The following is a 42,847-nucleotide window of genomic DNA, read 5'->3' on the forward strand; positions in this document are numbered from 1 at the left end:
TTGCGCCGGCGAGTGAGTAATACACATTGTCCAAATGCGTCCGCATTGAAGAACTTTTAATCAACTAAATAGCAATTTATTCTGAATATCTTTCCCTAAGAAGTGCAATTTCTCTTGTCCAACCCTCATCATCATTAGGCGTTTCCAGAATAAAAGGCTTACCCTCCAATGCCGGGTGCCGGATGACACGGACAAGGGCATCAAGACCAATCTGGCCTTCCCCGATTCTGGCGTGGCGGTCTTTGTGACTGCCAAGAGGGTTGAGGCTGTCGTTCAGGTGGATGGCTTTTAAGTGGTCGAGACCGATGATGCGGTCGAATTCAGTTAAGACACCGTCCAGGTCGTTTACAATATCGTAGCCACCATCCCACACATGGCAGGTATCCAGGCAGATTCCAAGTTTATCGCGTTTTTCTACAAGGTCCATGATGGCACGAAGCTCCTCGAAGTGGCTTCCCACCTCTGAACCTTTTCCGGACATGGTTTCCAGAAGGACTGTGGTGGTCTGATCTTCGGTAAGGACAGCATTCAGAACTTCTGCAATCTTTTGGATTCCAACTTCTATTCCTTGTCCTACATGGCTGCCAGGATGGAAATTGTAGTAGTTTCCAGGTGTGGCTTCCATACGTTTCAGATCGTCTGCAAAGGTCTCCCGGGCAAAATCCCGCAGATTTTCTTTGGCCGCGCAGGCATTTAAGGTATAAGGCGCATGGGCTACAATTTTCCCAAACTCATGCTCCTTTGCAATCTCCAAAAATTTTGCCACGTCCGCCGGATCAATAGCCTTGGCATTCCCTCCTCTTGGATTTCTGGTAAAAAATGCAAACGTGTTGCCGCCATTTTTCACAATCTGGCGTCCCATGGCTGCGTAGCCTTTGGATGATGAAGTATGATTTCCTATATATAACATGTCATTTTCCCTTCTTATTTATTATGAAAGTCTCGTACAGCAGCCAAGAATGAACCATGCTTGCACGAGCGAATTCCTGAATATCGAATGGGCCAGGCGATGGCCCTGATTACGAATGCGGTCGGCAGCTGTGGGAGCGCCATAGGCGCGAAACAGCTGACCCTCAAATACACTTCAAGTATTATCCTATATATTTTAGCATTTCCCCCTTCTTTTTCAAGATATTTATTGACGAAAACTCATTTTATTCTTATACTGTTAAAAGGTGTGCTCTTCTGTAAAAAAGACTTTTGTCCCATACTTTTTCACAGAATTCATACATAGAAAAAAGGAAGGAAATCAACATGAAAGAACGTGAAAAGTTTTCATCCCGGCTTGGATTTATTCTCATTTCAGCCGGCTGCGCCATTGGAATCGGCAATGTATGGCGCTTCCCTTATATAACAGGACAGTACGGAGGCGCAGCATTTGTACTGATCTATCTTCTGTTCCTTGTAATTCTTGGACTGCCTATTATGGTTATGGAATTTGCTGTCGGACGCGCAAGCCGCAAGTCCGCTGCCAGAAGCTTCCATCTCCTTGAGCCAAAGGGCACCAAATGGCACATTTACAGCTATGGAGCCATGCTTGGCAACTATATGCTGATGATGTTTTACACCACTGTAGGCGGCTGGATGCTGGCTTACTTCTTTAAAATAGCAAGCGGCACCTTCACAGGTCTTGATACAGAAGCGGTAGGAAACGTATTTAACACCATGCTCTCCAATCCTGGAGAAATGACCTTCTGGATGGTAATCGTAACTGCATTCGGTTTTGGTACCTGCTGCATGGGACTGCAGAAAGGTGTTGAACGTATCACAAAGGTTATGATGGTATGTCTTCTTACTATTATGGTAGTTCTTTGCGTTAAGAGCTGTACGCTTCCAGGTGCCATCGAGGGTATTAAGTTCTATCTTCTCCCGGATTTTGGCCGTCTGAAAGAGAACGGACTGCTTTCCGGTATTTATGCCGCTATGGGACAGGCATTCTTCACCTTGAGCCTTGGGATCGGCGCAATGGCAATCTTTGGAAGTTATATTGACAAAGACCGCAGCCTTATGGGCGAATCCATCCAGATTGGTATTCTGGATACTTTCGTGGCACTAATGGCCGGACTTATTATTTTCCCGGCATGCTTTGCTTACAATGTAAGCCCTACACAGGGTGTTGGACTTGTGTTCGTAACACTGCCGAACATGTTTAACCAGATGATGGGCGGCCGTTTCTGGGGCGCACTGTTCTTTATCTTTATGACATTCGCAGCTCTCTCCACCATCATTGCAGTATTTGAGAATATCTTAAGCTTTGCCATGGATCTGTGGGGCTGGAGCCGTAAGAAGGCAGTTCTGGTAAACGGAATTGCAATCTTTGTTTTATCCATGCCATGCGTACTTGGTTTCAACGTATGGAGCGGATTTCAGCCACTGGGTGCAGGAAGCACCATCCAGGATCTGGAGGACTTCATTATCTCCAATAACCTGCTTCCGCTTGGAAGCCTTGTTTACCTGCTGTTCTGCGTAACCCGCTACGGATGGGGATGGGACAATTTCATCAAAGAAGCGGATACAGGAAACGGCATTAAATTTCCGAAGTGGGCACGTCCATATCTTACCTATGTACTGCCGCTTATTGTACTGTTGATTTTCGTAATGGGTTATTACGACAAGTTCTTCAGATAAATATTATTGTAATGTAAATCAAAGGCAAAAGTTCACAGGGCTATTCACTCAAAACATGACCTATGGATTTTTGCCTCAATGTTTATACGGAACAAACACATCGCCTGTCGGCGACATCATATACAAAAAGCCATATGAGGATAGACGTATGCAAAAGAAAAAGAATTTATACAAAAAATCCAAATATTACCGCCAGCGCCAGAAAAAGATCCGACAGATCTGTATGGCCGCGGGTGGTGTCCTGCTGCTGGTGGTACTGATCCTGATCGTCCGGGGATGTGCAGGAAAGGCAAAGAGTGTAAACTCTTCGAATGTAAACAACGCAACCGACGAAAAGACAACTGGTTCTGCTCTTTCTTCTGACAATGAAAAGAACGATTCTTCATTTGCCGATGGAACTAAGCAGACTGCCGAATCTTCCAGCGACAGCTCAGATTCATCTTCTGATTCCGAAAGCAGCGATACTGTTTCAACAAAATCGAAGCACGACACCCCAGTCACCCTTACTATAAACGTTGTGGGCGACTGTACCCTTGGCACAGATGAAGCCTTCGATTACAGTACCAGCCTGAATGCATATTTTGAAAATTATGGAAAAGAATACTTTTTACAGAATGTAAAGAGCATTTTTGAAGCAGATGACCTGACCATCGCCAACAATGAAGGGACCTTCACAGACAGCAGCAGCCGCGAGGATAAAACCTTCGCATTCAAAGCCCCTGCGTCTTTTGCAGGAATTTACTCCAGCAGTTCTGTGGAAGCAGTAAACACAGCCAACAACCACAGCCATGATTACGGCGAGCAGAGCTTTCAGGATACCATGGACGCCCTGGATGCCCAGGGAATTGTTCATTTTGGCTATGATGAGACGGCCGTAATGGATATAAAAGGGGTAAAAGTAGGTCTTGTGGGAATCTATGAGTTATACGATCATCTTGAGCGTGAACAGCAGCTGAAAGACAACATTGCCAAGGTAAAAGAAGATGGTGCAGAGCTGATCATCGTTATCTTTCACTGGGGAAACGAAAAAGAAACCGTTCCAGACTCCAATCAGACCACACTTGGACATCTTGCCATTGACCTTGGCGCTGACCTGGTGTGCGGACATCATCCTCATGTACTTCAGGGAATTGAAGAATATAAAGGAAAAAATATTGTATACAGCCTTGGAAACTTCTGCTTCGGCGGAAACAGCGCCCCAAGTGACATGGACAGTATGATTTTCCAGCAGACCTTTACCATCTCAAATGACGGCGTAAAAGCAGATAATGTAACAAATATCATCCCATGTTCCATCTCCTCCGCTTACGGCTATAACAATTACCAGCCAACGCCTGCTGAAGGGGATGAAAAGACCAGAATTATGGAAAAAATCCAGGAAAGAAGCTCCTGGATCGGATAGAAGAAAATATGTTATTCAGCCCCCCCCCAGAGCGAAAGCTCCGGGGGGTATTTTTTGATTATAATATCAGCATCGCATCCCCAAATGAAAAGAACCGATACTTCTCCTGCACTGCCACCTCATAGGCATGCAGAATATTCTCTTTTCCAGCCAGTGCAGATACCAGCATAACCAGTGTGGATTCCGGCAGATGGAAGTTGGTGATCAGACCGTCGATCATCTTAAATTTATAGCCTGGATAAATAAAAATCTCTGTCCAGCCGCTTCCAGACTTCAGAACACCATCAGCGCCAGTTGCAGATTCCAGTGTACGGCAGCTGGTAGTTCCAACTGCGATCACACGGCCGCCATTTTTCCTGGTATCGTTGATCAGCTTCGCCTGGTCTTCTTCCACAATGTAGAATTCAGAATGCATGTGATGCTGCTCCACATCATCTACCTTAACCGGACGGAATGTGCCAAGACCTACGTGAAGAGTTACATGGGCAATATTTACCCCTTTGGCTTTCACCTGCTCCAGAAGTTCCTTTGTAAAATGCAGACCTGCTGTAGGCGCTGCTGCAGAACCTTCATTCTTTGCATAAACAGTCTGGTAGCGATTCTTATCCTTTAATTTATGAGTGATATATGGAGGCAGCGGCATCTCTCCCAGCTGATCCAGAATCTCTTCGAAAATACCCTCATAATGGAACTGGATCAGACGATTCCCCTCGTCCACCACGTCAATAATCTCTCCCTTTAAGATACCATCTCCAAAAGTGATCTTAGCACCTGGGCGTGCCTTTTTACCTGGTTTTACCAGGCATTCCCAGATATCGTTCTCTCTTCTTTTCAGAAGAAGGATCTCGATCACTGCGCCAGTCTCTTCCTTGTGACCGTAAAGTCTTGCCGGAATAACCTTGGTATCATTGATAACCAAAGTATCACCTTCATTCAGATAGTCCAGTATATCCCTGAAATGGCGATGCTCAATACTGCCATCTGCCATAGAAAGATGCATAAGTCTGGAAGAACTTCTGTCCTCCAGCGGATCCTGGGCGATCAGCTCCTGAGGGAGCTCATAGTAAAAATCAGATGTTCTCATCTTTGGATTCCTCCTCTTTCCACTGCTTTTTCAGCTGCCGCACAAAATTCCATTCTTTGTTGGTGAGATCTGCCTTTTTCAGCAGATCCGGGCGCCTTCTGGCTGTACGAATGATAGACTGCTCTCTGCGCCACTTCTCTATATTTGCATGATGACCGGACATAAGAACCTCCGGAACCTTTTTACCATGCCACTCTTCCGGGCGGCTGTACTGGGGATATTCCAGAAGATTTCCTGCAAAGGACTCGGTCTCGCCAGACTCCTGATTGCTGAGCACGCCTGGAACCATGCGGGAAATAGAATCCATCATAACCATGGCCGGAAGCTCGCCGCCTGTAAGCACATAATCTCCGATAGACACATAATCCGTCACAATTTCCTCCAGAACACGCTCGTCAATCCCCTCATAGTGACCGCAAAGGAAAACCAGGTCTTCCTCTTTCGCCATGTCTCTTGCCATCTGCTGATTAAACACCTGTCCCTGCGGGGTGAGATAAACCACACGGGGGCGCTTCCCGGCTTTCTCGGCAATCGCTTCATAAGCCAGGTAAACCGGTTCTGCCTGCATCAGCATTCCAGCACCGCCGCCGTAAGTATAATCATCTACTTTCTGGTGCTTGTTAAAAGCATAGTCGCGGATATTTATGGCCTCCACAGAAAGGATTCCTGCATTAATAGCACGCCCTGTAATGCTGGTGTTCATTCCATTCCGGATCATTTCCGGAAAAAGGGTCAAAACATGGAAATTCATTTATAAAAGTCCTTTCATCAAATGTACCGTCATCACATTCTCTTCCAGATCAACGTCAAGGATGCATTCCTTGATTGCCGGGAGAAGTACTTCCTGATGATCTGGAAGCTCTACTACGTAAACATCATTGGCTCCTGTCTCCATAACATCTTTCAGGGTTCCGAAATGGGTGTTGCCCTCCAGAACCACTTCCATGCCAATCAGGTCGCCGATGTAATATTCATCTTCATCCAGTTCCTGGGCTTCTTCTCTGGGAACCCACAGGTCTCTGCCTTTGTACATTTCAATATCATTTATATTATCAATCCCATTAAATTTCAGGATCACAAGATTCTTAAAAAATTTCACGTTACGGATTTCCAGCTTTTTCATCTCTCTGCCGGCATCCAGAATCACGTATTCAAGATCCAGGAAACGCTCCGGATCTGTGGTAGGGAATACTTTTACTTCTCCCCGCACGCCATGAGTGGTGGTAATTACTCCAACCTTTAATAAATCTTCCATTCAAAACTCCTCTACAAAAAACGAATATGTCTGCCGTCCAGGACTTTCATAAGTAAAAACAGGAGCCATGTCTCCACAGCTCCTGCATCCATATATCTTGCTTATCATTGCAGAATATCTACAATCACTTTTTTGCTGCTTTTGGAAGAAGCCGCTTTTACTACGGTACGGATGGCCTTGGCGATTCTGCCCTGACGTCCGATCACCTTACCCATATCAGATGGTCCTACCTTCAGTTCGATAACAACAGCGTCATCCTTTTCTGTTTCGGTAACGACTACTTCGTCCGGATTTTCAACAAGAGATTTTGCAATTACTTCTACTAATTCTTTCATTACACACCTCCCTGATCCCGCCCCGGAGCATATTCAAAAAATGCCCTCATCTGGACGTCACAGAAATACCCCCTGAAAATTGCCGATTACAGTTCACGACTTTCACAGGAAATACTGTGCAGTCTGAACCATTCTGGCAACCTCTAAGATACTCCTTAAATTATTTCTCGATTCCGGCCTGTTTAAGGATCTTAGCAACAACTTCTGTAGGCTGAGCACCGTTTGCAAGCCATTTCTTAGCTGCTTCTTCGTCAACCTTGCATACGCTTGGCTCCTGGTTCGGATCATATGTTCCGATCTCTTCGATACATCTTCCGTCACGTTTGCTGCGGGAATCTGCAACAACGATTCTATAGTAAGGTGCTTTCTTCTGTCCCATTCTTCTTAATCTGATCTTAACTGCCATTTTAATTTTCCTCCAATTTACTTTCTCTTTATTAGTTAATTTAATTATTTTATGTTAAAAAGGGAGCTTAAAGCCGCCTCTTTTACCACCCATTTTGCCGCCGCCCATGAGACCCGGCATCTGCTTCATCATCTTCTTGCTCTGCTCAAACTGCTTCACAAGGCGATTGACTTCTGCAACATCCACACCTGCGCCTCTGGCAATCCTGTTCTTACGGGAAAGGTTCAGGATTCCTGGATTGGAACGCTCCTGTGGGGTCATGGAAAGAATAATGGACTTGGTTCTGTCCATTGCTTTCTCATCGATCATGCTCTCCACATCTTTCATCTTGCTTCCCACACCAGGGAGCATGTTCAGGATACTGGAGATTCCGCCCATCTTATTCATCTGTTCAAGGCTGGTAAGATAGTCATTGAAATCAAAATCCATCTTCTTCAGCTTCTTGGACATCTCCTGGGCTGCTTCCTGATCTACGGCTGCTTCTGCCTTTTCGATCAGGCTCATTACATCTCCCATACCAAGGATACGGGATGCCATTCTCTCCGGATAGAACTGTTCCAGATCGGATAACTTCTCTCCCATACCTACATACAGGATTGGCTTGCCAGTTACGGACTTGATGGAAAGAGCTGCACCACCACGGGTATCACCATCCATCTTGGTCAGGATCACTCCATCGATTCCAACCTTCTCTGCAAAAGTCTGGGCTACATTGACTGCATCCTGTCCGGTCATGGCATCTACTACAAGGACTGTAGCATCTACCTCAATATTAGACTTAATATCAGCAAGCTCCTGCATCATATCCTCATCGACATGAAGACGACCTGCTGTATCAATGATCACTACATTCTGCTGATTCGCCTTGGCATGTGCAACAGCCGCCTTGGCTATGTCTACCGGGCTCTGTTTATCACCCATGGTAAAGACTTCCACGCCTTGTTTCTCACCGTTTACCTGCAGCTGAGTGATCGCTGCGGGTCTGTAAACGTCACAGGCTACCAGAAGAGGTCTCTTACCTTTAGACTTGATCTTACCTGCAAGCTTGGCTGCTGTAGTGGTCTTACCAGCTCCCTGAAGACCTGCCATCATAATGACAGTCAGATCATTGCCAGGCTTGATCGGAAGCTCTGTAGTCTCACTTCCCATAAGATTAACCAGCTCTTCATTTACAATCTTGATGACCATCTGGCCTGGGTTCAGTCCGTTCATAACGTCCTGTCCAACTGCACGTTCCTGTACAGATTTCGTGAACTGTTTCACGACTCTGAAGTTAACGTCCGCTTCAAGGAGTGCCATCTTAACTTCTTTAAGAGCAATCTTAACATCCTCTTCGGTCAGACGGCCTTTGCTTCTCAGCTTCTTGAATACATTCTGAAGTTTATCTGTTAAGCTTTCAAATGCCATGAATTATAACTCCTCTAAAATCACATTGGATATTGCCTCAATATCATCAGCGTGATATCCGGATGCAAGCTCATGTATCTTCTGTACCTGTCCCCGGATATTCACAAACTTCTCCACCAGATGCAGCTTCTCTTCATATCCTTCCAGTGCCTTGTCACAGCGTCTGATCATATCATGTACGCCCTGACGGCTGATATTCAGTTCCTCTGCAACCTCACTTAAAGAATAATCCTCCAGAACTACACTCTCGTAGATCTGCTGCTGTCTCTTCGTAAGAAGCTCTCCGTAAAAATCATAGAGCAAAGTACGTTCTACAAACTTTTCCATTCGTTATCACCTTGGGTATCATACCGTATTTTGTGGTGTGTGTCAAGTGTTTTTTGTTGACGAACTTTTGTTCGTGTTTTTTCGTCTACGTTTATCTATTGATAAAATGCGGATTCTCAAAATAACAACACTTTTGTCTTAATTCGTCTAGCTTTATGTTTTTATACTTTTTTGTCACAAGATTGTCACAGAATGGCACAAAAAAAGGTACCTTTTTACAGTACCTTAATTGATTTTACCACTTCTTCCTGTTGCCGCTTTTTCTCGTCAGTAAGATGTGTATAGGTGTCCAGTGTAACAGATGTAGAAGCGTGTCCCAGAATCTCACTAACCGCTTTAACATCAGCCCCAACAGAATAAGCAAGTGTTGTATAAGTATGTCTTGCCATGTGAGGACAAAAGTTTTCAATTCTTTCTTTATGTTCCCGGTCTGCTGCCTTGTTATAATTCTTAATAATCCTATTTATTAATGCTAAAAAGTTAGGTTCTATCCATACTCTTCTTTGTGAATTTACAAATACTAAGTTCGATATTTTTCTTTTGATATTTCCATAATCATCTACCACTGGTACTGGTTCTACTGGCTGAATATTCAAAAGCTTATGTTTTAACAATATCTTTCTTACATCGTTACTCATTGGTATAACCCTGGTTGATGTTTTACTTTTAGGTGAAGCGATCGCAACAGTAAATCCAAAATCTTTTTTTCGATATCGGTTTACAGTCTTATCAATCCGAATTGTATTATTTTCAAAATCAATGCAGTCCCATGTTAAAGCTGCCAGCTCTCCGATTCTCATTCCAGTATTAAATAATACCACAAATTCTGAATATTGTTTTGAATATTTTTCACTATTTCTCACATAATTCATAAATATTTCTATTTGTGAATATTCAATAGCTGTCCGCTTCTTTCGTTCTGTATTAGGCACCTGTAAATTTTTTATCGGATTTTTCATTAAAATATCTTCATCAATAGCAGATTCAAAAACTTTATTTAAACAACATTTTAGATTTAACATTGTTGAGTGTTTTTTTCCATTTTCCACCATTTCATTAATAATTCTCTGACAGTCCAGCTTTGTGATTTTAACAATTGCCTTTTTTCCGATAGTTTCACGAATATACGTATTATAATATGATTTATAATTCGTGCATGTAGTAGCTTTTCTGCCACTCCGGGCATATGTACCAAACCAATAATCAAAATACTCATTTAAAGTCATTTTTGCTCGTTTATTATCAAAAACAACACCTTTATCAAGTCGGCATAATAACTCATTTTCCTGTTTTCTAAGGTCTGCGAGTTTATCCGAAGTGATTGTAATTCGCTTTCCATCAATCATTTTGCGGAACTGATACCGATTGTTTTTACTATCATAATATTCCCCAGTTTTGAGATTTCGTCCATTTGCATCTTTTCTTGCCATTTCTCGCACCTCTTTTCTATATTGCCTAATAAAGGAAAGGGGCAGCAGTTACGCCGCCCTATTCGCTTCACCCTAACAGGGCTTTCACATACGCATAAATAACTTTCAGCCAGTGACTATTGTCACAATTCTGCACAAGATTAATAATCTCTGTCTTATAGTAATTCATTCTTCTTTTTCCTCCGTAGTTTCCTGCAAGTACAGGTATTCAAGTAGCTTGTACACTCTTTTAAAGGTGTACGGTTCTTTCGCCTTTTCTAAGAGTTTTTTTATTTCCTCTTTGTAATCAATGTTATCGTTCATTCTGCTTTTCCCTGCTTTTTTTCTTTTTGGTCTTCGTATTCAACCATCGTTTTGACAACTCCATATAGCATAGATATATTTTCTGTTTTTGTAATTTTTTCTATCATCTCAATAATCTCTTTCTTGTAATCCATTTGACTACCTCCAGTATCTTTCTGGGATATCAACCAGAAAAAGATAAATATAGCGTAAAATCTTTTCTGACTGGATTTTGGTAAGCCGTTCAATGATCTCTTTTCTGTAATCCATAGCGTTAGCCCCATCTTTCTAAGAATAAATAAATAAAGGTATACAGATATTCCAATGTTCCAGGCTTTTCAATTTTCTCAATCATTGAAATAATTCCAGACTTATAATCCATTTTGCCCTCCATTAACAACTGTTTCTTTATGAACATCCGATACAATAATATAGATGTATCGAAGTTCTATTTGCCCTAAATCATTAAGCAATTCATTGATCTTTTCCTTATAGTCCATATCACCCCAACGCCTCCAGTTTCTTCTCAATCTGCTTAATTTTCTGGATATAATCAACGCAAATTTCCAACTCTGTCCACAAGGATGTTTTATTGTATGCAAATTCCATTGCTTCTTCCGGGGATGTGATTTCTCCCTTGTCCAGTCCATAACGCTCAATTGTAGAATTAAGCATGTAATTAAGCTTCTCAATGCAACTCTGCATTTCTATGAGTAAATCTTCTTTTTCGTAATCTCTCATAGTTTAGCCCTCACTCGCTCAGTTTTTTCATATATGCGTATACACATTTCAGTAGTTCTTTATCATTCAATTTCAGTGTGCATTCAATAATTCTCTGACGATACATATATCTGTCAGCCAGTTCTACGCATATATCAAGGTTTTCCTGTTTATCCTTTAATTCTGCTTTCAGCTGTTCGTTTTCCTTCTGCAAGTCTGTAATGATCTCACTTGCTAACGGCTGATAATTTACATCTTTTGCATTTCCATTCATTGTCATTTCTCCATAAAATTCTTGCTAGGGGCTAACAGGAATGATATACTTTTCCCTGTAGCCCTGTGATTTGCTTGTTTCCAGGTTACGCGCCCCTGTCGGAGTTGCCGCTCTGGCAAGGGCATTTTTATTAAATTCCTTTTCCATCATGTGTGATCTGAAATAAAATGGTACACATCACACCAGAAAAGAAAATTAATACTGCTTCCGTTGCTGTGAACATCTCTCAAACTCCTTTCTTTTAGCATGCTCCGCATCCACCAAAGGACGAAGTAAAGCAAGTTCTTGATTTATTTGTTGTAGCTCTCCCTCGTATTCTGGAAGCCACTCAACGCCATTATGCGTTAAGATATATGCTTTTCGGCTTGCCAACTGAATATATCTCAAAACCTCTTCTACTATCATATTGGCTGCACCTGGGATTCCCCGAAAAAGCTCGCCTTATAAGTAGCACCATCTCCCCGGCTTCCCCAAATCAACACTGTGCTAAACAATGCCTTGCTTCCGTGAACAACCTCAAATCCGAGTTCTTTCCACCTAGCCCATGTATTAACAGGCTCGGTTATATTTGCCGCTTTTTTGGCTGTTTCAATGCGAGTATTGTTTACTTCCTCAGCCTTTGCAGATAACCACGCTCTGTGAAGAGCTTCACCAAAACTGATACCCTTTGTTTTACGGTAAATCTTCCAGGCTTTCAACATGACCTTTGATAAATTATATCTCATATGTACATCTCCTTTCTCTTCTGGAAATCCCGATCAGCTCCGGCAGGTCTTAAACCAATCTCGACAACTCCTGTGCCTTTGCTTACCCTTGCCCGGTGTTATGTCAGTGTCTTTGGTACATCTTGCGATCTCATCATTTTCACTTTTCGCTGTTCTCTGTTCCCTTGAACTGATTATAGTATAGTCTATCGTACCCGATATATCAATATGTAAAATTCACGATATTGTACCCGATATAAAAATGTTATTTTGTGTAATATGTATATTGTACCCGATAGTATTATAAACTATAATAATTTTAATTATATCCAACAACATAGAAAGGAGTTCAACATGTCGGAAGAAAGCAAGATTAGTAAAGCTCAGCAAAAAGCAGTTGCAAAATATATGAAAAATAATTATGACGAAATCAAAATTCGTGTTGAAAAAGGAAAACGCGAAATCATTCGCCAGGCAGCAGAAGCCGCCGGGGAATCTGTAAACGGCTATATTAAAAAAGCTGTAGATCAGCGCATGGAGCAGGACTGCAAAAAGTAATCAAGCCTAATAAAGAGAAAAAGAGCTTGAACATTTGTTCTTTTTGTGCTATTTTAAAAATAGGCTAACGCTTGCGTGGAGCTTTAACGAACTCACCACACGCATAAATCTACACAAAAAGGATAGTTTCATTTCCTTAAATGAATAAAAAGGGCTGCTCTTTCGTTTGGGCGGTCTTTTTTATTGCGTTTCTGTGCTACTTGTGCTATAATAATTAATAGATAACGATCACCTTTCTAGGAACCCCGGTTATTCAATGCACGCACACGAGTAACCAGGGTTTTTTTTTATTGACTTAGAATTTTTCTCATGACTGTTTCTGTCTACTTTGAGATTTTCCAGATCGGCTCAGAATTAGCCCGGAACATATTCACTAGCAGAGTTTGAGTCGCGTAGTATGCGTTCATAGAATCGCCCAGCTCTTGTTTTGCAAGTTGGAAAACTTTCTCGATACGTTCCGGCGATATCCGATAGAAAGTGGAAAATTCCGTTATCAAACATCCAACAATTTCTTGATCGGTCACTGCAGCCCCTCCTGTTTGCGCCCCTGCACCAGATTGCCAGCACCGGGAACTTAATTTCTTAATCTTCTGGCTCTGTTGTTTTCTGGTTCATACAATTGGAATAATTTTTTGCAAAATACGCCGCCGCACTGTTCGTTCCATTAGATTGAGCTGTCACATGAACACCATCAGCATTTACAAGCTCAACAGGTTCTTGATCTGCCTTTTTCTGTTTGTTTGCTTCCATTTCTGCAAAGCCTTGCTTACTAATGCGGCTGATCCGAACGTCTTCAACTGTTTCTTTCTCATACTGCTGTTCATATCTGTTTAAAAAAGTACCTTCTGCATGTACACGAATCTTCATACTTGTACCATCACGGCCTGTTCCGCCATTTTCTTTCCCGGTCAATTCCCCAGTAAATTTATCAATGACTTCACTTGCTGTTTTTGCCACTTCATCTAGCACCGCATTTGCCTTTGCTTCTGACGGAACATTTAAGCGGAATCCGTTCTGTTCTGCCATCAACTGCACTTTTCGGACACAAAATTCCGATCTGCTCTTCATTGCATCCTTACAAAAGCTGGCCAGTTCATCTTCTGTAAGTTGCACCTCGCTTTGGCTGATAATATTCATCTTATTAAGCAAATCAAAATCAAAGTAGCCCTTTATGTACTTGTTAGCGTTGCCCCTTCTCCGATCTGCGACTGCAGCAGCCAATTTTTCCCGGTACATATTTCTGGTAAATTCAAAATGTTTACCATATTCTGCATCCAAACTTGCCAATTCTTCCTTTAATGCCGTTGGATTCAGTCGAGCCTTTGCAGTCTCAATCTCTTCAATTTTTCGATTTGCCAAACCGTCCACATCGCCCTTAAAATCCTTCATAATTCTTCGAATTTCATCAAATTTTCCCATCCCTTTATTCCCCTTTCACTTCTGGTTTAAGAACTTCAACTGCAGTTGCAACAACTTCCGCACAGCCATAACTCCGACGTGTGCAGAATCCCAGTTTTACGAAATGCCCCGGTTTAACTTCCATATTCTCGGACAGACCAACTTTTGCTGATTTTCCATAAAAATCAATAGTCAAACTTTCAAAACAATACGGCATTCCATCTTTACCAATTCCGCTTTTTGAAGTTTTAGATAAAACTTTAAAATATTTTTTTTCCATTTTTTCTGATCTCCTTTCAAATTAACTTGTCCATTTTTGTGGTTTTAGAATAAACTTCTGGCGTTTTGGCTCTGAAATGATGTATTGTGAAATGTCCTCGCCCTGCTCTAACAGCTGTGCTTTCACTTCTTCAATTCGCTCGACAGCTTCTTCCTCTGAAATCTCTAGCATTTCCGCTATATCTCGCTGCGAAAACAATTCTTGTGTGTGAAATTGCTCGGATAGCATCATACGACATCCATTAAATACGGCACCGATTGTTAAATCATAATTTTCAATGCCGCTCCGCATGAGTCGGACTATCTCACGCCGATCAATTCCGAACCTCGCATAAGTTGCCATCAGTTTGTCAGCCGCTTGTTCAATCGTCATTTTTCTCGCTTCCTTTCTGCCTAATAAATGCACAGGCTTGTTTTAATCTCTGTTAATTAGCTACTTATTTCACCCTAAAATCAGCTTTTAAACATTCAGCGGTAAATTGTCCATTCATGGAACAAAAACCGAAATTTGAACGTTTAATGCTTACTATTGTGTAGGTTGTAGGGGTGTCCGTAGCAGATACCCCCTTTTTTGTTTTTTGAAAAATTTTGAGGGGCTTGATATTAAAAGTCTTTTTTATTTGCTCGAGTGGAAGGGGACGTTATTCAGCCCAGGATGAGCTACGCACAGACCCCTCCGGGGGGGCGTTTCTGCTGCCTGTTCACGGCTGAAAAATCAGCAATCAAGATTTAGTTCTTGACAATGCATTGTAAACAATTGCAGTATTTACACAGCCTCACGCTCTTTTATTCCTTTGGCTGCGACAATATTTGTGACAATCTGGCAGCAGTTAGCCCATATATTACAATTCGGGCGGTTCCATGTCTGGCAGTTCCAGCGCTGCCTTGTGCCGTTCTGCGATCTCGACGGCAGTCCGTGTTACAACTGATCTGTCACTCTCTGATTCCTCTGGCATATTATCGCGGTATTTCATCCAGTTTTTAGATAACCAAATATAAGTAGTTGGATGCACCTTTCCAGATAATCCAGCCTGCTCCAGAAACGCATATATAAGCTGTTTAACCTGTTTCACAGCTTCTTGCCTGCGTTCAGATATCCCTCCATAGGCGTTTCTTTCCCAATCACATAGCGTCTGTCGTGTAATTCCAAGCCCACCACAAAGAGTTTCTACCCCCAGTCTCATTTTCTTGCACTTGCAAAATTCTATGATCTGCGCTACACGATGCTCAAATTCTCCGTCTTGATCTGGTGAACCACTGATTTTCCCCATTGCTGCTAATTCTTGCAGTGACGTGATAGAATCCACCACGAAATTGTCCGGTAAATTGTCGATTGTTGTGTTTGGAAAGTTATTTTTCGGCATTATTCTCACCTCCTTTCAGTGCTTTTTCGGATGTCAACTTTACATGTTGTGGTGGGCTCCCATCCCTATCCACACACTTATTACTTGCTATCACTTCTCGGCTCCATTGTGTAAATCTATCGAGCTTATGCGTTGGCTCTGCCCTAGTTTTCCTCATGCTTACTCTCCCTTTCCAGCTCCGCGCATACCGCCAACAGTAGCGATTGCAAGAACTTTTGTTCTTTTCCCTGGTACTTTTTATCAAGCAGTTCACATTCTTTATCCAGTCGCTCCCATGCTTTCTCATCATCAGCTGACACACCATGATATTTCTTGTGCAGCGTCCAAACTTCTTGCCAAATCGAAAAATATTGTTGCTTAAAATCCAATGTTCTCCTTTCCTCGACACAAGGTCGAACCCTTGTAGTTAATAATGCACTGGTAGCAAAAGGGGTGCATTTTTCAAAATTCTTTTTATATTTCATTTTTTTACATATGTGATAAATTAAAAAATGTTTGCCCCTTTTACTACCACCTATAAAAATGGGTTTTCTTCTGTCTCCATAAACTTTAATTCCAATCCAGAAAAATAAACCGTTCCGTGTACCTTCGTTTCTCGATAACCTTTTGTCCGCAAAGCCTTATAAAATGCGGTTTTTCGCAATGGTTCGCGTTCTTCTTCCTTGCAAAAATTCTCATACGCAGAGAGCAAATCTGGACGTTTTACCCTTGCTTTTTGATCTCGAACACAGCATTCTTCTATAAACGCTTCTGTCGTATCAGATTCGATTTTCATTCGCGTAATTTCCCCCAGGTTTGCCCCCGACTCGTATATTTGCCCCCGTTCAAGGGCTTGTTTTGCCCCCTCAACCAATCCAGATATAACTGCTTCAACCTCTTTTTCATCACTTAACTTTGATTCAAGGTCTGGAATAAATGCCCCCTCGTCATTAAAACGAATAATAAGTAAGCGTCGATAAAACCCATTTGATCGGTCATCCAGAACTTGCGGAAGCTCATTGCAAGAAAATATAAATTTTGCACGATTCTTAAAAAAGAAAATGTCTCCACCCTTATACTCGCCCTGCACCAGGTCTTCGCCTGTCAACTGTTTAATCACGGATGTGTCTTTTAATGGAGCATTTTCCAGATCACCGCAAACATTCACGGTTTTGTAAAGTAACTTTGCCGTTGTAAAACGATCAGAAATTTTCTGCAAAGGTATCGCAGACGCATTTTCTATTCCTGTCAATCTCAATAACTCATTTAAAATTACACTTTTTCCACAATTTCCCTTTCCTGTCAAAATCATAAATTTCTGAAAGAATATTTCAGAAAAAAGACACATCCCCATAAATTCAAGCAACATCTTTTGATTATCTTTATCGGGAATCCTACTCTGGATAAATTCATAAAAAGTCGTGTCTTCAATCTTTAGACCTGGCTTATAATCATGTGGAATCTGGCTAATAGCTCTATACTCCGGCAAATGCTCATATATTTTCCCAGTCTTAACATCCACCATTCCATTTCTAAAATTCACCCATTCTTTCGGATAAAGATTAATTTCGTCTGGTTCTTGTTGTATCTGGAAATCTGTTATAAGCAGCCTGTACACTCTATCTATCCGTGGAGCAGTTTGCAATTCTTCAACCATACAGTTTCGAATAAGGGTTTTAAGCATTACTCCGTTTTTATCCTCACGATAAACGCCGCCCACATAATAGAAAGGTTTTCCAGATATAATCATCAAATTATTATTTTCAATAATATAATTTGAAATTCTAGCGTCTATAATATCATAGGGCTTTCCTCTCTCACTGAATTTATGAAACCTCTTCAATTTTTCTTGAATATCCATTTTGTTTTTACTGGCTCTCACATGGCTCTCGTTCACCTTTCTTTGTAGATTTTCATTTTTAAAGTTCCTTTAATATGCTACATTTTGTAAACCGTATCAATATACTTGTACAAAGCAGGCATATCAATTCTTACAGTTCGCCCAACTCGAATAACCGCGTTGGCTTCAGTGGCAACCTTCATAAGAGTGTTTCTGCTCCAATTAGTATCGGAACACGCTTCTTGCACTCTCTGTAGTTTTCCTCTCCTGTTTATTACTGCTGCATTCATTATCAGCCCTCCTTGCATAATTTATTGTGAAATATCCTGCGCGCTGGCTTTTCATCTATTGATATTGTATCTCATGTGTAGTACAATGTCACTACACCAACATTTGCATTAAAGGGAGGATATTCGATGGATAAGTGTATTTTTATTACACGTTTTAGGCAATTATGTAAACTTAATAATAAAACGCAAGCTGAGATTGCTGAAATTTTAGGAATCAGCGTTAATGGATTAAAGCATTATTTGAGAAAAACCAATAATACCTTTCCTCCAGTAGAATATCTTGATTTAATGGCAAAAGAATTCAATGTTGATATAGGCTATCTTATTGGTGAGATAAATGAACCCCGATATAACGAACAACTCATTACCGATCTTACTGGATTGCGAACTCATACTTTAATAGACGATCATTATAATTTGTATTTTGCTGATAAGACCTACGCGTGTGATCTTATTTTAAAAAAATCGTATCAATTTTCTTCAAATTTCTGTGAACTTATTGATACTATGGCTGATTCAACAAGAATCAAAGAGCTATCTGATTTAGTGGATCAATATATACGGAATAGAGATGATAAGATAATTGTTGTAAAAGAACGTGGTGAAAACAATAGTGGACGTTTTGAATATGCCTATAGAAATAACGAAGCCAATAAAAAAGTATTACATAATCGAATTATATCTTTGTTTGATGAAATTATTGAAAACGCAGCTGGCTTTTCATTGGAGTTTGATGACCCGGATACTTCTCACGAACTAGCAATGCAACTGATTCAATTTATTGAAAGCTCTTTTGACTCAATTCCATATCAAAGATTAATAAAGATTGTGCAATACAAACTAGACGAAATAAAACATTTTTCAGGAAATGAATATATATTGGGATGGGGAACGCCAGATGATATAATTTCACAGATTCCTAAAATTGCAGAAAAATATAATTACTCACTATCTTATAATTTCATGAAAGGTTTTGTAAAATGGCTAAATACTAAAAATTAATTATTTAAATATCAATTATATCATTTTTATCTTTTTATTTCATTTTGTTCTAAAGCATGATATACTATAAAAGCTGCCGAGCCTCCAGCAGAAAGGAGGTGAGTTCGATGGATAATATTATTGCTCTAATCCTTGTCCCTGTCGCAGTAAATGTAATTAGCTACTGCATTTACAAATGGCTGGACAGAAAAGACAAATAGGCAGCATAACAGCCTAGGGCATAAGCCACCTACATAAACGGAATAGAAAACCCCGGAAGTCTCACACACCTCCGGGGTTTTCGTTTGCTTTCGATGGACTATTGCTCTAATCCTTAGCTGTTATTATCATATGCCATAACTAGGGAAATGTCAACTTATAAGTTTCCACAGTCAACACCGTAAAATCTTAGGTATTTCTAGCATTTGTCACAAGATTGTCACAAATTAAGCTTTTCAACCATTAGAACCCTTGTATTTACTGGCTTTTTGAAATAATAATGTCAAGTGTTTTTTCTTTACATTGTATATACTATTTATATGTCCAAATTTATTATACGCTATTTCTAATTGTCCGCCCTTATGCTATACTATAAAAGCTGCCGAGCCTCCAGCAGAAAGGAGGTGAATCACATGGAAGAAATTTTCACCGCATTTCTTGTTTCCGTTTTAGCAAGTGTAGTTAGCTACTACATATGCAAATGGCTGGACGGTAAACAATAGGCAGCAACAGCCTAAACGGATTAGCTCACCGTAACGAGCAAGAAAGCCCTCAGAGCTGCAACTCTGAGGGCTTTCGTTTCGTCGCATGGAATTTCACCGCATTCCTTAGCTACTATTAGCATATGCCATAACCAACGAAATGTCAACTTAAAATCCACATATTTTACTGAATCAAACTATCATCATCAAAATAATTAATTTTCATAGAAGCCTTTACATCCCTCAGAGTCTCAGCTGCCTTTGCCTCAGCCACCTTACTGCCCTCTCTTAAAATATCATAGACATCCGGAATGCGCTGCTCCCACATTTTACGGCGCTCGCGGATCGGGCCAAGCTCAGCCTGGAGAACGTTGTTCAGGAACTTCTTAACCTTAACATCTCCAAGTCCGCCTCTCTTATAATGGTCTTTCAGCTCGTCCAGGTTCTGATAATCCGGAAGAAATTCCGGGAAGTATTCTGGTTTGCAGAAAGCATCCAGATAAATAAATACCGGATTGCCATCAACATTTCCCGGATCCTGAACACGAAGATGATTCGGATCCGTGAACATGGACATAACCTTCTTCTTAACCTCATCTGCCTCATCGGAAAGATAAATGCAGTTTCCAAGAGATTTACTCATTTTTGCCTTACCGTCAATACCTGGCAGACGCAGGCACGCCTTGTTGGAAGGAAGTACGATCTCCGGCTCTGTAAGCGTCTCACCATATACTGTGTTAAACTTGTGTACGATCTCTTTGCACTGCTCCAGCATAGGAAGCTGATCCTCTCCAACCGGAACTGCTGTTGCGCGGAATGCTGTAATATCAGCTGCCTGGCTGATAGGATAGCAGAAAAATCCAACCGGAATGCTGGCTTCGAAATTACGCATCTGGATCTCAGCTTTCACAGTAGGGTTACGCTGAACACGGGCCACTGTAACCAGATTCATATAATAGAAAGTAAGCTCTGTAAGCTCCGGAACCATGGACTGGATGAAAATTGTGGATTTGTCCGGATCAATCCCGCAAGCCAGATAATCAAGTGCTACCTGGATAATATTCTGACGAACCTTCTCCGGGTGCTCCGCGTTATCAGTAAGCGCCTGGGCATCCGCGATCATAATATAAATCTCGTCATAATTTCCGGAATTCTGAAGCTTTACACGCTCAGATAAAGAGCCCACATAATGTCCCACATGAAGACGTCCTGTAGGGCGGTCTCCTGTTAAAATTACTTTTTTCATAGTTTGCTACTCCTTATATTCACCGCCATGCCGGCCCTTTTGTAAAACCAACACAGTTGTATTTATTTATAATCAATTCAGCAAACACTCCCCATTTTTTACATGAATATACAAAACGCCCAAAGCACATAGACTAACTTTAGTTACTGTTCACTGGTAACATTCCGCGAGGTGTTTTTTGTGAACAAAGTTCACAGAAAACCCGAGAGTTGCGGCGCGAAATCATGCAAAGCATGATTTCTGTGCATCGCGAAGCGTGTTACTGTGAGCGGAGTGAACAGTAACTAACTTTATTCATACCATTTGTGATGTCGCTTCAGTTATTAACTGCAGGGTAGGGAAATGCTTCTGTTTTTCAATTACAGACTTGCGCGAATCACCTTTGGTCTGCATCCGGCAGTCTCCAGTGCTTTCACGATCTGATTCTTATGGTCTGTACCAAACGCCTCCAGAGTGATCTTCAGTTCTACAGCTGCATTACGGTTTGTGCTTACAAACTGGTTATGATCCAGCTTGATAACATTTCCCTGATTCTCTGCAATAATAGAAGCCACACGTACCAGTTCACCAGGCTTATCCGGGATAAGAACAGATACGGTAAAGATTCTGTCACGCTGGATCAAACCATGCTGTACTACAGAAGACATGGTAATCACATCCATATTTCCACCACTTAAAATGGACACAACCTTTTTATTCTTGAAATCAAGATGACGAAGCGCAGCCACTGTCAGAAGTCCTGAATTCTCAACGATCATCTTGTGATTCTCTACCATATCCAGGAATGCAACGATCAGCTCATCATCCTCAACCGTGATGATTTCATCCAGATTCTCCTGGATATATGGGAAAATATGAGAGCCCGGAGTCTGAACTGCAGTACCATCTGCAATGGTGTTTACATGGGGCAGTGTAACAACCTCCCCTTTCTCAAGAGAAGCCTTCATGCAGGCTGCACCTGCCGGCTCTACACCGATTACTTTAATATGAGGATTAAGAAGCTTGGCAAGTGTGGATACACCTGTTGCAAGTCCGCCTCCACCGATTGGCACCAGAATATAATCTACAAGAGGAAGCTCCTGAATGATCTCCATAGCAATGGTTCCCTGTCCGGTAGCAACTGCAGGATCGTCAAAAGGATGAATAAAGGTATAGCCCTTTTCTTCAGCAAGCTCCAGAGCGTATGCACAGGCCTCATCATAAACATCACCATGAAGAATAACCTCTGCGCCATACCCTTTTGTACGCTCTACTTTAATAAGCGGTGTAGTGGTCGGCATTACGATCACGGCCTTCACACCGTACTTGTGTGCTGCATATGCCACACCCTGTGCATGGTTTCCAGCGGAAGCTGTGATCAGGCCTTTGCCCCTCTCCTCGTCGGAAAGAGTACTGATCTTATAATAAGCTCCACGCACCTTATATGCACCTGTTCTCTGCATGTTCTCTGGTTTGAAGAAGACCTTGTTTCCAGTGAGTTCAGAGAAATAACTGCTCTTCACCAGCTTGGTCTCCTGGGTTACCTGCTTAACTATTTCTGCCGCTTCTTCAAAACTCTCTAATGTAAGCATTTTTATTTTTCCTCCTGTAGTCTGTGGGGTTAGTTTTCATCCGGACGAATATCAAACAACGCATCCACAAAAGAATTTGCATCGAATTTCTGTAAATCGTCAATGCTCTCACCAACGCCGATATATTTCACCGGAATATCAAGCTCAGACTGGATTGCCACCGCAATACCACCCTTGGCTGTACCATCAAGCTTGGTAAGAATGATACCGGTTACATTCGCCACCTCTGCAAACTGTCTTGCCTGCACAAGTGCGTTCTGTCCTGTCGTTCCATCCAGAACCACCAGAGTTTCCAGATACGCTTCCGGATATTCCTTCTCCAGAATGCGGTAAATCTTGCGAAGCTCTTCCATAAGATTCTTCTTATTATGAAGTCTTCCTGCGGTATCACAGATCAGAACGTCTGCATTGCGGGCCTTGGCTGCTGCCACTGCATCATAGACAACTGATGCCGGGTCTGCTCCATCCTGACCGCCAATGATCTCCACTCCTGCCCGGTTCGCCCACTGGGTCAGCTGTTCCCCTGCCGCTGCACGGAAAGTATCCGCAGCACCAAGAATAACCTTTTTGCCCTGGTCCTTCAGCTTGCCAGCAAGTTTTCCAACGGAAGTTGTTTTTCCAACACCATTGACACCAATCACAAGAATAACGGATTTACGGTTTTCAAACTCGTACTCTGTGCTGTCTACCGTCATCTGCTCCTTGATGGTATCAATAAGAAGCTGCTTGCACTCCTTGGGATCCCTGATATTTCGGATTTCCACCTGGTCTTTTAATTTGTCCAGAATGGCTGTGGTGGCATTGATTCCAATGTCACCCATGATCAGGATTTCTTCCAGCTCCTCATAAAAATCATCATCTATTGTTGAATAGCCGGTGAAAAGAGAATCAAATCCTGCCACAATGTTGTCTCTTGTTTTTGTCAGGCCACTGACAAGTCTTTTAAAAAAGCCCTTCTTTTCCTCTGCCATTTCCTCTCCTCCTTTTACTGCGTAAGCTGGTTTTCCACAAGATCAACGGAAACCAGCGTGGAGACGCCTTTCTCCTGCATGGTAATACCATAAAGTCTGTCTGCGGCATTCATAGTACCACGCCTGTGTGTTATTATAATAAATTGCGTGTTCTTCGTCAACTTCTGAAGATAGCCTGCGAAACGGCCTACATTCGAATCGTCAAGTGCCGCCTCGATCTCATCAAGAAGACAGAATGGCGACGGCTTCAGATTCTGGATTGCAAACAAAAGTGCGATTGCAGTAAGTGCCTTCTCACCACCGGAAAGCTGCATCATATTCTGAAGCTTTTTGCCCGGCGGCTGGGAAATAATACGAATTCCTGCTTCCAGAATGTCCACGTCTTCCTCAAGCTCCAGAGTCCCCTTACCGCCTCCAAACAATTCCTTGAAAGCCTTGTCAAACTCTCTCTGGATATCCTGGAATTTCTCCGTAAACTGTTTACGCATTCCCTCATCCAGTTCCTGGATAATGTTCTCCAGCTGTGCCTCTGCGGTTTTCAGATCCTCATACTGTCCGGAAAGGAAAGCATGACGCTCTGAAATCTCCTTATATTCCTCAATTGCATTTACATTAACGTTACCAAGCTTACGGATTTCATCCTTCACCTGGGCAATTTCTTTCTTCATGGCTTTCAGATCGTTCAGCTCTTCTTTTTTGTACTGAAGGGCATTGTTCGGGGTGATCTCATACTCATTCCACATATAGGAAATCTGAGATTCCCTGTGCTCTTCCAGCTTCTCGATCTGACTTTTCAGACGGTAACACTCTTTGTCCAGAAGTGAAATCCTGCCGGACAGCTGATCCCGCTTCTCAAAAAATGCCTTATGGCTGGCATTTTTTTCATCCTTCACACTCTGCCAGCTCTCCATCTGAGCCTTCGCCTTGGTTTCATCCTCTTCCAAAGTCCGGATCACTGCCTCCAGGTTCTCTACAGACTGGCGCTTTCTCTCATTCTCTTCGCCGCCAAGCTCCAGCGTTTCATGAATATCTGCTTCCTCCTGGCGAAGAGCTTCCATCTCATGGGTCAGACGGCCCAGAGTCTCTGCTGCGAAGCTTTCTTTCTGCTGGGCTGTACTTGCTTCCAGACGAAGAGCCTCCAGTTTCCTGGAAACCTCCTGCTCAGAAGCCCTCCAGGTCTCTAATTCTTCCTGTTTATTCTGGATAAAAGTCTCCAGTTCTTTCTCATCCTGCTCAGAAGCCTTCAATTCTTCGGCAATCTTGCTGTGATCAGCCTCTGCCTCCTCGATCTGACGGCGGATTTCCATCTGCTCTCTCTGAATCTCTCCGTAGCCAGCCTGGATTTCCTTTATCTTGGCTTCTACCTGGTTAATGTTCATCTTCGCCGTGTTCTGGGCAACATACTGCTGACGCAGTTTTTCCTGCAGATCTGCAATGGTGTCACGCATAACATTGCGCTTGCTTCGATTATCATTAATAGCAGTCTGCATGTCATCCATGTCTTTTCGAAGAGCCTTCACACTGGATTCCAGTTCTTCGATCTCACGGCGGCGGCCAAGAAGGTTGCTGTTATTCTTAAAAGAACCACCTGACATAGAACCGCCCGGACTGAAGGATTCCCCCTCCACAGTTACCATACGAAGACTGTGCCGGTACTTTCGCGCAATGGCAATGGCATTGTCAATGTGATCCACCACAAGCACACGACCCAGAAGATAAGTAGCAAGTCCAGCATACTCCGGACCTGTAGTTACCAGTTCACTGGCAAGCCCGATCACTCCCGGCTCCTGCAGCGCATCCCTCTGGGTAAAACCACTTCTGGTATTGATACTGTTAAGCGGAAGGAACGTAGCACGGCCGAAACGGTTTTTCTTCAGAAATTCGATCATCTGCTTGGCCGTCTGTTCATTGTCTGTGACAATGTTCTGAATACTTCCGCCAAGAGCCGTCTCAATGGCGATCTCATACTCCTTATTTACCTGGATCAGATCCGCTACAACACCCTTAATTCCCGGTACCCGGTCCTTCTGTTCCATTACACGGCGGATACTGTTTCCGTATCCGTCATAGCGCTCTGTAATATTTTTCAAAGATTCCAGCCTGGAAGCCTCACGGTGATATGCACTCTGGCCGATTTCCATCTGGCTGTTCTGTTTCTTTAATTCATCTGTAATTTTATGTACTTCATTATCCAGGCGCTGACACTCTGCATTCATGTCCTGGATAAGTGTGGTAATTCCCTGAAACTTCTCCTTTGCCCTCTCCAGCTCACTCTGCTGCTGGGCTTCCTCTGTTTTCAAATGAAGCTGTCTCTGACTGATTCCCGCTTTACGGATATCGATCTGCTCCATCATGGTATCGAAACGCTGGGCTTTTCCTTTGGTAGTGGCACGGGTATTGAGAAGCTCGATAATCTCGTTCTTGCCATTCTCCACTGCCTGGGAGCACTCTTCGATCTGTGCCTGAATATTAGAAATCCGGTCCTCTTCTGCCTCCTGGCGCTTCCTTGCTTCCAGAAGAGCTGCATGGAGCTGGGATTTCTCCGCCTCCTGCCTCTCCAGAGACTCCTGGCGTTCCTTCAGATCCGCCTCAATGGACTGCAGACGGCTCTTGTAATGTTCTTCACTCTGCACTCCGGACAAAATCTGTTCCCGAAGTACCTTGGTCTCGCCATCCAGCTGCTGCCTGCGGATTGCCTTATTCTGCGTCTCTTCACGCAGCTGATCCATCTGGGAATTCAACTGTTCCAGTTCCTCTTCCAGACGGTCATATTCCACTTTCGTCTGCTCGTAGGCCTTCTGATTCTCCTCCAGCTCCTCAGCAGCCCTGGTATTCTTGGTATCCAGCTCTTTTAATTCACGGCTAGTCTCCTCGTTTTCCAGAAGGAAACTGTTCACATCCAGTTCCCGCAAAGTGTCTCTTTTGGCAAGATAAATTCTGGCTGTCTCGGACTGGCGCTCCAAAGGGCCCAATTGTCTGGTAAGCTCACTTAAAATATCGGTAACACGCACCAGGTTCGCCTGCTCGTCCTGCAGCTTCTTAATGGTAGTTGCCTTTCTTCGCTTAAACTTTACGATTCCGGCAGCTTCGTCAAAAAGCTCACGGCGCTCTTCCGGCTTACCACTTAAGATCTTATCGATCTGTCCCTGCCCGATGATGGAATAGCCCTCTTTACCAATACCGGTATCGTAAAACATCTCATTAATATCCTTCAGACGACAGGCACTTCCATTAATAAGATATTCACTTTCACCGGAGCGGTAAAGTCTTCGGGTAACCGTAACCTCATTAAAATCAACCGGAAGCTTGTGATCGCTGTTATCCAGAGTAATGGCAACAGAAGCAAAGCTAAGGGGCTTTCTGGTCTCCGTGCCGGAAAAAATAACATCCTGCATGTTTCCGCCTCGAAGCTGCTTGGCGCTCTGTTCTCCAAGGACCCAGCGGACCGCATCACCTACGTTGCTTTTTCCACTGCCGTTGGGGCCAACGATTCCCGTAATTCCATTATGAAATTCGAAATTGATTTTCTGTGCAAAGGACTTAAACCCGTGCACTTCAATATTTTTTAAATACATATATTCGAACCCTTGTTATTATTTTCTCATCTTCCGGATTGCCTGGTAAGCAGCTTCCTGCTCGGCAGCTTTCTTGGTATGTCCTACTCCGGTACCCATCACATGACCGCTGACAAGCACATCCACGGTAAAGCTTTTATTGTGATCCGGGCCTTCTTCTTTTATCAGATGGTACTCCACAAGATGGGTTCCCTTCTCCTGTACGATTTCCTGCAGGATGGTCTTGCTATCATAAAAGAGCTGTTTGTTCTCAAGATCGTTCAGAATGAATTTCAGAACAAACTCCTTTGCGCTAGCAAAACCACCGTCCAGATAGATAGCTCCAAGCAGAGCCTCTGTTGCATCGGAAACAATAGAGTCACGGTTTCTTCCACCAGTCATGTCCTCACCTTTTCCAAGGAGCAGATACTGCGGCAGTCCGAAATCTCTTGCACAATAAGCAAGACTGGGTTCGCAAACCAGGCTGGCTCTCTTCTTGGTCAATTCGCCCTCTGGAATCTGGGTGAATTTCTTATAAAGAAAATCACTGCTGATCAGCTCCAGAACTGCATCTCCAAGAAACTCCAGACGCTCGTTGCAGCCTGCCTTACCAAGCTTCTTCTCGTTGGCATAAGAACTATGTGTCAGTGCAAGGATCAGAAGGTTTCTGTTCCTGAACTCATAACCGATCCGGTTCTCCAATGCTTTTAACTTTTTTTCCATGATAAACTTCCTTCCCTCTGACTAGCTGGCAGACCCCCGGCAGGTCTTTGCCGAAGAGTCTGCTGCAATGCATGGATGATCATGCTTTTTCTGGTGTCTCTTCCACCATATGGGCAGCGATTTTCTCATTGATTTTCTGCTGTCTGAACTGAACACACTGAAAAATAGCGTGACGAATCTCAACCGCCCTGGCACTGCCGTGTGTCTTCACAACCAGTCCCTTAAGACCCAGAAGAGGAGCTCCGCCGTACTCACTTGCATCAAATGCCTTCATGGTTTCTTTGACGGCCGGTTTCACCAGAAGAGCTCCAACCTTGCTGCGGGTGTCTTTCATAAGGCCGGTTTTAAGCATCTTCATAAAGGTACTTCCAAGTCCTTCATAAAGCTTCAGGATCACGTTCCCGACAAAAGCCTCGCAGACAATCACATCTGCATAACCAGCCGGAATATCCCTTGCTTCAATACTTCCAATAAAATTGATCCCCGGGCATTCCTTCAAAAGAGGGAACGTCTCCTTCACAAGGGCATTTCCCTTCTCCTCCTCTGCACCAATGTTTACAATGGCAACACGAGGGTTCTTGATTCCAACCACGTCTTCCATATAGATGGAACCCATCTTCGCAAACTGTACCAGATGCTCTGGTCTGGCATCTACGTTCGCACCGCAGTCAATAAGAAGTGACACACCATTCTGGGTAGGAATCAAGGGTGCCAGCGGCGGACGCTGTACTCCTTTGCTTCTTCCTACGATCACCTGACCACCTACTAAAATAGCGCCTGAGCTTCCAGAGGAAACAAATGCTTCTGCTTCCTGCTTCTTCACAAGATTCAGTCCTACCACAATGGAAGAATCTTTCTTCTTACGGATTGCCAGAACCGGAGGCTCTGCTGTCTCGATCACCTCTGTGGTATTCACGATCTGGATTCTTTCCTTGGGGTAATTCTGAAATTTACTCAGCTTTTTCTCAATTACATCCTGCCTGCCGGTAAGGATCACATCAATGTCTTCCCTCTCGGCAACAGCCTCTACGGCTGCTTTCACTGGTTCTGCCGGAGCGTTGTCTCCGCCCATGGCATCTACTACAACTCTAACTGTCTCTGCCATATTTTTCTCCTCTTCGGATATTCTTCAATACTGTAATCTGGTAATGTGAAAACATCCATTATAATCGGGATATGCAAAACACAGCCCAATTCAACAGCTCCTCCATACCATAGCATGTTTGAAAAAGGCTACAAGGTACACTATCCCGAATAATACTATTCTACTTTATCTGCCCCCTCTTAGTCAATAGGGAATCAAAGAAAGGTTTCGGACCCAAAGACTGTGGTTGACGAAGCTTCCAATCTCCGCTATACTCTCACTGGGAGCAGATAGGTGCCGGTGTGCCTCCTGGTCTTCAAAACCAGTGTGGGGCGCTAATCCCGTCCCGGATGGGTTCGATTCCCATATGTTCCCGCCAAAAAAGCATACCCAGCTTTCCATTCTTACTCTTCTCATGGAGACCGATCTGTCTGCTGCAAGTTTCGTTTTAACACTCTTCCTCCATTTTCCATAACTGTAATCCGCTCTCTGTCAAACCTCTCCAGCAGTATGATCGCACATTTACGGGATATTCCCAGACGGTCACGAAATTCTCCAGTCTGGATCATACCCTTTTCTTCATATAACAGATACGCCATATCCAGAGCTTTCTGCCGTATTTCCCAGTGCATATAATGCTTCTCGTCAAACCGTACAAGAACACCGTCCCGCACCATGGCAAAGAACACTTCTGAAAAATCCCGCTCACCGGAAAATACTTTCTTCACTTCATCTGTCAGCGGAGGCATAAAGCCCGATTTCAGATATAATTCCTGCAGCTGCAAAAAGACAGAATTCCCACATATTTCTTCTGTTATTTTTCCTGAAGCATGTGCTTTTTTTCTTTCCTTTCCGGTACATGCGCAATGAACAACAGCATCTGCATTCTGTCTTTTTTTCCTTTTTACCCCATTGGGATTCAGCACAACTCCACCGCCGATGGTTTCTACCGGCGAATAAAATCTTATAACAAAACGATCCCCTGCTTTCATTGCCGTCACCTGCTCCATCCGAAGCTGGACTATGGCCTCTTCACCGGGCTTCAGCACTACTCTGTCAAACAGAATTATTTTACACACCAGTTCTGCTGCCCCATGATAAAGATGAACACGGGTACCGCTTTTTAAAGTACGCTGTCCTGACTTCAACAGCTGCAGCCGTACATCTGCGATCATGGTACCTTCCATACTTCCTGCTGCTGCCAGAATTTCTCCCCGGGAGATCTGCTCTTTTCCAATCCCCGGAAGATTTACAGCCACCCGCTGTCCCGGAACAGCTTCGGATACTTCCTGGCCATGCACCTGAATCCCTCGAATTTTTACCCTTTCAGCTCTGGGATAAAGCATGGCGTCATAATTCAAGCCTAAACTGCCATCAAGCAGCGTCCCGGTCACTACAGTTCCAAAACCCTTTAGAGAAAATACACGATCTATGGGCAGGCGAAACGCAGATGCTTTTGTCCCCATTCTGTCTGTGCAGCTGTCACCTTCTTTTTGGGAAGGCTTCTGATTCCCCGTGTTTTTTCCGGCTGTGCACAGTTTCCACAACACCCTGCGCAGTTCCTCAATCCCACGCCCATCCACAGCACTGGTCACTATCACATCCTCATTTTCCAGAAACGTCCCCTCAGCAAACTCCCTAATTTCCTGGTCAAGTCCCTTTTTCCATTCCAGGTCACCTTTGGTGAGCACAAGCACACCCTTTCGAATACCAAGCAGGGAAAGTATTGCCAGATGTTCCCTGGTCTGAGGCATAACTCCCTCATCTGCTGCGATCACTACCATGGCAATATCAATTCCGCCAGCTCCAGCCAGCATATTCTTTATAAACCTTTCATGGCCTGGCACGTCAATAATCCCAGCTTCCCTGCCATCCTGAAATTTCAGAAACGCAAAACCATTTTCAATTGTAATCCCCCGCCTTTTTTCCTCTGCCAGGCGATCCGTATCCGTGCCTGTCAGCGCCTTGACCAGCCAGGTCTTACCATGATCAATATGTCCGGCAGTACCTATGATTCTGTACCTTTTTTCTTCCATATCTTTTTCACGCCCCATTTTGTACGAACAATCCCACTATTTCGCTTTCAAATAAACAGCGCGAAGGAGCCACTTCTCCGCGCCATATTTATAACAATATTGTCTTTTTTCTGTTGTTTAAAAATATAATTCAGCAATTTAATAACATTATTCTACAGTAACAGATTTTGCCAGGTTTCTCGGCTTGTCCACATCCAGGCCCTTCGCTACGCTGACATAATATCCCATCAGCTGCAGCGGAACAATTGCAAGGCTGGTTGTGAAATACTTCTCCGTCTTGGGAACATATACGGAGAAATCAGCGGTATCCTCAATACTGTAATTGCCATAGCTGGTCAGTCCCATCAGATAAGCACCACGGCTCTTTACCTCAACCATATTGCTCAGTGTCTTCTCAAAAAGATCCTTCTGCGTCATCACACCGATCACCAGAGTACCATCCTCTACAAGGCTGATAGTTCCGTGCTTCAGCTCACCTGCTGCGTAAGCCTCAGAATGAATGTAACTGATCTCCTTCATCTTCAGGCTTCCTTCCATGCTGATAGCATAGTCAATTCCTCGGCCGATGAAGAAAATATCATGGGCATTTGCATACTTGCTTGCAAACCACTGGATACGCTCCTTATCATCCAGAACACGGCTGATCTTGTCCGGCAGGGTCTCCATCTCAGCAAGCAGACGGGTCACTTTTCCCTCCTCAAGCTTTCCCTGGACAAAAGCACTCTGGATAGCCAGCAGATACATGACGATCAGCTGGGTGCTGTAAGCCTTGGTGGTGGCAACAGAAATCTCAGGTCCTGCATAAGTATATAACGTATAATCGCTCTCTCTTGCAATGCTGGAGCCTACAACATTGACTACACTAAGTACCGGAACATTTCTATCCTTGGCAAGACGAAGGGCAGCCAGGCTGTCTGCAGTCTCTCCAGACTGGGAAATAATAACCACCATGGAATCCTCCACAAGGATCGGATCACGGTAACGGAACTCAGAAGCCACATCCACCTCAACCGGGATCTTCGCCATGGATTCGATCACATATTTGCCAACCATACCAACATGGTAAGCAGAACCGCAGGCGATGATATAGATTCTCTTAAGAGAAGCCAGCTTCTCATCTGTAAGCCCTGTCTCAGAAAAATCAATGTGTCCCTCTTTTACATAAGCGCCAATGGTGTCCTGAACAGCCTTCGGCTGCTCATGGATCTCTTTCAGCATAAAGTGCTCATAGCCGCCCTTCTCAGCAGCAGCTGCATCCCACTGGATCTCCACAACGTCTTTCTCAATCTCTTCACGGTCGATATTGTAGAAATGGATCTCATCACGGGAAAGCTCCGCAATTTCAAGATTGCCGATATAATAAACTCTTCTGGTCTGATCCAGGATCGCAGGAACATCAGAAGCGATAAGGCTTCCGTTCTCGCTCTTTCCAATGATCAGCGGACTGTCCTTGCGGGCTGCAAACAGTTTGCCCGGATAGTCCTTGAAAATAACACCAAATGCATAAGAACCGCGGATACGGAGCATTGCTCTGGAGATTGCTTCCAACGGAGTTCCGGTTTTCTTATAGTAGTAATCTACCAGCTTCACAGCCACTTCTGTATCTGTCTGTGAATAGAACGTATAACCGGAACGAAAAAGCTTCGCCTTCAGCTCCTGATAATTCTCGATAATTCCATTATGAACAAGTACTACGGACTTATCATCTGTACAATGAGGATGGGCATTTGTCTCAGAAGGCTCTCCATGAGTCGCCCAGCGGGTATGACCGATACCGCAGGTACCCGGTACGGCTGAACCGCCGTCTGTCTTCTCGATCAAAGTTTTCAGACGCCCTTTCGCCTTTACGATTGCGATCTTATCAGTTGCCTCGTTTCGAACTGCGATACCTGCTGAATCATAGCCTCTGTATTCCAGCTTGGAAAGGCCTGTCAGCAAAATCGGTGCCGCCTGTTCATCTCCTACATAACCAACAATTCCACACATAAAATTTCCTCCTCAGTCTCAGTCTTAATCATTCTCCTCGTTTTTCTCCTGGCCAGCTGTCTTCTGCCATGCCTCAACCCCTTCTGTATTTTCCTTCTGGAAAAGGATTTTGAAGGTAAGCATCAAAAGCTTCAGATCCAGCTTCAGAGAATAGGTCTCAATATAGGTGAGATCCAGTTTCAGCTTATCATAAGGTGTCGTGTTGTATTTACCATAAACCTGGGCATAACCGGTAAGTCCGGCCTTCACTTTCAGGCGGTAATCAAATTCAGGGATCCTCTCGCTATACAGTGCAGCAATTTCCGGCCGCTCCGGTCTTGGGCCTACCAGAGACATATCACCTTTCAGGATATTAAAAATCTGTGGCAGCTCATCGAAATGGATCCGGCGGATAAGCTTCCCGACCGGTGTGATCCTGTCATCCTCTTTCTTCGCCAGCTGGGCACCCTTCACTTCAGAGTCCATTTTCATGCTTCTGAATTTCAGGATCATAAAGATCTGCTTATCCTTCGTAAGACGCGGCTGCTTATAAAAAACAGGACCGCCATCATAAAGCTTAATAGCAAGTGCGATCAGAATCATAAACGGAGATGCGATCACCAGCCCTGCCAGGGAAAATATAATATCCACAATTCTTTTGAAAAACAGCTGCTCTGCTGTCAGACGCAGGTTTCTGGAAAGAAGAAGCGTGGTATCAAATAAATGAATATCGTCTGCATTCCGGAGCATAATATCAGAAAGCTTCGGAATAGAATAACAGCGGATATCCTTCTCAAAGCAGTATTTCAGGAGAAGATTTCGTTCGTGGGACGGGATATCCCCGATCACAACTGCTTTATATCCGTTGATCTTCTCCTTGATCACGTCAAGGCCAAGGGAAAGGGATGCCATCTCTTTAATGGCATATTTATCCTCTCTGGTCTCAAACTTATTCCTTAAATCTCCCGGATTACGTCCGCCATAAATCATCAGCATCTGTCTGGGCGGATACAGTCTGGTGTACACATAACGCATACCAACCACCCATATGACAACGATCACCAGGTCAATCCCCATCATAGCCAGCATAGGTGTCAGATGCTCTCCCAGACGCCAGCGGCCGATCAGGCACAACTGTAAATAGGTAATAAAATTCACGCAGCACACAGACAGGATCTGGGAATAGATTACTTCAAATACCCGCAGATAACCCACCTTAAAACCACCGTAAATTTTATAAAAGAAGTATATCATCAGCACATACAGGCCAATGACTACCTGATTGCCTCTGTCAAAGCGTCTGCCGATGACCTCCTTGTGGGCATAAAATTTATACCAGATATAGGCGAAAAGCAATGTTTCAATAGCTATGATCACCGCAGACGCCAAAAACATGATCAGTCTCTTATATCGTTCGCGATTTTCCATTTTTTCCTCCAGTAAATTTCCTCTGAAATCTATACGTTGTATAAGTATAGCACAAAAAATCCCAGAGGAAAACGATTTTTTTCGTCACCTTATTTTGCCCAAAAATGACAGAGCAGGTTGATATCCAGACCAAACCGTGATAAAATCAGTACATATTGTGGTAAAGCAATATAGTATTTATACAATATGATATTTTATAATGTGAAGTAAATAACAGATTCTGAGTTTTGTCAATATGTAATTTTCAGAGTGATGGTTTACAGGTACTGTTCACTGGTAATGTTCTGCAAGATATTTTGGGGAGCATTACCAGTGAACAGCTGCGAAGTATACCTCGGTCTGCAGAAAGGAATCAATGCGTCATAATCAAATTTCCAGACAGAATAAAAATAAAAAAATAAAATATCTCGCCATAGGACTTGCCGCCGGCGTTCTTGGCATAGGCTCAGCTGCAGGTGTTCTCACTTCTGCCAACAGCCATGCTGTGACCCGGAGCGCATCCTCTTCCACACAGGATACTGACCAGATTACTTATAAAGGTGTTACCTATGTTCCGAAAGGGAATCTTGAGACTTACCTTTTCGCCGGAATTGATTCTCCGGATAAGGTAACCGAGATCAAGGAATACGACGGCACCGGTCAGTGTGATGTGCTGCTTGTGCTTGTCCGCGACAGAAGCACAGACACCTGCAAGTTTCTCACCATCGACCGGAACACCATGACTCCGGTGAAGAGCCTTGCAGATGACGGCTCTTACATAGATACCACAGAATGCCAGATTTCCCTGGCACACGCCATGAGCCTGGATCATGAGACCCGTGCAGAGAATACTGTGGATGCAGTTTCCACGCTCCTTGGCGGTCACAAGATTGACGGCTTTGCAATGGTAAACATGAGCGCCATTGAAGTGGTAAATGATATGGTTGGCGGTGTCACCGTCACCATCGAGGATGATTTCCCGGACAGTGACACACTGATCAAGGGACAGACCGTAACTCTGCACGGTAAGGACGCTGAGCGCTTCATCCGTGAGCGCAAGACCGTTGCCGACGGACTGAACGAGAACCGGATGAGCCGTCAGGCCCAGTACGAGGAAGCTTTCAAGCCTGTTTTCCAGGCGAAATGCAGTGAAGATAAGACGTTCCCGCTGGATCTTTATCATGCACTTGAGGACTACATGACTACCAACATCAGTGCCAAGAAGTTTTCCCGTCTTGCCCTTCTTCTTTCCGATGAGAAAGAGGAGGAGAAAGTATCCATAGAAGGAACTGCCGACTTCGACGAGGATGGCTGGCAGACTTTCACTCCTGATCCGAACAGCCTTCAGGAAGCGATCCTTTCGCTTTTTTATAAGGAAAAGAAATAATTTTCCTGTTAGAAAATAAATCGTAGAAGAGAAGATTCTAAACAGCTACAATAAACAAAATTAAGGAGACCCGACATGAACGAAGAACTCACAAACGACGAGGTGGAAATCGACCTTGTGGATCTAGGCAACGTCTTGTTAGACAAATGGCGTTATCTGCTGATCAGTCTTATTGCAGGCGCTGTACTTCTGGGTGCGTATTCCCTTTTCTTTATCGCACCTACCTATGAATCCACAGCCAAGCTTTACGTAGTATCTGCCTCAGACGATTCTGTAGTCAATTTAAGTGACCTGAATCTTGGTACTTCCCTGACTGCAGACTATGAACAGCTGATGCTCAGCTATCCGGTACTAAACCGTGTTATTGACCGTCTGAATCTGGATTCTACATCCGATGAACTGGCTAAAGCTTTTTCACTGAACAACCCAAGCGATACCCGTATTCTGGAGATCACCGCTACTTCTACCGATCCGCAGATGGCTATGGATCTGGCTGAAACTATGGCTGAGGAAGCCATTGATTATCTCCCGGATACCATGAGCACACTTGCTCCGAATCTGGCACAGCCTGCCAAACTTCCTGAGAGTAAAGTGGCTCCAAGCTATACCAAGTTCACCATAATCGGTGCCCTGCTTGGACTTCTCATCTGTGCAGCATTCTTTATTGTAAAATATCTGATGGATGACACCATTCATACTGCAGATGATATGGAAAAATATTTTGGGCTGGTACCTCTTACCACTATCCCTGACAGCGATCAGGTAATCGATCTGGATGAGGAGCAGCACCGCAGACGCGGCAGAAAGAGAGGTCGTACGAAATAATGAACCAGCTTAATGTAAACCTTCCGGAGCTGCCCTATGCAGTTTCCGAAGCGATGAACCGACTTCGTATTAATATTAAATTCTGCGGTAAAAATACCCGCAAGATCCTTTTGACCAGCTGCCAGCCTAATGAAGGTAAGAGTACCATTTCCTCCTACCTGTGGAAAATGCTTGCAGAAGCAGGATTTCCTACTGTTCTGGTAGACGTTGACCTTCGTAAATCCGTTATGAAAACACGTTTTCAGATGGACTACGACGATGACACTACTATGGGACTGAACCACTATCTTTCCGGTATGGCAGAATATGAGGACGTTATATACAGTACCAATATTCCAAACGGCTATATGGTTCCGTGTACACAGCTCCTTGAGAATCCTTCCGCTCTTCTGGAAGATGTTCGTTTCAAAGAGCTTCTGAATACCCTTTCAGAGAATTATCGTTTTGTTATTATAGATTCCCCGCCGCTTGGCAGTGTATCAGATGGAGCGCTTATCGCTTCTCTGTGCGACGGCGCAGTTCTGGTTGTACGTGCTGGTACCACACCGCGTACTCTGATCAAGCAGTCTCTTTATGAGATCCAGCAGTCTGGCTGCAAGCTCCTCGGTACAGTTCTGAACCGTGCCGATGTAAAGGGACGTGCTTATGGCAAGTATGGCTATGGAAAATACGGTTATGGTTATGGATACGGCTATGGTTATGAGCCTAAGGATAAAAAAAACAGCTCTGACTCCGCTGCTGCAGATAAGAATTCTACCGGAAAATAACCGTTTGTACTATTTTTACCGGCTGTGAACTTTATTCACAGTAATCCAACTTCCGGATAAACGGGTCTGCGTGGGGAGACCGTTTATTAAATACATTAAATTAAGAAATAGAGGGTGTTACCAATGAAATCATTCAAAAAAGTAGCTGTGACTATCCTGGCTGCAGTAATGATGCTTCTCATCAGCACTACTGTTTTTGCAGCAGATTCACCTGTAAAAACATCTTTCAATGCTTCTCTTACCAAGAAAACTGTAACTTACACTGGTAAGAAACAGCAGCCAAAGGTTGTAGTTAAGAATGAAGCTGGAAAAACAATCAAAGCTAAATACTACACAGTAAAAGTTAAAACATGTAAGAATGCCGGAACATACAAAGTTACCATCATCGGTAAAGGAAAATATGCCGGATATACACAGACTCTTACTTACAAGATCAAAGCTAAAACTCAGAAGGTAACCTTAAAGTCTGCTGATAAATATACTGTAAAGGCTTCTGCAGTTAAGAAGAGCAGCAAGACTCTTAAGAAAGCTATCAAAGTAACTAAGAAAACTGGTAAAGTTTCTTACACAACAAACAACTCCAAGATCAAAGTTAACAAAAACGGTAAGATCGTAGTTGCTAAGGGAACCAAGAAAGGTACCTATCAGGTAAAAGTTACTGTTAAAGCTAAAAACTACAAGACAGTAAACAAATACATCACCGTTACAGTTAAATAATTCTGGTGTATAATAAAAAACAGCTCTCTGACCACGCAGGGAGCTGTTTTTTTATTGTTACTGATTTTCGCCTCACATATTATTCTCAGCTCAGGCGGCTGACCTTCTGGCGATACTCTTCCAGGTTGTCTTCGTCAATATAGCCGATACTCAACAAATATAAATTAAGCGCTTGTGTAAAATCCACCGCAGTTTCGGCACCGTTTAAAGCAAAATCCAGATCTATAATCTTCTTCTCCTCTTCCTCCGTGCAGTCTACAATCTGAAATTGAACAGAGCATTGCTCTATGTCATAATTCATCGCAAGCAATATTTCCTTATCACCCTTGCAAACAGACAATTCAATTTCACGTTCCACCACCTGTTTCAAATCCAGTCCATAATTTAATATACCGCTATTTTTTACATATTTGATATCATCGGCCTGTAAAATCAGCTGAAGTACGTCCTGTATTGTTTCCATCATTTTCTCTCACATCTTTTCTTTATTTCCACAGCTGTTTGCTGCTTCAAATTTCTATTCTCATAATAGCACGGAAACAGGAGCTTCACAAGTTTTATCTGTCTGTTTTTATCTAAAAATTTCGAGATTTTTTGCTCTGTATTTGTCACATTCCAGATATACTGTGCAGGTACTGCATGCAACTATACATTTCAACTCCATGGATTGGTGTAATTACCCTGTCCTTAAAGCGCTTCGGAATAGAAAAACGAAACTCGCCCACAAGAGCCGGGCAGTGGTAATTTTACCAAATCATACTCCCCGCCAGGGATATTTTCTGCCCACGCATCGCTACAAATAAGCAGCCGCTTCCAAATAAAGTCCAGTATAAATAGAAAAAAAACAAAATTCTCTATATACGCCACTACCGCCCAACGAGTACTGGGCGGTAGCAAAGTAATTAATTGATTTCGTACTCTTCGAAGTTTTTTGATGAAAGGCAAAATCGTCAAGAGCGCACTTTAGGTCGTCGATATGGCTCAATTTCTCCATATCTTTGGAATACTTGTGAGGTATATAGTAATGAATCCGTTACAACAACCATAGCTGGCGACCACCCTATGTCTACAGTATCATCAATAACTATATCGTCAGAAATATCCTTATATTCCGCCAGTATAAGATCAATTGCATTTTGTTCATCGTTTTCTTTCTTTACCTGAACATTCATGTATTTCAAGAGTGTTATTATTAGTTTCAAATCATCTTTCTTTATAACCGGAGCTCCTATTTTACATTGCAACAGATCTTTTTCAAACATATTCATGTTACCAGAAACATGCTTTTCATTTCCGTTACCATACTTTCGGGGACAATTAAATTGAAAAGTTCTTTTATTCCTTCTCCGAGATAAGTTTATAAGCGGTCTCTTACTACTTAAAAACTCTGGAATTGTATATAGAAAATCCACATTGCCAATTGCATTCTCTAAAAAAAATATTCCGTACGCACTTATACTTTTATAAGCAAAATTAAAATTAAGTATATTAGAAGGAACAGGATATTTTTTAGAAATAGCCTGTACGAGAGGTCTATCTTTTAATAATTCCCATTGAAATACATTTAATACAATACTCGGATGATGTCGAAAAATATTCTTTTCATATTTAGCCTGCAATGTGCAAATTCTTAATTCTTTTTTACTTCTATCATATGTAAAAATTTGTAAATCCCCTAATTCAACTCTTTTAGACTGTCCATGTAAAATATTTGAATTATAACTCACATAATATTGAGCATGAATCTGTTTCACAAATGTGCACTTTATCGCCGTCTGATTGAGATACCTTGCCATTAATCTGAAAAGATATATTTCATTCACTTTTTGACCTTTGGGTCTATTTTTCAGCATAGCATTAAATGTATTTTTCATCATAGTTTCTCCTCGCTATGTTTACTTGAAATCCTCTAACTCCGATAATGATAAAATACTGTAAATCCAGGAATTTTAATATTTCTGAAATTTCTCAATCACACACTCATGCAGTTTCGTCTTCTTATCGTAATTAATACCTGCCAGCAGCAAATCCCCATGATAATCTTTTAGCACCTCACTATACTGCTGTCTCTTAATCTGGGCAATTGCTCCGGAAGCATTTTTATTCCATTTAAGTTCAATTATGGCTGCAGGTTTGTCCAGATGAAGCTTTCTGGGAAGAAAGCAAATATCTGCAAACCCTTTCCCGCTTGGCAGTTCTCGAATAACTGTATAGTACTCTCTTGCAAAATAAAATGCCAGATTGATCGTACAGCTCAAAGAATTCTCATCATTATACTGTAAGATAGATACTTCCTGATGCACTTTATCGATTCCCTTTGCCACTGTATCACTGTCCATTCTCCACAAAGCTTCCAGCAGCTTTCTAGAATTTTCTACAGAGTCAATAACCTCAGGCCACTCCATAGTGCTGATTGCATTTATATATTCCTGAGATACTTCTTTATTGGGAATATAGACAGTTTTATCCGGCCAATGATAGCTCAAATAGCCAAGGTGGACCAGAAGGGTCAATACATCATCTTTTCCCTGAAAAGTCGCCATATCATTCGAAAAAGTTCCCGTGTTAATCTGTACCTTATCGCCTCCAAGCATTTTTATGACAGAATCTTTTAGGCCATCATAATTCAATCTAATATAAGTTTTAAGTGCTTCATAGGTTTCTGTCTGATTCCAGTAATTATCAAACACCCCACTGAGCATTGCATCCACTACAGATTTCGGGCTATACATGGAATAAATCTTTTTCTGATTCTCTTCTACTGTTATCAGTTCGTAGCCATCATACCAGGCCTTTGTTTCCTCAAAGCTTCTCTTGTACCGGGCACACAACATTTTTACTTCATCTTCTGTAAAACCAAAGAATTCAGCCATCTCACGGGGATTTGTCATAGAATACTCTGTGAACATATTCAAAGCGGAATGAGAACCATATTTTTTTATGGGCAAAATTCCTGTCATATATGCCAGCGCAACATAATCCTGATCCTTCAGCCACACTCTCAAAAAATCAAGATACTTCTTCTGTGCCTCTCTATCCTTCTTGTATTCCCGGAAAAGACAATCCCACTCATCGATCAAAATCACAAAAGGGCATTTTGTTTTTGCAAAAATATCCTTCATCACCTGTATCAAATCTTCAGAATCCCGAAAGTGCAGATTTCCATAAGCATCTAACAAATCAAACAGTAAATACCGCTTCAATCGTCCCAGCATCTCATCTACACTGTTGGTAACGCTCAGGAATTCCTGCATATTGATTTTGATAACATCATATTGGTTTAAATGGTCTCTATATGTGATTGCTCTGCTGATCCGCAAACCGCCAAACAAATCATCGCTATTTTCTTCTTTCTCATAATATGAAGCAAGCATATTAGCCGCCATAGACTTTCCAAATCGTCTCGGGCGGCTGACACATACATATCTCTGCTCTGTACAGATCAATTCATTTGTTCTGGCTATCAATTCACTCTTATCCACATAAATCTTGGACCTCAGACTATTGCGAAAAGAAGCACTTCCAGGATTCAGATAACTTCCCATATTACACACACTCCTGATAAAAAGTTCCACAGTATCAATTGCTTTTGCTTGAAATAATGATACCATGGAACTGCAAAAAAATCTATAAAATATGTGCTTTTAAACCATTAGCGTATACGTCTCGTTTTTATATCTTTTTAATCAATTCCATACTCTTCCAAAAGTTTCTGGCGAAAAGCAGAATCGTCAAGGGCACGCTTTAGGTCGTCGATGCGGTTATCGCACAACAGGAATTTGGTAAGTTTCTGTTCACGCTCCAAAGCCTCTTTTCCTTCCGCCAGCCCAGCAGCACGTCCCTCTGCCAATCCAGCGATTCGCCCCTTTTCCTCAATCCCTTGAATCGCTTTACAAACATTCACCTTTTCTTCCTCAACTTCTTTTTCAATCTTCATTCCAGTCATCTCCTCCATTACACGAACAGCCTTCCTGTCCATAGTTTCAAATGCAGTATTCTCCTCCACAAGCTGGCTCAGCTTCTCCGTATCTTTTGAATACTTAATAAACTGCATTACCTCACGAAAATTAGAAGTAAAAAGCTCCAACTCCTCTTCACTCATCTCCCCTGGTGCAATCAGATTAATCCGATAGTCAGGAACCAATGACAATATGCTTTCGTCCTGTACAATTAACATCTCATGCAGCGACCTGGGTGCATCCCAACTATCAGCCCCGAAATACACTACTACTGTTATAATTGGAAGCAGCCTGTCTTCTCTGTAAAAGCCTGAAAGAAACTCTGCGGAATCTGGTTTCTTCTCTTTAGGATCTTTCTCCTTCCGCGCTTTTTTATGAGAAGCCTCTACTTTCTGCACCTGCGCTGCATATTCCAGCGAATCGTAAACCATATTTTTCACTGGCATTGCATAATGAACATTGGACTGGTTCTCCACTCCCAGAAGCAGATACACCGCATTTTCATCTTCCATAGCACACAGGATTTTAAACACATCTCTGTATTTCTGATATGGCACCTCCGCCCCGTCAGCTCCATATGGAATAATTACATTCGCCGTATCCAGTTCCTTCAAATTCTTAGGGTCAATGACCTTTTCTCCTTTGTAAATCATATGGTTGAACACGTCCGCAAAAACTTCTGTGTCCTCCATGTACTCTTTTGTGATGATATCCTTTCTTCCCATGGATTTCACCACCTTCTATGATTTGTTTTTCAGAAGAGCTTATGTAGGTTTGAAACTCTTATGATGTATATAGGATAGCATACTGTTTCCTTTTCTGGAAGGAAAATATATTGGAAAAGTATGAAATTTATTTAATAAGTTTTTTAGAAAACTTTTAGGAATTTCACTCTGCATTTATGGGGACAGACCCCAATGCTAGCAATATAGTGTCAACTTAAGCCAGTTATATTGGCTCATCTGTTCCTTGAAAACTAAATAGTAAAAAT

At 42.8% G+C, this 42,847-nt stretch carries 44 protein-coding genes and 1 tRNA gene; 9 read left to right on the plus strand and 36 right to left on the minus strand.

The features are described from left to right. Positions 1-76: 76 nt before the first annotated feature. Positions 77-910, minus strand: coding sequence for a deoxyribonuclease IV (locus AB5Z12_RS14690; protein WP_148461960.1), 834 nt, complete (start codon positions 908-910; stop codon positions 77-79). A 344-nt stretch (positions 911-1,254) separates the two neighbouring features. Between AB5Z12_RS14690 and AB5Z12_RS14695 the strand changes: the two genes are divergently transcribed. Both AB5Z12_RS14695 and AB5Z12_RS14700 read left to right on the plus strand, forming a co-directional pair. Then, complete coding sequence (locus AB5Z12_RS14695) at positions 1,255-2,628, plus strand: sodium-dependent transporter (RefSeq protein WP_148461959.1); 1,374 nt, start codon at positions 1,255-1,257, stop codon at positions 2,626-2,628. 148 nt (positions 2,629-2,776) lie between these two features. After that, positions 2,777-4,030 (plus strand): CapA family protein, encoded by a 1,254-nt coding sequence (locus AB5Z12_RS14700; protein ID WP_148461958.1) that lies wholly within the window; start codon positions 2,777-2,779, stop codon positions 4,028-4,030. Between the two features lie 58 nt (positions 4,031-4,088). Here the strand turns inward: AB5Z12_RS14700 and queA are convergent, their stop codons facing one another. The 15 genes from queA to AB5Z12_RS14775 form a co-directional block, all read right to left on the minus strand. Next, positions 4,089-5,114 (minus strand): tRNA preQ1(34) S-adenosylmethionine ribosyltransferase-isomerase QueA, encoded by a 1,026-nt coding sequence (queA, locus tag AB5Z12_RS14705; RefSeq protein ID WP_148461957.1) that lies wholly within the window; start codon positions 5,112-5,114, stop codon positions 4,089-4,091. Next, on the minus strand, positions 5,101-5,865 hold the full coding sequence (trmD, locus tag AB5Z12_RS14710; protein WP_118578851.1) for a tRNA (guanosine(37)-N1)-methyltransferase TrmD: 765 nt from the start codon (positions 5,863-5,865) through the stop codon (positions 5,101-5,103). The genes queA and trmD overlap by 14 nt, the downstream gene beginning before the upstream one ends. After that, a complete protein-coding gene (gene rimM / locus AB5Z12_RS14715) occupies positions 5,866-6,369 on the minus strand; it encodes a ribosome maturation factor RimM (RefSeq protein WP_148461956.1) in 504 nt (167 codons plus the stop codon). A 104-nt stretch (positions 6,370-6,473) separates the two neighbouring features. Further along, on the minus strand, positions 6,474-6,704 hold the full coding sequence (locus AB5Z12_RS14720) for a KH domain-containing protein (protein WP_021926512.1): 231 nt from the start codon (positions 6,702-6,704) through the stop codon (positions 6,474-6,476). A gap of 160 nt (positions 6,705-6,864) precedes the next feature. Beyond that, on the minus strand, positions 6,865-7,110 hold the full coding sequence (gene rpsP, locus AB5Z12_RS14725; protein ID WP_117852013.1) for a 30S ribosomal protein S16: 246 nt from the start codon (positions 7,108-7,110) through the stop codon (positions 6,865-6,867). Between the two features lie 54 nt (positions 7,111-7,164). Continuing rightward, positions 7,165-8,517, minus strand: coding sequence for a signal recognition particle protein (gene ffh / locus AB5Z12_RS14730; protein WP_148461955.1), 1,353 nt, complete (start codon positions 8,515-8,517; stop codon positions 7,165-7,167). A gap of 3 nt (positions 8,518-8,520) precedes the next feature. Continuing rightward, positions 8,521-8,844: a YlxM family DNA-binding protein gene (gene ylxM / locus AB5Z12_RS14735; protein WP_118578857.1), complete on the minus strand. Its 324-nt coding sequence runs from the start codon at positions 8,842-8,844 to the stop codon at positions 8,521-8,523. 215 nt (positions 8,845-9,059) lie between these two features. After that, complete coding sequence (locus tag AB5Z12_RS14740) at positions 9,060-10,274, minus strand: tyrosine-type recombinase/integrase (RefSeq protein WP_368357357.1); 1,215 nt, start codon at positions 10,272-10,274, stop codon at positions 9,060-9,062. A gap of 165 nt (positions 10,275-10,439) precedes the next feature. Further along, positions 10,440-10,577: a hypothetical protein gene (locus AB5Z12_RS14745; RefSeq protein ID WP_368357356.1), complete on the minus strand. Its 138-nt coding sequence runs from the start codon at positions 10,575-10,577 to the stop codon at positions 10,440-10,442. Beyond that, the gene (locus AB5Z12_RS14750; protein ID WP_368357355.1) at positions 10,574-10,711 is read right to left on the minus strand and encodes a hypothetical protein; all 138 of its coding nucleotides are present in this window, start codon (positions 10,709-10,711) and stop codon (positions 10,574-10,576) included. Before AB5Z12_RS14750 ends, AB5Z12_RS14745 begins: the two co-directional genes overlap by 4 nt. Positions 10,712-10,927: 216 nt before the next feature. Continuing rightward, on the minus strand, positions 10,928-11,056 hold the full coding sequence (locus AB5Z12_RS14755; RefSeq protein WP_368357354.1) for a hypothetical protein: 129 nt from the start codon (positions 11,054-11,056) through the stop codon (positions 10,928-10,930). Position 11,057: 1 nt separating this feature from the next. Continuing rightward, positions 11,058-11,297 (minus strand): hypothetical protein, encoded by a 240-nt coding sequence (locus AB5Z12_RS14760; protein ID WP_368357353.1) that lies wholly within the window; start codon positions 11,295-11,297, stop codon positions 11,058-11,060. Between the two features lie 10 nt (positions 11,298-11,307). Further along, positions 11,308-11,550: a hypothetical protein gene (locus tag AB5Z12_RS14765; protein ID WP_368357352.1), complete on the minus strand. Its 243-nt coding sequence runs from the start codon at positions 11,548-11,550 to the stop codon at positions 11,308-11,310. A gap of 195 nt (positions 11,551-11,745) precedes the next feature. Next, positions 11,746-11,955, minus strand: coding sequence for a hypothetical protein (locus AB5Z12_RS14770; RefSeq protein ID WP_368357351.1), 210 nt, complete (start codon positions 11,953-11,955; stop codon positions 11,746-11,748). After that, positions 11,952-12,275 carry a hypothetical protein gene (locus AB5Z12_RS14775; RefSeq protein ID WP_368357350.1) on the minus strand — a complete coding sequence of 108 codons (324 nt, stop codon included), beginning with the start codon at positions 12,273-12,275 and terminating at the stop codon, positions 11,952-11,954. The genes AB5Z12_RS14770 and AB5Z12_RS14775 overlap by 4 nt, the downstream gene beginning before the upstream one ends. A 333-nt stretch (positions 12,276-12,608) precedes the next feature. Between AB5Z12_RS14775 and AB5Z12_RS14780 the strand changes: the two genes are divergently transcribed. Continuing rightward, complete coding sequence (locus tag AB5Z12_RS14780) at positions 12,609-12,812, plus strand: DUF1778 domain-containing protein (protein ID WP_195982983.1); 204 nt, start codon at positions 12,609-12,611, stop codon at positions 12,810-12,812. A gap of 582 nt (positions 12,813-13,394) precedes the next feature. Here AB5Z12_RS14780 and AB5Z12_RS14785 read toward each other — a convergent pair. From AB5Z12_RS14785 to AB5Z12_RS14815, 7 genes are all read right to left on the minus strand, one after another. Beyond that, positions 13,395-14,231, minus strand: a complete 837-nt coding sequence (locus tag AB5Z12_RS14785; protein ID WP_195982985.1) for a hypothetical protein — start codon at positions 14,229-14,231, stop codon at positions 13,395-13,397. Positions 14,232-14,235: 4 nt separating this feature from the next. After that, positions 14,236-14,490, minus strand: coding sequence for a hypothetical protein (locus AB5Z12_RS14790; RefSeq protein WP_195982986.1), 255 nt, complete (start codon positions 14,488-14,490; stop codon positions 14,236-14,238). A 21-nt stretch (positions 14,491-14,511) separates the two neighbouring features. After that, complete coding sequence (locus tag AB5Z12_RS14795; protein WP_368357349.1) at positions 14,512-14,862, minus strand: hypothetical protein; 351 nt, start codon at positions 14,860-14,862, stop codon at positions 14,512-14,514. 469 nt (positions 14,863-15,331) lie between these two features. Then, positions 15,332-15,853 carry a hypothetical protein gene (locus AB5Z12_RS14800; protein ID WP_368357348.1) on the minus strand — a complete coding sequence of 174 codons (522 nt, stop codon included), beginning with the start codon at positions 15,851-15,853 and terminating at the stop codon, positions 15,332-15,334. Between the two features lie 143 nt (positions 15,854-15,996). Continuing rightward, positions 15,997-16,317, minus strand: a complete 321-nt coding sequence (locus AB5Z12_RS14805) for a hypothetical protein (protein WP_368368694.1) — start codon at positions 16,315-16,317, stop codon at positions 15,997-15,999. Between the two features lie 50 nt (positions 16,318-16,367). After that, on the minus strand, positions 16,368-17,714 hold the full coding sequence (locus AB5Z12_RS14810) for a phage/plasmid primase, P4 family (protein ID WP_368357346.1): 1,347 nt from the start codon (positions 17,712-17,714) through the stop codon (positions 16,368-16,370). Between the two features lie 56 nt (positions 17,715-17,770). Next, positions 17,771-17,962: a DUF6462 family protein gene (locus AB5Z12_RS14815; RefSeq protein WP_368357345.1), complete on the minus strand. Its 192-nt coding sequence runs from the start codon at positions 17,960-17,962 to the stop codon at positions 17,771-17,773. A 126-nt stretch (positions 17,963-18,088) separates the two neighbouring features. Here AB5Z12_RS14815 and AB5Z12_RS14820 point away from each other — a divergent pair, with 126 nt between their 5' ends. Further along, a complete protein-coding gene (locus tag AB5Z12_RS14820; protein ID WP_368357344.1) occupies positions 18,089-18,964 on the plus strand; it encodes a helix-turn-helix domain-containing protein in 876 nt (291 codons plus the stop codon). Positions 18,965-19,828: 864 nt separating this feature from the next. Here AB5Z12_RS14820 and trpS read toward each other — a convergent pair. The 6 genes from trpS to plsX all read right to left on the minus strand — a co-directional run bounded on the left by trpS (position 19,829) and on the right by plsX (position 28,814). Next, positions 19,829-20,890 carry a tryptophan--tRNA ligase gene (gene trpS / locus AB5Z12_RS14825; RefSeq protein WP_148461954.1) on the minus strand — a complete coding sequence of 354 codons (1,062 nt, stop codon included), beginning with the start codon at positions 20,888-20,890 and terminating at the stop codon, positions 19,829-19,831. A gap of 359 nt (positions 20,891-21,249) precedes the next feature. Continuing rightward, on the minus strand, positions 21,250-22,461 hold the full coding sequence (gene ilvA / locus AB5Z12_RS14830; protein WP_118578861.1) for a threonine ammonia-lyase: 1,212 nt from the start codon (positions 22,459-22,461) through the stop codon (positions 21,250-21,252). A 29-nt stretch (positions 22,462-22,490) separates the two neighbouring features. Then, positions 22,491-23,432 (minus strand): signal recognition particle-docking protein FtsY, encoded by a 942-nt coding sequence (gene ftsY / locus AB5Z12_RS14835; protein WP_173717145.1) that lies wholly within the window; start codon positions 23,430-23,432, stop codon positions 22,491-22,493. Positions 23,433-23,446: 14 nt separating this feature from the next. After that, on the minus strand, positions 23,447-27,007 hold the full coding sequence (gene smc, locus AB5Z12_RS14840) for a chromosome segregation protein SMC (RefSeq protein WP_368357343.1): 3,561 nt from the start codon (positions 27,005-27,007) through the stop codon (positions 23,447-23,449). An 18-nt stretch (positions 27,008-27,025) separates the two neighbouring features. Next, positions 27,026-27,709, minus strand: a complete 684-nt coding sequence (gene rnc / locus AB5Z12_RS14845) for a ribonuclease III (RefSeq protein ID WP_118578867.1) — start codon at positions 27,707-27,709, stop codon at positions 27,026-27,028. Positions 27,710-27,788: 79 nt separating this feature from the next. Then, positions 27,789-28,814 (minus strand): phosphate acyltransferase PlsX, encoded by a 1,026-nt coding sequence (gene plsX / locus AB5Z12_RS14850; protein ID WP_368357342.1) that lies wholly within the window; start codon positions 28,812-28,814, stop codon positions 27,789-27,791. Between the two features lie 261 nt (positions 28,815-29,075). On the opposite strand from plsX, the gene AB5Z12_RS14855 reads away from it, so the two are divergent. Beyond that, a tRNA-Sec gene (locus AB5Z12_RS14855) sits at positions 29,076-29,172 on the plus strand. Positions 29,173-29,206: 34 nt separating this feature from the next. On the opposite strand, the gene selB is transcribed toward AB5Z12_RS14855, so the two are convergent. The 3 genes from selB to AB5Z12_RS14870 all read right to left on the minus strand — a co-directional run bounded on the left by selB (position 29,207) and on the right by AB5Z12_RS14870 (position 34,222). Next, positions 29,207-30,847, minus strand: coding sequence for a selenocysteine-specific translation elongation factor (selB, locus tag AB5Z12_RS14860; RefSeq protein WP_368368695.1), 1,641 nt, complete (start codon positions 30,845-30,847; stop codon positions 29,207-29,209). Positions 30,848-30,976: 129 nt separating this feature from the next. Then, positions 30,977-32,815, minus strand: a complete 1,839-nt coding sequence (glmS, locus tag AB5Z12_RS14865; protein WP_173736258.1) for a glutamine--fructose-6-phosphate transaminase (isomerizing) — start codon at positions 32,813-32,815, stop codon at positions 30,977-30,979. A 24-nt stretch (positions 32,816-32,839) separates the two neighbouring features. Then, the gene (locus AB5Z12_RS14870) at positions 32,840-34,222 is read right to left on the minus strand and encodes an exopolysaccharide biosynthesis polyprenyl glycosylphosphotransferase (protein ID WP_173717720.1); all 1,383 of its coding nucleotides are present in this window, start codon (positions 34,220-34,222) and stop codon (positions 32,840-32,842) included. 355 nt (positions 34,223-34,577) lie between these two features. Here AB5Z12_RS14870 and AB5Z12_RS14875 point away from each other — a divergent pair, with 355 nt between their 5' ends. From AB5Z12_RS14875 to AB5Z12_RS14890, 4 genes are all read left to right on the plus strand, one after another. Then, positions 34,578-35,588, plus strand: a complete 1,011-nt coding sequence (locus AB5Z12_RS14875) for an LCP family protein (RefSeq protein ID WP_173717719.1) — start codon at positions 34,578-34,580, stop codon at positions 35,586-35,588. A gap of 75 nt (positions 35,589-35,663) precedes the next feature. Next, the gene (locus AB5Z12_RS14880; RefSeq protein WP_173717718.1) at positions 35,664-36,413 is read left to right on the plus strand and encodes a YveK family protein; all 750 of its coding nucleotides are present in this window, start codon (positions 35,664-35,666) and stop codon (positions 36,411-36,413) included. Then, entirely contained in the window at positions 36,413-37,180 is a 768-nt protein-coding gene (locus tag AB5Z12_RS14885) for a CpsD/CapB family tyrosine-protein kinase (RefSeq protein WP_173717717.1), read from the plus strand. The genes AB5Z12_RS14880 and AB5Z12_RS14885 overlap by 1 nt, the downstream gene beginning before the upstream one ends. 123 nt (positions 37,181-37,303) lie before the next feature. Continuing rightward, the gene (locus AB5Z12_RS14890) at positions 37,304-37,897 is read left to right on the plus strand and encodes a hypothetical protein (RefSeq protein WP_173717716.1); all 594 of its coding nucleotides are present in this window, start codon (positions 37,304-37,306) and stop codon (positions 37,895-37,897) included. Between the two features lie 85 nt (positions 37,898-37,982). Here AB5Z12_RS14890 and AB5Z12_RS14895 read toward each other — a convergent pair whose 3' ends face one another. The 4 genes from AB5Z12_RS14895 to AB5Z12_RS14910 form a co-directional block, all read right to left on the minus strand. Then, positions 37,983-38,363: a hypothetical protein gene (locus tag AB5Z12_RS14895; RefSeq protein WP_173717715.1), complete on the minus strand. Its 381-nt coding sequence runs from the start codon at positions 38,361-38,363 to the stop codon at positions 37,983-37,985. 484 nt (positions 38,364-38,847) lie between these two features. Beyond that, positions 38,848-39,774, minus strand: coding sequence for a hypothetical protein (locus AB5Z12_RS14900; protein ID WP_148463704.1), 927 nt, complete (start codon positions 39,772-39,774; stop codon positions 38,848-38,850). 72 nt (positions 39,775-39,846) lie between these two features. Then, positions 39,847-41,442, minus strand: coding sequence for an AAA family ATPase (locus AB5Z12_RS14905; RefSeq protein ID WP_148463703.1), 1,596 nt, complete (start codon positions 41,440-41,442; stop codon positions 39,847-39,849). A 137-nt stretch (positions 41,443-41,579) separates the two neighbouring features. Further along, positions 41,580-42,581: an Rpn family recombination-promoting nuclease/putative transposase gene (locus tag AB5Z12_RS14910; RefSeq protein WP_148463702.1), complete on the minus strand. Its 1,002-nt coding sequence runs from the start codon at positions 42,579-42,581 to the stop codon at positions 41,580-41,582. Between the last annotated feature and the right edge of the window lie 266 nt (positions 42,582-42,847).

The sequence above is a fragment of the Ruminococcus sp. RTP21358st1_G6_RTP21358_211008 genome, from assembly GCF_040908885.1.
GTDB classification, from domain to species: Bacteria; Bacillota; Clostridia; order Lachnospirales; family Lachnospiraceae; genus Blautia_A; species Blautia_A faecis.

Coding starts and splice junctions, on each gene's coding strand:
- AB5Z12_RS14690 (WP_148461960.1), bottom strand. CDS start 910: ATGTTATATATAGGAAATCATACTTCATCATCCAAAGGCTACGCAGCC.
- AB5Z12_RS14695 (WP_148461959.1), top strand. CDS start 1,255: ATGAAAGAACGTGAAAAGTTTTCATCCCGGCTTGGATTTATTCTCATT.
- AB5Z12_RS14700 (WP_148461958.1), top strand. CDS start 2,777: ATGCAAAAGAAAAAGAATTTATACAAAAAATCCAAATATTACCGCCAG.
- queA (WP_148461957.1), bottom strand. CDS start 5,114: ATGAGAACATCTGATTTTTACTATGAGCTCCCTCAGGAGCTGATCGCC.
- trmD (WP_118578851.1), bottom strand. CDS start 5,865: ATGAATTTCCATGTTTTGACCCTTTTTCCGGAAATGATCCGGAATGGA.
- rimM (WP_148461956.1), bottom strand. CDS start 6,369: ATGGAAGATTTATTAAAGGTTGGAGTAATTACCACCACTCATGGCGTG.
- AB5Z12_RS14720 (WP_021926512.1), bottom strand. CDS start 6,704: ATGAAAGAATTAGTAGAAGTAATTGCAAAATCTCTTGTTGAAAATCCG.
- rpsP (WP_117852013.1), bottom strand. CDS start 7,110: ATGGCAGTTAAGATCAGATTAAGAAGAATGGGACAGAAGAAAGCACCT.
- ffh (WP_148461955.1), bottom strand. CDS start 8,517: ATGGCATTTGAAAGCTTAACAGATAAACTTCAGAATGTATTCAAGAAG.
- ylxM (WP_118578857.1), bottom strand. CDS start 8,844: ATGGAAAAGTTTGTAGAACGTACTTTGCTCTATGATTTTTACGGAGAG.
- AB5Z12_RS14740 (WP_368357357.1), bottom strand. CDS start 10,274: ATGGCAAGAAAAGATGCAAATGGACGAAATCTCAAAACTGGGGAATAT.
- AB5Z12_RS14745 (WP_368357356.1), bottom strand. CDS start 10,577: ATGAACGATAACATTGATTACAAAGAGGAAATAAAAAAACTCTTAGAA.
- AB5Z12_RS14750 (WP_368357355.1), bottom strand. CDS start 10,711: ATGGATTACAAGAAAGAGATTATTGAGATGATAGAAAAAATTACAAAA.
- AB5Z12_RS14755 (WP_368357354.1), bottom strand. CDS start 11,056: ATGGACTATAAGGAAAAGATCAATGAATTGCTTAATGATTTAGGGCAA.
- AB5Z12_RS14760 (WP_368357353.1), bottom strand. CDS start 11,297: ATGAGAGATTACGAAAAAGAAGATTTACTCATAGAAATGCAGAGTTGC.
- AB5Z12_RS14765 (WP_368357352.1), bottom strand. CDS start 11,550: ATGAATGGAAATGCAAAAGATGTAAATTATCAGCCGTTAGCAAGTGAG.
- AB5Z12_RS14770 (WP_368357351.1), bottom strand. CDS start 11,955: ATGATAGTAGAAGAGGTTTTGAGATATATTCAGTTGGCAAGCCGAAAA.
- AB5Z12_RS14775 (WP_368357350.1), bottom strand. CDS start 12,275: ATGAGATATAATTTATCAAAGGTCATGTTGAAAGCCTGGAAGATTTAC.
- AB5Z12_RS14780 (WP_195982983.1), top strand. CDS start 12,609: ATGTCGGAAGAAAGCAAGATTAGTAAAGCTCAGCAAAAAGCAGTTGCA.
- AB5Z12_RS14785 (WP_195982985.1), bottom strand. CDS start 14,231: ATGGGAAAATTTGATGAAATTCGAAGAATTATGAAGGATTTTAAGGGC.
- AB5Z12_RS14790 (WP_195982986.1), bottom strand. CDS start 14,490: ATGGAAAAAAAATATTTTAAAGTTTTATCTAAAACTTCAAAAAGCGGA.
- AB5Z12_RS14795 (WP_368357349.1), bottom strand. CDS start 14,862: ATGACGATTGAACAAGCGGCTGACAAACTGATGGCAACTTATGCGAGG.
- AB5Z12_RS14800 (WP_368357348.1), bottom strand. CDS start 15,853: ATGCCGAAAAATAACTTTCCAAACACAACAATCGACAATTTACCGGAC.
- AB5Z12_RS14805 (WP_368368694.1), bottom strand. CDS start 16,317: ATGAAATATAAAAAGAATTTTGAAAAATGCACCCCTTTTGCTACCAGT.
- AB5Z12_RS14815 (WP_368357345.1), bottom strand. CDS start 17,962: ATGAATGCAGCAGTAATAAACAGGAGAGGAAAACTACAGAGAGTGCAA.
- AB5Z12_RS14820 (WP_368357344.1), top strand. CDS start 18,089: ATGGATAAGTGTATTTTTATTACACGTTTTAGGCAATTATGTAAACTT.
- trpS (WP_148461954.1), bottom strand. CDS start 20,890: ATGAAAAAAGTAATTTTAACAGGAGACCGCCCTACAGGACGTCTTCAT.
- ilvA (WP_118578861.1), bottom strand. CDS start 22,461: ATGCTTACATTAGAGAGTTTTGAAGAAGCGGCAGAAATAGTTAAGCAG.
- ftsY (WP_173717145.1), bottom strand. CDS start 23,432: ATGGCAGAGGAAAAGAAGGGCTTTTTTAAAAGACTTGTCAGTGGCCTG.
- smc (WP_368357343.1), bottom strand. CDS start 27,007: ATGTATTTAAAAAATATTGAAGTGCACGGGTTTAAGTCCTTTGCACAG.
- rnc (WP_118578867.1), bottom strand. CDS start 27,709: ATGGAAAAAAAGTTAAAAGCATTGGAGAACCGGATCGGTTATGAGTTC.
- plsX (WP_368357342.1), bottom strand. CDS start 28,814: ATGGCAGAGACAGTTAGAGTTGTAGTAGATGCCATGGGCGGAGACAAC.
- selB (WP_368368695.1), bottom strand. CDS start 30,847: ATGGGGCGTGAAAAAGATATGGAAGAAAAAAGGTACAGAATCATAGGT.
- glmS (WP_173736258.1), bottom strand. CDS start 32,815: ATGTGTGGAATTGTTGGTTATGTAGGAGATGAACAGGCGGCACCGATT.
- AB5Z12_RS14870 (WP_173717720.1), bottom strand. CDS start 34,222: ATGGAAAATCGCGAACGATATAAGAGACTGATCATGTTTTTGGCGTCT.
- AB5Z12_RS14875 (WP_173717719.1), top strand. CDS start 34,578: ATGCGTCATAATCAAATTTCCAGACAGAATAAAAATAAAAAAATAAAA.
- AB5Z12_RS14880 (WP_173717718.1), top strand. CDS start 35,664: ATGAACGAAGAACTCACAAACGACGAGGTGGAAATCGACCTTGTGGAT.
- AB5Z12_RS14885 (WP_173717717.1), top strand. CDS start 36,413: ATGAACCAGCTTAATGTAAACCTTCCGGAGCTGCCCTATGCAGTTTCC.
- AB5Z12_RS14890 (WP_173717716.1), top strand. CDS start 37,304: ATGAAATCATTCAAAAAAGTAGCTGTGACTATCCTGGCTGCAGTAATG.
- AB5Z12_RS14895 (WP_173717715.1), bottom strand. CDS start 38,363: ATGATGGAAACAATACAGGACGTACTTCAGCTGATTTTACAGGCCGAT.
- AB5Z12_RS14900 (WP_148463704.1), bottom strand. CDS start 39,774: ATGATGAAAAATACATTTAATGCTATGCTGAAAAATAGACCCAAAGGT.
- AB5Z12_RS14905 (WP_148463703.1), bottom strand. CDS start 41,442: ATGGGAAGTTATCTGAATCCTGGAAGTGCTTCTTTTCGCAATAGTCTG.
- AB5Z12_RS14910 (WP_148463702.1), bottom strand. CDS start 42,581: ATGGGAAGAAAGGATATCATCACAAAAGAGTACATGGAGGACACAGAA.